Consider the following 57,671-nt stretch of genomic DNA (forward strand, 5'->3'; position numbering starts at 1 on the left):
TACACTCTCACGGTCAGTTACAATCGATTCATTTTCATCTTCATAAGTTCCGTAGAAATAAGGAGTTTCAGACTCGAACTCTGCTGCACATGTATCAACCATTTTATAAACTGGAACAAGCCCCTTTTCTACTCTCCAATCGTAAACAGCACGCTCATTTGTTGCCCATAACTTAGCAAGGGTACTATCAGCAAATCCAAATTCCTTTGCTTCTCTCGCAATCTCCTCATCAAATGGAAGAGCTTGTAACTTTGCTTCGAACTCAACAATTTTAGCGAATTTTGAAAGGAAGAATAAATCAATCTTGCTCCAAGCATGAATCGTTTGGATCGTAACGCCACGTCTTAACGCTTCCCCGATATAGAACAAGCGCTCATCACCAGCTTTACGAATACGTTTCTCAAGCAACTCATCAGAAATTTCATCTGCATCGTTTAGTGAAAAATGGAATACATTCGCTTCTAGTGAACGAATGGCTTTTAATAATGATTCCTCAAAAGTACGACCGATCGCCATAACTTCACCAGTAGCCTTCATTTGTGTACCAAGGGTGCGGTTAGCACTTTCGAACTTATCAAACGGCCATCTTGGAATTTTTGAAACGATATAATCAAGTGCAGGTTCGAAACTTGCATAGGTTTTTCCTGTTACAGGGTTCATCATTTCATCGAGTGTTAACCCAACTGCGATTTTTGCAGCAAGCTTAGCAATCGGATATCCTGTTGCTTTTGATGCAAGAGCAGAAGATCTACTTACACGTGGATTTACCTCAATAATGTAATAATCATAGCTATCAGGATCTAATGCCAATTGGACGTTACATCCACCCTCAATCCCAAGGGCACGGATAATTTTTAATGATGTGTTTCTAAGCATTTGATACTCGCGATCGCTAAGCGTTTGACTCGGTGCCACAACGATTGAATCCCCTGTATGAACACCTACTGGATCGATGTTTTCCATATTACAAACAACGATTGCATTGTCATTAGCATCTCTCATCACTTCGTATTCAATTTCTTTGAATCCAGCGATACTTTTTTCTAATAAACATTGTGTAACCGGGCTATTTTTCAACCCACTTGTTACGGTTTCAACCAATTCCTCTTCGTTATGACAGATGCCTCCACCCGTTCCGCCAAGTGTAAACGCTGGACGAACGATGACTGGGTAACCAATTTGTGCAACGAAGTCATACGCTTCTTCAAGTGTATGAATAATTTCACTTTCAGGCACTGGCTCGCCTAAGTCATTCATTAATGTACGGAATAAATCACGATCCTCGGCTTGCTCAATGGCTGCAAGCTTAGTACCTAAAATTTCCACATTACATTCTTCAAGAACTCCAGAGTTAGCTAACTCTACTGCTAGGTTTAATCCTGTTTGTCCTCCAAGTGTTGGGACAAGTGCATCTGGACGTTCTTTTCGGATGATTGTGCTAACGAACTCCAAAGTAAGTGGCTCAATATACACAGCATCTGCCATCGTAGTATCTGTCATGATTGTTGCTGGGTTTGAGTTTACTAGGATAACACGGTATCCTTCCTCTTTTAATGCGATACACGCTTGTGTACCTGCATAATCAAATTCTGCTGCTTGTCCAATGACGATCGGACCTGATCCGATAACTAGTATGCTTTTTATATCTGTACGCTTTGGCATTCGATTGCACCTTCCCCTTTTTCTGTCTCAATCAACTGTAAAAACTGTTCGAATAAATAATTTGCATCCTCTGGTCCTGGTGATGCTTCCGGATGATACTGGACTGTAAATGCTTTTGCTTCTTTATGTTTTAATCCTTCAACCGTACCGTCATTTAAGGCGATATGTGTCACCTCTAATGAAGTTCCTTGAAGCGATTCTTCTTCAACAGTGTATCCGTGGTTTTGTGAAGTAAGAGCAACTTTTCCTGTTGCTAGATCCTTAACTGGATGGTTTGATCCTCTATGACCAAATTTCAACTTAACCGTATTTGCTCCACATGCTAAGGCAAAAAGCTGATGACCCAAACAAATTCCAAACAGAGGAACATGTCCAATAATTTCTTTAATCATTTCAATTGCTTCTGGAACATCCTTAGGGTCCCCAGGTCCATTCGATAGCATCACACCGTCTGGATTCAAACGTTTAATTTCTTCAGCTGTTGTGTTATAAGGAACAACGATTACGTCACAATCACGCTTATTTAATTCGCGTAAAATTCCATGCTTCATACCAAAGTCAACAAGAACGATTCTTCTTCCTCTACCAGGGCTTGCATAAGCAGATTTTGTGGAAACTTGCTTTACTTGATCGTTTCTAAATGGTGATTTTAATTCTTCAAGTACTTCCTCAACACTTGCATCGATTGAACAGATGGCTCCCTTTAGCGCTCCATATTGTCGAATAATTCTTGTAAGCTTTCTTGTATCTACACCTGAAATTCCAGGAATATTCTTTTCTTTTAATAATTCATCTAATGTTTTTTCATTTCTCCAGTTCGATGGAAACTCTGCCGCTTCCTTAACCACCATTCCATGAACAGAAGGAGAAATTGACTCAAAATCATCTCGATTTATTCCGTAATTTCCAACAAGCGGATACGTAAAAGTAACGATTTGTCCACAGTATGATGGGTCAGAGAGAATTTCCTGATAACCAGTCATTCCGGTGTTAAACACCACTTCTCCCATTTTTTCTGTGTCACTTCCAAAAGCTTTTCCGATAAAAACTGTCCCGTTTTCTAGTATTAATTGCCTTTTCATACTGTTACATACCCTCTTTTCCATGCGATTTTCCCAGCTGCGATTGTTACTACTGGCCATCCTTTACACTCCCAGCCACCAAACGGAGTGTTTCTACCTTTTGATAAGAATGTATTTGGATCAATGCTTTCTTCTTTCGCAAGATCTACAAGCACTAGATCAGCGACTGCTCCAACTTCAATCTTTCCATATGGTAAATTGAAACTTTGAGCCGGCTTCACTGTTAAGAAATCTACTAACTGCTTTTCTGTTAAAATACCTTTTTCAACAAGATTTGTATATAAAAGCGGGAATGCTGTTTCTAACCCAACGATTCCAAATGGTGCAAGAGCCATTCCCTCAGCTTTTTCTTCCGCTGTATGTGGGGCATGGTCTGTGGCGATAAAATCAATCGTTCCATCAAGTAGTCCTTCAATCAATGCCTCACGATCTGTTTTTCCTCTTAACGGAGGATTCATTTTATAGTTCGTATCTAATCCTGGAATATCCTCCTCACATAATAAAAGGTGGTGAGGTGTTACTTCTGCTGTTACCCTGATGCCAGCACGCTTAGCGTCTCGTACTACGCGAACCGATTCTTTCGTACTAATATGGCACACATGATAATGACAGTTTGCTGCTTCTGCTAATAATACGTCTCTTGCAATATGAACCGATTCACATACAGAAGGAATTCCGTTCAACCCATGTTTTTTTGAAAATTCACCTTCATGGACAGATCCCTTATGAATTAACGTGTTTTCTTCGCAATGTGCTACGATTGACATATCTACACTTGCTGCAAGTTGCATTGCTTGAAGCATCATATCTGCTGATTGAACTCCTACTCCGTCATCTGTGAAGGCAAATGCTCCTTCTTCTTTTAATGCTGCAAAATCAGTAAGTTCATTTCCTAGCTCTCTTATGGTAATCGAAGCATATGGCAGCACTCGAACAGCACCTGTTTCTGCAATTCGTTTATTTAAGTTTTGAAGAGTTTCGACTGAATCTGGAACCGGTCTTGTATTTGGCATAGCTGCAATCGTTGTGAAACCTCCACGAGCTGCCGCTAGTGTACCAGTAGCAATCGTTTCCTTCTTCTCTCCTCCAGGCTCACGTAAATGAACATGCAAGTCAACAAATCCAGGAGATACAAGCAATCCTGTCGCATCAATGATCTCTGCATCCTCCGCTTGAAGATCTGGACCAATCGCAGCAATCTTTTCGTCTTTTATTAAAATATCGACTGCCTCTTTTTGTCCTTTATCAGTAAGCCATTGACCATTTTTGATGAGAATTGTCATTGTTTTTTCCCCCTTCAGATTGTTGTAATGCTCTTTTTAATACTGCCATACGAACGTAGACGCCATTTTCCATTTGCTTAAAGATTCTTGAACGCTCGCATTCGACTAAGCTATCGGCGATTTCTACATCTCGGTTTACTGGCGCAGGATGCATAATAATGCTTCCTTTCTTCATTCGCTTCTCTCTTTCTACTGTTAAACCAAAAGCTTGATGATAATCAACTGTTTTCCCACCAACTTGATGTCTTTCGTGTTGAATACGAAGGAGCATAAGCACATCGACGGTTTCTGTTAATGTATCAATATCTTCATATCTTCCGTATTGTAGAAGTTCTTGGTCAATCCATTCTTTTGGTCCTGAGAACACGATTTCTGCTCCTAATCGGTGAAGAGCAACCGCATTTGACCTTGCCACACGGCTGTGTATTAGATCTCCAACAATTCCTACCTTAAGACCTTGGAAATGTTCGAATTCTTCGTAAATCGTTAATAAGTCGAGCAACGATTGAGTTGGATGATGACCGCATCCATCTCCAGCGTTAATAATTTTAACGTTCGTTTTGCCAACTAGCTGCTTGAAGTACTCGTCTTCTGTATGGCGAATGACGACCGCCTGAACTCCAATGGATTCTAAAGTTCGAACCGTATCATATAGTGTTTCACCTTTAGTGATACTGGATGAGTGTGTTTCGAATGGAATAATGTTTAAGCCCAGTCTTCTTTCAGCTATTTCAAAACTACATTTTGTTCTAGTGCTCGGTTCAAAAAACAAATTTGCTACAAAGGAAGATTGATTAGGCTGCCACGCAGCACCCTCAGAAAATTTTTTCGCCTCTGCAAGGATGTCGTAAATCTCGGTAACGGAAAGCTCTGAAGTAGTAAGCAGATTCATGATCAAACACTCCTTTTGTGGTTTATGTAAAAAATAGCACCCTTGACTTTTTTGTCAGGGTGCTATGCAGGTAGGCAGAAGTAGAACACACCAACTATGGTATCTCCACTTCTCCTATGCACCCTTTCAAGCCTCTCTGGACTTTCTTTAAAAGGTGTAACTATGCTACTTCACTTTCCTTATCACTTTCAAACATATCTTCGGCAGCTTCCGGTCTACCTGGAAGGATTAAATTGATCAAGATCCCTAAGATAGCTGCTAATGCCATTCCATGAATTTCAAATCCTTCTGATACTTTAATAACTGCTCCTCCAATACCTACTACTAAGATTACAGAGGAAATCACAAGGTTTCGTTTGTCTCCAAAGTCGATTTTGCTATCAACTAGCATGCGTAATCCTGATGATGCGATAATTCCGAAAAGGAGGATGGATACTCCACCCATTACTGGTGTTGGAATTGAACTTATCAGTGCTGTTACTTTACCTATGAAACCAAATACTGTTGCAACAACTGCTGCTCCAAGAAGTACATATACACTGTATACTCTTGTAATGGCTAGGACTCCGATGTTTTCCCCGTATGTTGTTTTCGGAGGGCCACCGATTAAGGCAGAAATCATAGTGGCTGTTCCATCTCCCAAGATCGAGCGATGTAAGCCAGGGTTTTTAATATAATCACGACCCACCACTTTACCTAATACCAGCTGGTGACCAATATGTTCTGACAATGTTACGATGGCAACTGGCGCCATTAATAATACTAAATCAAGTGTGACTTTCACTTCATAATCAACGAATGGTACAAAGAAGTTTGGCATTTCGAACCATTTTGCCGCGGCTACTGGGGCAAAATCCACGATTCCTACGACTAACGAGTATACATATCCGATAATGATACCTGCTAAGATCGGAATCATGCTCAATGTTCCTTTTCCGTAGATGGAGAAAATAATGGTTGCTACTAATGTTACAAGTGCTGCTGAGAAATGCAGTAAGCTGTACTCTCCAGCTGGATTATTCATTGCCATACTAACTGCGGTTCCTGCTAAAGCCAATCCGATTACTATAATGATTGGTCCAACTACGATTGGTGGTAGGAGATTCATAATCCATCGGTAACCTGCTTTTTTTATTATTAGTGCAACAATTCCGTACACTAAACCAGCAATAAAGCTTCCAATCATGGCACCTGCTGGACCGCCTGCTGCTTTTGCAGCAATGATTGGTGTAATGAAAGCGAATGATGATCCTAAATAAGCAGGTACTTGCCATTTTGTTATCATAAGGAACGCGATCGTTCCCAATCCACTGGAGATAAGTGCAATCGCTGGATCAAGTCCAACTAAGAATGGTACTAATATGGTAGCTCCAAACATAGCGAATAAGTGCTGTAGGCTAAGTGTTAGCCAATGGACTGGTTTCGGTATATCGTGTACGTCTAGGATTGGTTTGTTATTCATGTATGTTTCTCTCCTCTTGGTTGTTAAAATAAAAACCCTCTTTTGCACAAGAGGGTTTAGTTGCAGGTCAAGGTATATATTTCTCCCCTCGAGTCTACATTTCCCCTTGAAAGCCTCTCTGTGCTTTTTTAAAAGGTTATATTTATTTTTCGTGGATACTTACGGTATCATGTTTGTCAACTTCTGCTAGTTGAACAACAATCTTTTCCGAACTAGAGGTTGGGATGTTTTTCCCAACATAATCAGCTCGTATGGGCAATTCCCTATGGCCTCTGTCTACAAGTACGGCCAGCTGTACAGAAGCAGGTCTACCTATATCGACTAAGGCATCTAACGCAGCGCGTACAGTTCTTCCTGTGTATAATACATCGTCCACTAAGATGACAATTTTGTTAGTTATATCGTGAGGAATATCTGACCCTTTAACTAAAGGTTCCTGATCATTTGTTTTCTTTGTTAGATCGTCGCGATACAAAGTAATATCTAATTCTCCTACTGGAACCCCTGTGCCTTCAATTTCTTTAATTCTTTCAGCAAGTCGCTCAGCGAGAAATATTCCTCTTGTTCGAATTCCAATGAGAACAATTCGTTCTACACCTTTATTTTTTTCAATAATTTCGTGAGCAACCCTTGTCAATGCTCTTCTAATGGCTTGTTCGTCAAGTACGACTGCTTTTTGTGACAAGGTCTTCCCTCCTCATTTATCTATAAAAAAACCCTCTAGCCTAGTGGGTTAGAGGGTACACGAATTACAATTGTAGGCATACTTATGCCATACAAATTCCGTCTCCTTCTCAGCCTCACAGGACCGTCTTTAAAGGACTTATTCAACTAAAGAAATCATAAATCAGATGTAGAACTTTGTCAACGATTATTTCTCAAGAACTCGAGAAGCTCTACAAAGTACTCTGGTACAGGTGCTTCAAATTCTAAGTATTCATTGGTTCGAGGGTGATTAAAACCTAACACACCCGCATGCAGAGCTTGTCCGCCTATATCTAACGTCTTTCTTGGTCCGTATTTGGGGTCTCCTGCTAATGGAAAACCAATATACTTCATATGAACCCTGATTTGATGAGTACGTCCTGTCTCTAACTGACACTCGACAAGTGTAAAATCTTTAAAACGCTCCATTACCTGGAAATGAGTCACCGCATGCTTTCCATTATCAACAACAGTCATGCTTTGTCGATCTTTAGGGTCTCTAGCAAGAGGAGCATCAATCGTACCGTAATCATGGGGTATTACACCATGGACAATTGCTTGGTATTTTCGAGTCACTGTTTTTGCAACGAGTTGGTTCACTAGGCTTTCATGTGCTAAATCATTTTTAGCAACCATCAATAAGCCGGAGGTGTCCTTATCAATTCGATGAACGATACCTGGTCGAAGAACTCCATTGATTCCCGACAGATCTTTACAATGAGCCATTAATCCATTCACAAGTGTCCCTGTAGTATGACCAGGTGCAGGGTGTACGACCATTCCTTTGGGCTTGTTTACAACTAATACATCACTATCCTCATAAAAAATCTCAAGGTCCATAGTCTCTGGAACCACATCAAGCTCCTCTGGGTCAGGAATGCTGATTTCGATTACATCTCCAACCGAACATTTATAGCTACTTTTTACTTTTTGACCGTTAACAACAACATTGCCCTCTTGCATCCATAGCTGGACTTGAGACCTCGACCATTCATTATTAACACTTGAAAGAACCTTATCTAGTCTTTCACCTTTATGCTCTTCATTAATTGTTTGTATTACTTTTTCCATTTGCTATCTCCTTAGATTGTCGCTCTTCTTGCCACATTTGTATCATTAATAAACCTACTCCAATAACTAAGGCTGAATCAGCAATATTAAAGATAGGGAAATTATAGTTAAAAATATACGTATGAATAAAGTCAACCACTTCTTTATGTACTACTCGATCATAGAAGTTACCAATTGCCCCTCCTAGCATTAATCCGAGAGCCACTCCAAGAAGCATTTTACCCTTTGCTGCCTTTTGAATATAATATACAATCCCGATAATCACAATCACAGTAATTAAGTAAAAAAACCACATTTGTCCTTGTAAAATACCCCAAGCAGCGCCTCTGTTGCGGTGGGAGGTAATATAAAACCAGTTTTCAATAACGGTTATGCTTTCTCCAAGCTCCATTCTTTTCACAACTAACCATTTGGTCCATTGATCAAGAATAATGACAATTAATGCGATTATGTAATAAAACACAAAGGAAACCTCCAAACCTTTTCTTAATATTCCCTTTGCATTTTAGCACATTCTCTATAAAAACGACAGTAAACGCTTCTGATTAAAAAAGCGGCTTACATAAATAATGTTCAAGCTTCCCACAGTCCTCCACCGTTTTTAAGGTTGGAACCATTTGAAGTAGTTCATGAGGTAATAATTCACCTGATATTTCGCATCTGCCAAACGTACCATTCTCCAATTTTTCAATGGCACTATTAATGTCTCTTAATTCTTCCTCAATAAGTGGTTTTACTAAGGGAGACCCTTTCGAATTTGATAATTGCATCATTAATTCAGTACGCGATTTCCGGAGTTCCAAATAGAGCTTTTGTTCAAATGCTTCCATTTTATTCTACCTCCGTTTTCAGATGTTTTCCGTTAGTATATCGCGATGGACACGATTCGACACGAACAACATTTAACAACGAAAACAATCATTAACGAAAGTGGAATAATTACTCATACATATTCCCGTAACAAAGAAAAAACTCCCCGGAAATCCAGAGAGTTCTTCCATTATTTATACAAGATGGCTGTAGTTTTCTTTTACTACATCCGCACAACGTGGACAAAGGGTTGGATGATCCTCTACTTTGCCAACTTCTGTTGTTACCGTCCAGCAACGTTCACAAGTTTCACCTTCAGCTTTTGATACGACAATTGCAGCTGTTTCAAGCTTTACAGCTTCTGCAGGCGCAGAATCGATATCTCCAGCTAATTCAAAACCAGACACGATAAACAATTGTTGAAGATTTTCTTTAACTGATTGTAAAAGTTCCTTTGTTTCACTAGTTGCATACAAGCTAATTTTTGCTGTTAATGACTTCCCGATTACCTTTGCATTACGTGCTTCTTCTAAAGCTTTTAGGACATCATCACGAACCTTCATAAATTTCGTCCATTTTTCTTCAAGCTGCTTGGCATTAGGAAGGTCAACATGTGAAGGCATATCAGTTAATTGAACGCTATCTTCCTCCACATTAGGAATGTATGCCCATACCTCATCAGCTGTATGAGAAAGAATCGGAGCTGATAATTTTGTTAATGCTAATAAGCTTTCATATAAAACCGTTTGGATGGCACGGCGCTCATAGTGATTCTTTGCCTCAATATATAGAACGTCCTTTGCAAAGTCAAGGTAGAATGCACTTAAGTCTAGCGTACAGAAGTTATTGATCGCATGGTAAATGCTCGCAAATTCATATTCTTCATAAGACTTTGTCACAGATTTAATTAGCTTGTTTAGCTTCACCAGCATGAACTGATCTACTTCACGAAGCTTATCAAACTCTACTTTATCAGTAGCAGGATTAAAGTCTGCTAAATTTCCTAATAAGAATCGGTATGTGTTACGGATCTTACGGTATACTTCAGCTACTTGCTTTAAGATAGCGTCAGACACACGAACATCTGATTGATAATCCACAGATGCTACCCATAAGCGTAAAATATCTGCACCTAGCTGATCCATTACCTTAGCAGGAACAACAACATTCCCAATTGATTTACTCATCTTTCTACCTTCACCATCAAGAGCGAAACCATGGCTTAGTACTCCCTTATACGGAGCCTTACCTGTTACAGCTACCCCTGTAGATAATGAAGAGTTAAACCATCCACGGTATTGGTCAGAACCTTCGAGATATAGATCCGCTGGTCTTTGTAAATCGCTTCTCTCTTCAAGAACAGCTTGGTGAGAAGAACCAGAATCAAACCAAACGTCCATAATATCCGTTTCTTTTGTAAATTTACCATTCGGGCTTGATGGATGTGTAAAGCCTTCAGGTAACAGATCTTTAGCTTCTCTTTCAAACCAAACATTTGACCCATTTTCACGGAATAACCCGGATACATGTTCAATGGTTTCATCCGTGATAATTGGTTCGCCGTCTTCCCCATAAAATACAGGAATTGGAACACCCCATACACGTTGACGAGAAATACACCAATCTCCACGGTCACGTACCATATTGAATAGACGAGTCTCTCCCCAAGCAGGAACCCACTTCGTTTCCTTAACAGCATCCAACAAGTCTTCACGGAAATCTTTGATAGATGCGAACCACTGAGCTGTTGCACGGAAAATAACAGGCTTCTTCGTTCTCCAGTCATGCGGGTATGAGTGAGTAATAAATGTTAGTTTTAATAAAGCGCCCACTTCTTGAAGCTTTTCCGTAATCGGCTTATTGGCTGTATCATAGAAAAGTCCTTCGAAACCAACGGCTTCCTTCGTCATAACTCCTTTATCATCAACCGGACAAAGAACGTCTAAACCGTATTTTTGACCTACGTAGAAATCGTCTTCCCCGTGTCCTGGAGCCGTATGAACACACCCCGTACCTGCGTCTGTTGTGACATGTTCGCCAAGCATGACTAAAGATGTGCGTTCATATAACGGATGCTTCGCTAAAATATGTTCTAGCTCTTGGCCTTTCACCGTCTTTACTACCGTTACTTCTTCCCAACCAATTTCGTTTGTTACTGCTTCTAAAAGCTCTTCAGCCACAAGGTACTTTTTATTATTCACCTGAGCAACAACATAATTTAAAGTTGGATGAACAGAAATTCCAAGATTAGCTGGAATGGTCCATGGGGTTGTTGTCCAAATAACAATCTCCGTATCCGTATCAAGTACACCCTTACCGTCTTGGACAGGGAAACCAACATAAATAGAAGCTGACTTTTTGTCCTGATACTCAATTTCAGCTTCTGCTAGAGCCGATTCACTAGAAGGTGACCAGTATACAGGCTTCAAACCTTTATAAATATAGCCTTTCTTTGCCATTTCTCCGAAAACCTTGATTTGCTGTGCTTCATATGCTGGATCAAGAGTGATATAAGGATTCTCCCAATCTCCACGAACACCTAAACGCTTAAATTGAGTACGTTGGGAATCAATTTGACCTAAAGCATACTCTTCACAAAGCTTACGAAACTCTGCAACTGTAAGTTCCTTACGCTTAACACCTTTATTTGTTAAAGCTTGCTCGATTGGCAGCCCGTGTGTATCCCAACCGGGTACATATGGTACGTTGTATCCACTCATTGACTTATAACGCACAATAAAGTCCTTAAGGATTTTATTTAATGCATGCCCCATGTGTATATCTCCGTTTGCGTACGGTGGCCCATCGTGAAGAACAAACATCGGACGATCCTTCGTACGATCTTGAACTCTAGAATAAATATCCATTTGGTTCCATTTTTCTTGAATATCTGGTTCACGCTTTGGCAAATTCCCTCGCATCGGGAATTCCGTCTGAGGCATCAATAACGTATCTTTATAATCCATTTGTAAACTTCCTCCTAAATCTTCCTCTTCTAGCTTCATTGTTACCCGTTTTAGTAAAAGTAAATACAAAAAAGCCCTCTCATCCCAAAAAGGGACGAGAAGGCTTATATTCCCGCGGTACCACCCTAGTAGATAGGCAAATAACCTATCCGCTCAAAAATTCGTAACGTGAATTTAAACGCCAAAGCTTACTATTCCTTGTGGTCGTTCAGCTTGGTACTCAAGGGTGATATTCAAACTTATCGCTTTTGTTAACCTCTCACCAACTGTTAACTCGCTAGAAAAAGCATTGATAAATTCTACTATCCCTGTCATCGCAACTTGCAATTTTTACTTATTAAAAAATTATATTCGAAGAAACTGCTTTTCGTCAAGCCAATGAATCTTCTTCTTTTAAATTTGCAGATTTTAATTCTGCTGAATCAAGCTCGTATTGTAATAGATGATCCCAATCATCGTTATTCAGCATATCCAGCTGTGCTTCAATAAGCATTTTAAAACGAGTTCTAAACACTTTGGATTGCTTTTTCAGATCCTCAATTTCTAGAGCTATTTTACGAGCTTTAGAAAGGGACTCATTTACGATGCGATCCGCATTTTTCTCTGCTTCTCTGATAATTAGCTTAGCTTCTTTTTGAGCATTTCGCTTTAGCTCTTCAGCTGCTTCTTGAGCTACAACGATGGATTTATTTAAGGTTTCTTCAATATTCGAAAAATGAGTTAAACGCTCATTCATATCCTTTAATCGTTCATCAAGTTCTTTCTTTTCTCGAATAATCAATTCATAGTCCTTAATGACTTGGTCAAGGAACTCATTTACTTCATCTTCATCGTAACCACGGAATCCTTTTGTAAATTCCTTGTTATGTATGTCTAACGGTGTTAATGGCATTATAAGCCACCTCCAATTGCTTAATAGTATATACTATTCATTGTAACAGATATTCGACAAGTACTTTTAAATTCCTGCAATTTTTTTATAAATTATTGATGTTTTTCTACAACAATTCGCCATTTATCTTTCTTTGTTTTCCCATCAATTGAAGATAGTTTTGCTCTTCCGTATCCTCGTACAGATAAGACATCGTCTTCTTTACATTCAAAAGAGGGATTTTCAATGGTCATCCAATTCACTTTTACTACTCCACCTGCTATTAATGTTTGAGATTTCTGACGAGAGATATTATGAGCAGCAGCTACCATAGTGTCTAACCTTAGGGAAGAAACGGTTGTTGTAAACTCATTCCATTGTTCCTTCATTTGAATGGCTTCTTCGAGACGACGCTCTTTTAAACTTACTTTCGAACGTCCTACCGACTCAAGTTGCATCGAAATATAATCGCTAACTTCATTGGCGACAAAGAGTTGAATGATTTCCCCTTCCATAAGGATGTCTCCAAATTTCCCTCTTTTTAGTCCTAGTGACATCATGCTACCTAAAATTTGTCGATGCTCAATTGATACAAACTTATTTGGGTAAACCAGTTCATATAAGGAAATTTGGAAATCCTCTTTCTCTACAGAATAATAATCTGGATAAATGAAGGCTCTCTTTCTTTCCACCAACTCTGCTCCTCCAAAAAATTGAACCTTTACCTCCGAATTCGCTCCTATAATCATCTCGACAATCTTCTGCTCTCTCGGGTCAAGAAAATCAGTCAGTTTTGGAGCGTAATTACTTTCCACCTGCTCCTTCCAACTCATTACTTGATCGACAAAACTATGCTCTTCACGTCGGAAGTGCTGATGCAAATCCATATTATTTCAATCTCCAATCCAATATAAAGATATGAAAGTGCAAAAAAGGGGCATTTATGCCCCTTTTAGCTAAAACCAACCAAATAGCGTATACAAGCCTGTTGATGCCAATTTTAATACAAAAATACCAACAATCGGAGAAATATCAATCATTCCACCGATCGGAGGAATAATTCTTCGGAACGGCTCTAAATAAGGTTCACAAATTCTTGTTAAAAATTGACCGATAGCAGTTTCCCTTGCATTAGGAAACCAAGACATAAGAATATAAATAATCAATGCCCAAGAATAGATATCAATCACTCGAATTAATATTGATAGAAGTAAATCCATTTACGTATTACCACCTCGTATCTTCGTATTCTGTTTCTTGCATTAGCTGTGAGATATTGCCTGATACCTCCACATTGTCAGGTGTACATAAGAAAATTTCTGCACCAATCTTTTGAATATCTCCACCGATGGCATACACAGTACCACTTAAAAAATCAACAATCCGTTTCGCTTGGTCCCGTTCAATTCTGTGTAAATTCACAACAACTGCTCGACGATTTTTTAATTGATCTGCAATTTCCTGAGCTTCTGCATACACTCTTGGTTCAATTAAAACAACCTTTGAAGATTTTTGAACACTCTGTAAGCTTACCACATTCTGTTTAGGAGACACACTTTGTTGCTGTTGCTGTGGTTGTCTTTGTGTCTTTGTTGTTGGAGCCTCGTACTCCTCTTCTTCATTCTCATATTCATCATCTAGGAAAAAAAATGTTTTAAATTTTGATTTAATACTCATTCATTACACCTCCCACACTATTCGCCCACCAATGCGGTGCCGATTCGTATCATCGTAGATCCTTCTTCAATGGCAATCTCAAAATCATTAGACATTCCCATTGAAAGCTCCATACATGGAGCATATGGTAAATCCATATGTTGAATTTCAAGTTGAAGATTTTTTAACGATTGAAAGCTTTGTCTAATGATCGTATCGTCCTCAGTAAAAGGCGCCATCGTCATTAGCCCTTCTACCCTTATTTTAGGGTGTTTTTCTAATTCCTTTATAAATGGTACCACCATTTCTGGAGTTAATCCATGCTTTGATTCTTCACCAGACGCATTCACCTGAACAAAACAAGAAATCGTTCTATCACCAGCTCTTGCATTAATTTCCTTTGCCAAGGATACACGATCTAATGAGTGAATATAATCCACTTTATCTATGATATTTTTTACCTTTCTTGTTTGTAGAGTTCCGATAAAATGCCAGGTAGGCTTGTCCCCTATAGTGCTCCACTTTTCAAGAAGGCCTTCATCACGATTTTCACCAAGATGTGTTACCCCACATTCTAATGCCTCTGATGCTCTTTCTGTTGTTACATATTTCGTTACAGCTATGATTTTTATTTCTTCTGGATCTCGATTGCTCCTTTGACTCGCTTCTTTTACCTTTTCCTGGAGCACACGTAGATTTTCACTTACTTTCATTCTCTCGATTGCTCCTCCTTCCAACCAATAAAACTCATCATCCGACCCGTTTTCCCCTTGTCTCTTCGGTGGGAGAAAAAATAATCGGAATCACAACTCGTACATAAATCAGTTACCTGAATATTTGATTCAATCATACCTGCTTTGATGAGAATTTGTTTATTTAACTTCTTTAAGTCTAAGTGGTAGAGGTTTTCTTTGATTCGATTATATGGTTTTTTTTCGACATCTTCCACTAAATTTTCCACATATGAAATGACTTTATCATCTACAATATAACATTTTTCGCAAATGGAAGGGCCAATTACTGCAAAAATTTCCGAAACAGGTATATTTTCGTCCTTAAATACTGTTATCACACTTTTAGCGATCCCTCCAACTGTCCCTTTCCACCCCGCATGAGCAATCGCAATTGCTTCGTATTTTGGAGCAATAAAATAGAGCGGAACACAGTCAGCAAAGCATAATGTTAAAAGCAGATTTTTATCATAGGTAAAGAAAGCATCGGTATCCCTGAGCGCATTCGCGTATGAATTTGAACCAAGTCCACGGTCATATACCGAGACTTTTTTCACATGTACATCATGCGTCTGCTCGGCACCTACCCAATTAGATAAAGGGATACCAGTACTTTTTGATAAGACTTTTCGATTTAAGCAAACGTCCTGTTCCTGATCTCCAACGTGAAATCCAGTATTCAACGTTGAAAAAGAGTTCTTGCTATGGCCTCCGTTTTTCGTAGTAAAACCCGCAACAAGTCCGTTGAAACGATCTGTCCACTCTTTTATGATGAAATGAGACGTTTCTTTTAGAATAAATGGTTCCATTATATAAACCTCAATTGTTTGTTGATTTTTCTATAGTTTACCATAATTCGCAGTATACTCCCAGTGAATTCAGGCTTACTTGGCTTCTGCTTCATCATATTGTCCTTCATTAACCCCTCTGTAACGAACTAAAATAACATCCTCACCAATTTTAAGTATGTTTCTCCAAGAAATAATGATCTCCTCTTCTTTACCAAAGAAGCCTAACATCCGTCCGTTACCACTTACAATAATGGCCTCAATTTTTCCGTTTGAGAGATTTATTTCTATATCACTAATATTCCCTAACTTTTTTCCATCTGCAACATTGACCACATCTTTAATTTGAAATTCTGAAATTTTCACCATCATATTTCACTCCCGACTATTCGATAATTAAATATATGAAGATGGGAGGAGTATTCATGATTGTTTTATACAAAAAAAACTACCGAGATTAGTCGGTAGTTTATGTTTGTATGTTCTTATTCATTTGTTTAATCGCAGCTTTTTCTAGTCTGGACACTTGGGCTTGTGAGATTCCTATCTCTTCAGCTACTTCCATTTGAGTTTTTCCTTGGAAGAATCGCTTTCTTAGGATGAGCTTTTCTCTATCGTTGAGTCGTCTCATTCCTTCTTTTAAAGCAATTTCTTCAATCCATTGAATATCCTTGTTACGTTCATCGCTTAATTGATCCATCACATAAATAGGATCTCCTCCGTCATTATAGATAGGTTCAAATAACGAAACGGGATCTTGAATGGCATCTAAAGCAAAAACAATTTCTTCATGAGAAACATCTAGTACTTTTGCAATTTCTTCAGCAGTTGGCTCCTTTGACGTCTCACTCATTAGTTTTTCTCGAACTTGTAATGCCTTGTAAGCAATATCCCTTAAAGAACGGGATACTCGAATCGGGTTGTTATCTCTTAAGTATCGTCGGATTTCTCCGATTATCATCGGAACAGCATAAGTAGAGAATTTCACGTTTTGACCTAGGTCAAAATTATCAATTGATTTCATCAACCCGATGCACCCTACCTGAAACAGGTCATCAACAAACTCACCACGATTGTTAAATCGCTGAATGACACTTAACACAAGGCGTAAGTTTCCATTCACGAGCTTTTCTCGGGCTGTTATATCCCCGGCTTGCATTTCTTTAAATAGTAAACGCATTTCTTCATTTTTCAAAACAGGTAACTTAGATGTATCAACACCGCAAATTTCAACTTTATTACGAGTCAATTCTTTTCCCTCCTCACAGGAGCTGCTGTACAAAAAACAGTATCTCCCCGAGAAGGAAAAATATGCACATCCAAAATGGACATGCATACTAAGAATTTCCTATAAATGTCTTTAGGACAAGGTATTACACATATTATTTTATTCTAAAAAATTTTTCTTTCTTCAAAGAAACGAACTAAACCATTTTATTAAACTCTTTCTTCAGTCTTTTAATAATCCTTTTTTCCAGTCTTGAAATATACGATTGTGATATACCAAGCATATCAGCAACGTCTTTCTGGGTTTTTTCTTCTCCCGTACCTAATCCAAAACGCAACTCCATGATTTGTTTTTCACGGTCATTCAGCTGATGTAATGCTTTTAATAAAAGCTTTTTATCAACATTTGCTTCCAGGTCTTTTGTAATAATATCTTCTTCTGTTCCTAATACATCTGACAATAACAACTCGTTACCGTCCCAATCAATATTCAATGGTTCATCAAAGGAAACTTCTGAGCGAATTTTATTATTTCTCCGTAAGTACATGAGTATTTCATTTTCAATACATCTTGATGCGTATGTAGCAAGCTTTATTTTCTTTTCAGGATTAAACGTGTTAACTGCCTTTATTAAACCGATCGTTCCGATACTAATTAAATCTTCAATATTAATTCCTGTATTTTCAAACTTTCTAGCTATATAAACAACAAGTCGTAAATTTCTCTCAATAAGGATGGACCTCGCTGCTTTATCCCCACTCGGAAGTTTTTGAAGCAACACTTCTTCTTCTTCTTTTGATAACGGAGGAGGCAATGCCTCACTTCCACCTATATAGAAGACCTCATCTGTCTTGAGTCCTAGCTTGATTAATAATTTATACCAGTAATAAGATAGTCGAAGTTTTATATTTTTCATGAGTTGTCCTCCTTCTAATTTATGTTTTTCTGAGTATAGTAATATTAACTTACCTTTACATCTGATTTCACCTTTGCGACACCTGTTACCATCTTTGGATGAACAATACACTGAAACGTATCGTCAGAGGAAAGCTGCTGGGTTGTAAAGGAAACTAATCCTTTGTCTACTTGAATTATTTTTTCTTCCATCTCTATTTGAAGTTGGTCAGGCTTAACAGCAATGATAAGCTGATGCTCTTGTCCAACTACTTTATACGGGATAATTCGGAGCTTATTTTCCCATTCAGTTGGAAGAGAGGCTTTTCCATAAATGATCTCATCCTTTTCACTTGAAAGTATCCTAATGGATTCAGGGATCGTTTCTAATTGGTTATAGACAGAGACAAACATGACAGGCATTTTAGTGAGAGGATCATAAAGTTGATTCCCACTATCCACAAGACCTTTACATGTGAATTGACTTTCTCCAATCTGAATGCGAATAGAAACCATTTGATCAAATTGTATTTTCGTCATTTCAAATTGTTCAATATTTGATCTGGAGAAATGCCATGCAATCGGAAAACCTATGAGAACAAAAAACCAGCTAATCGGATCACCAAATCCCTTTACACTTCCTATTAAAACAGAGGAGGTCAATTGGTTATCAAACTGAATGAAATAATGAACCCCAATAAGCGCTCCACCTACTAAAAAGGTAACGAAATAGAAGGTCATCGTTGTACGGATAAAGGTACGTAATCTTTTGTATCCAAAGGTAACTAGAACCATCACTAAAGAAAAGGCTAATTTCACGACAGGATGACCAGAATAATTCTGAAAAGGAGTAAAAGCCAATATAATAATGAAGGATCCTATAAGTCCTCCACAAAACAGTCTCCAAATCTTATACTCTCTTTTTACTATTATGGCAGTTAAATAAAGAAGTAACGTATCGAAAAGGAGATTTAGCAGCCAAATCACATCTAAATAAAGTGTCAAAGATTTTCCTCCTTGCTCGTTTCTCCTTATTCAATCTATTATTCTGTTATGAAAAAGTATAACGTACATAGATGTTGGAAGTGTGTCACTTTATGTACATAAAAAAGAAGAGATTTTCACAAATCTCTCCGTTTTTTGTCAAAATTTCTCATCTCAGGTTGGGAAAACTGATTTTCCTCTTAAAACAAAATAAAAAGCAGAATTCTGGTCGAATTCTGCTTTTTGTATTGATAGGGTTTACCTATCGTCTTCTATTGCGATTACGTAAGAAAGTAGGTATATCTAACGTATCGTCACTGCTGTGTGAAGTATTTGAACGTACAGGTTCATTGTACTCCTCTTCACGAATGATTTCTCTTTGTGGCTTTGTAGGTGCAACAGATTGTTTTTGTTGCCCAAAACCTGGACGACTTGTTGGCTTCGGTTGAGAAATATCTTCATTGAAACCGGTCGCAATCACTGTTACTAGGATCTCATCCTTCAAGTTATCATTGATAACCGATCCAAAAATCATGTTCACTTCTTGGTCAGATGCAGAAGCAACGATATCTGCTGCTTCCTGAACTTCATATAGGCTTAAGTTTGATCCACCAGTAATGTTCATCAAGACTCCTTGTGCTCCATCAATGGACTTTTCTAGAAGCGGTGAAGAAATGGCTTTCTTTGCTGCTTCTGTTGCACGGTTTTCTCCTGCAGCTACACCAATCCCCATAAGAGCAGAGCCTTTGTTAGACATAATTGTCTTTACATCTGCAAAGTCTAAGTTGATAAGACCAGGTGTTGCAATAAGGTCCGATATACCTTGAACCCCTTGACGTAGAACATTGTCAGCCTCACGGAATGCTTCAAGCATTGGTGTACTCTTATCCACAATTTCAAGAAGACGATCATTTGGAATAACGATTAGTGTATCAACCGCTTCCTTCATGGAAGAGATGCCACCTTGAGCTTGAGTCGAACGCTTTCTACCTTCAAACGTAAACGGTCTTGTTACAACTCCGACTGTTAATGCCCCTAACTCGCGAGCGATTTGAGCAATAACGGGTGCAGCCCCTGTTCCAGTTCCGCCACCCATACCAGCTGTAACGAAAACCATATCGGCCCCAGCTAACACTTCTTCAATTTGTTCTCTACTTTCTTCAGCTGCTTTTTTCCCTACTTCAGGGTTTGCTCCTGCTCCAAGTCCACGAGTAAGCTTTCCCCCAATTTGCATTCTTGTTTCTGCCTTCGATAAATTTAATGCCTGCGCATCTGTATTTACCGCGATAAATTCGACACCTTGGACGCCATGCTCAATCATCCGATTAACAGCATTGTTTCCGCCTCCACCTACGCCGATTACTTTTATAGTTGCCAATGAATCTAAATTTGTATCAAATTCCAACATGACAAATCCTCCTAATTCGTCGATATTCCCGGTAGCGATCGATTGAATACTATTCAAAAAAGTAACCAAGGAATTTTTTCACTCGTGATGTCATTTTTTCTTCCGGCTGCTTGTCCGGCTTTGCCTTTGGTTGAGGCTGCTTTTGAACTCTCTTTTCCTTTGATTCGCCAGCAGCCGTACTGTTACCAATAGACCTACCTTGTATTTTAGCATTTTTGTAAGCGAATTTTATTAAACCGACAGCAGTCGTGTATTGCGGTTCACGTACTCCAATATAATCCGGAATGGCGATGCGAACTCGGTTTTGGAAAACCACTTGCGCTAATTCAAGAATTCCTTGAGTGTTTGCTACTCCACCTGATAAAACATAACCACCAGGTAAATCACGAATGCCCAAACGTCTAATTTCATTTTGTATAAGGTCAAAAATTTCTTCCGTTCTTGCTTCAATAATATCAGAAACTTCAAGCTGGTTAAATTGTTGATGCTGATCACTTCCGATAATCGGTACGCTAAACACTTCTTCTTCGGAAGCATGGTCATAGTATGCATGTCCATGTTTTGTTTTTATTTTCTCAGCATCTTCAGTAGATGTCCGAAGACCAATCGATATATCTTTTGTTATATGGTCTCCACCAACTGGAAGTACACTTGTTGCTCGTAAGAATCCATGTTCAAAAACACTAATTGTTGTTGATCCCCCACCAATATCAACGAGTGCCACACCTAAGTTTTTTTCATCCTTTGAGAGTGCAAAGGCACCAGAAGCAAGTGGTTGTAAAGTAATATCAAGGATTTCTAATCCAGAACGTTCTACGCATCGAAGAGTATTATGTAAAATCGTCTTAGAACCTGTAATAATCGTTCCTTCCATTTCAAGCCTTACACCTATCATTCCCCGTGGGTCATTAATTTCATCTAATCCATCAACAATAAATTGCTTCGGAATGACATCAATAATCTCACGCTCAGGTGGAATGGATATTACTTGTGCTGCATCAATTACTCTAGCAACATCCTCATTGGTAATTTCACGATTTTCACTTGATACAGCTACTACACCATGACATGGCTGTAACATCACATGATTTCCAGTTACACCAACAATTACCTTATTAATTTCCATGCCTATCATTCTCTCAGCTTGTTCGATTGCCTTTCTAATAGAATGAACGGTTTCATCTATATCAACAATGGATCCTTTTCTTAGTCCTTCGGATTTAACATTGCCAACACCAATAATATTCAAAGAGTCATTGACCATTTCTCCAATGATCACTTTTACGCTGGATGTACCGATGTCAAGACTTACATATATTTCATTGCTGTTCATTCTTTGGCACCTCCTTTAACAATTCAAAAAATTGAACAACAATTCCTATTTTTTCATACCGTATAATAATGTATCTATAAGATTATTCGGCAAATTTAATATATTCCCTTTTAAAATATACAAATTTTTTCTATTTTTCTTTATTTGTAGACCATTTTGTTAGCAGAATTCTTCGAATCACGGCTATATTTTGAAATAGTCTTACCCCAAACGCAAAAACTGCTGCTAAATACAAGTCTACACCAAGATGAACACCTAGAAAAGCTAAACTTGCAGCAAGAATAATATTAAAGAAAAAACCGGAAACAAAAACCTTTTCGTCATATATATTTTGCAGATGTGCCCTGATTCCACCGAATAAAGTATCAAGGGCAGCTAGTACGGCAATGGATAGATAATTGGAATATTCCTCAGGGACAGATATATCTGTTAATAATCCAAGGACGACTCCAATGATCAATCCTAAAAGGGGAAGCCACATGATTAACTATCTCCTTTGTCAGATTTTACTTGCTCCATACCTCTAATTCGAATAGAATCTTCAAAGGCTGGGACAGCAATGGAAAGCTCAGGCTTCTTTATGGTGACGGTTAAATTATCAATAAAGAATTCTTCTGCTGATTTAGAAACCTGCATTTGATTGTACAGCTTTTCCGCAACGGTAAAATCCTCCGTCAAAACGATAATTTCAATTGGAAATTTTGTTAAGGAACGTCCGTTTATTTTCGTTTCGCCATTTATATCACGGATTACAGTAGTATTGATCACCCTTTGACCTGCGACCGAAACATGTTTTGCACCATACATATTTATCTCATTTAGCAGTCGTTCTAATAGGTCCGGTGAAAGTGTAGCACCAGAAGTCCCTAAGATCAATTCTTCATTCAGTTGTTCTATGTATATCGTCAAACCTGGGCCAGTCAACTCTGTTAGTCCTGCTTCTTGCTTTAATTCCTCTAGAGTATTCCTTAACGTGTTTCCTTTTCCCTGTTCTCTTTCCGTTTCGTATTCGTTCAATTTTTCTTCAATGGAACGAATTTCTTTAATCAGTCGGGATTGAAGTTCCTTTTCCTTCAGTAAATCCTCACGAAGCTGCCAGGTATCCCTTGTGTCTCGTACCTCTGGTTTAGAGACCGTTTGAAATTGGATAGCAAGCATGAATCCAACAATGACCCCGATGATTACCAAGCTGTTTATTTTCTTTCTGTCCACGTAAAAATCACCTAGCTTTCTTCATTATTGTGGACAAAACATTCAAAAAGAGTTAAGTGCCTAATAACGGATCTAATATAACTTCTTCTTTTTTCTGGATCGTTACTTCAATATTGTCATTTACCAGCATATCTTTAATTCCTCCTGTTAAATTCAAAGCAGAGGTCATCACATCAGGATCACCAATAGCCGTAATAACAAAAGGAGCAGGATGTTGATATCCATCCACTTCAATCACTGGACCATTACAAAGAATATAGGAATTATGTGTGAGCCTTTGCCCATTAATCGCAATTGCCGAAGCACCCGAAATATATAACTCATTAATCACTTTAAAGACATGGTGCTCATGAACAATATAGTTATTTATGTTTTCTTCATTAGGATTGTAGTCACCATCAGCAAGGGACACTTCTACTCCCTTCCCTTTTACCTTGACTTTACCTACAAACATACGATATTTTTCCGCGTCTTCCGCGAGATTGAAGAAAACTTGTTCTTCTTTCGCTAATTCTTCTTCAATCTCTACAATTTTATCTTGTTTTTCCTTTAATTCATTCTGAAGCTCTCGGTTTCTTTCTTCCTGTGAAATCAACTGATTTCGCAATTCTAAATCACGATTCCACTGCTTGTCCGTTATCGTATTTTGTGCTTTTTCCTGCTTAGTTAAATGGTAAGAAAAAGACACCATATAACCTAATACAAGGAAAACTAACGAGAGGATAACATGTTTACCCTTCACCCTCTTCTTCACTTGTTTCAACTCCTCCTGGTTCGTATGATTTAAAATACGAACCCACCTCTAAATCAATGACACCCTTTTGTGACGGATCTAACTGACTAACGATGGAAGGGTAGTGTATCATTTTTTTTGAGAAACTCCTTAAAGATGCACTGACTTCATTTCCATCATTCATATATAAAGAAATATGGAAACGATCCGTTTCTTTCGGTGTGTAGTTCACTTCTGAAATGGAGTAAAGAATTTCAAACGGGAGCTCTTTCAGGCTATTAACCATCTCTTCAAGGATCTCACCTTCTGTAAAACCAATTAATATTGGGGCATTAGAAGGGGAGCTTGTAATCCCTTCATCCTCTAGTATTTCACCATTCTCTAACACGGGAATAAACGAATTTTCATTTGCAATAACGGCAATCCGATCATATTCCTCTACAGTAATTAATACACTATTAGGAAATGACCATTTTACAGTTGCTGATTTTATTTCCGGAAGCTTCTCTATTTTCGTTTCCACTTCTTTCTTATCAAGCTTCCAAATATTCATTCCAGTGGACAAGCCACTGTTTTTCACAAGAAGTTCAGCCTTATATAAGTCATTACCACTAACACTTATTTTTTTAATATGACTGAGCGGTGATTGGAAATAAACGACACAAACGATTAACAAGAAGAATAAACTTAATAAGGTTACAAGTCTTCTATTTGCCTTTTTTCGTCTTTGTTGTTTCAACTTGGGAATCCGTTCTTCAATCGAGACTATTTTCCCCTGATCCAATCCAATCACCTCACTATCGCTAATATATTTTGTGTAAAAAACAGAGAATCCAATAATTTTTTATAAGTGAAAACAACGGCACGAGAAATCATGCCGTTATTTTTAGGTAATAAGTAATTTCCCAAGTATTTATTATATCACATACTGATACTTTGTAAGGGGGACAATCATCCTATTTTATTCCTATTATTTCAACTTCTGTTTCCATTTTTACTTCATACAAATCATATATCGTATCCTTAACATGCTGAATTAACTGTAAAACATCGTCAGCTTTTGCGTTTCCTGTATTTACGATGAAATTCCCATGCATTTCTGATATTTTAGCCCCACCGATTTGGTATCCCTTTAAGCCAGCAACCTCAATTAACTTACCTGCATAATTTGGCAGTGGATTACGAAAAATGCTACCCGCACACGGGAAATTCCATGGCTGGGTTTCTTTGCGGTAGTCTTTGTTCTTTTGCATTTCACCAAAAATAGAATCCTTGTTTCCTTCTTTCAATGAAAAAACAGCTTCAACAACAACTCCTGGACGCTTTTTTTGCAACACAGAGGTTCGATAAGAAAATTCCATTTCCTCATTAGCTACCCATTCTAATGTGCCGTCTTCAAAAAGCACAAGAGCTTTTTCGAGTATCTTTGATATATCAGAGCCATGTGCCCCCGCGTTCATGAACACTGCCCCACCGACTGACCCAGGGATCCCACTTGCAAACTCTAGTCCGGATAACCCTTTTCTACTGATGGAGGTTGCCAAGCTCACTAGGGAGTGTCCACCACCAACCGTAAGTGTTGTACCATTTATTTCGACCTTATCTAATCCAGAGCCAAGCTTAATAACAACACCAGAAATTCCTCGATCAGACACGAGTAAGTTTGACCCTCTTCCAATAGCAATCCACTGTACTTTATACTTTCGGATCAAATGCATGGTCGCTTCCAAGTTTTCTACCGATGAGGGCTCTACAAAAAGTTCTGCAGGTCCACCAATCTTTATCGTTGTATGATTCGCCATTGGCTCATTTTCTTTTACCGTTCCAATCTTAGACTGCTTTAATTCTTCAGCTAATCCAATCATTCCTACCTCCCCTTTCAGTCGGAGTTATTTTATCTTATGCATCGTGTCAAACCTAGGCTACAAACCTAGGAATCATTATTATCGACCGTTTCTTTTTGTTAGTAACGTCTCCATTAATCGATACAGTCTCCCAGCCGCATCACGAATCCCTAATTTATAGGCTGCTTTCTTCATTTCTTTTAAGCTCTCTTTATTAAGTAAGAGAGAATCCATTTGCTCTACTAATTTAGTAGCCGTTAGGTCTTTTTCAAGCATTAAAATGGCAGCACCATGATCACTTAAGGCGCGAGCATTTTTTTCCTGATGATTGTTTGTCACATATGGGCTAGGAACAAGTATGCTAGGTACGCCTAAAGATGTCAATTCAGCTAATGTCGTTGCACCTGCTCGAGCAACAATTAGATCCATTCCTGCAAGCACTTCTGGCATATTATGAATAAAAGGCTTTACTATGACGTTATCAGGGTTCCCGACTAATTCCACTTCTTTGAGTACTTCATCATAGTGAACCTCTCCGGTTACATATAATACTTGATAAGGTTTTTCACTAAGCACTGACAATGATTTTAAAATGGCTTCATTTATAGGCCGTGCTCCACGACTTCCACCTACTACTAATACAGATGGAACATTTGTTTTTAAACCAACAGACAGTTTCCCCTTAATCCCATCCTTATTTAATACTTCAGATGCTCTGGGATTTCCTGTAAGTTCAACCTTTTCTTGAGGAAAATAGCTTTTCGCTTCTTCAAAACAAATAGCAACTTTATCGACATATCGACTTAAAAACTTATTCGTTAATCCCGGTACACTGTTTTGTTCATGTATGATTGTTGGAATTCCAAGCTTAGAAGCAGCATACACAACAGGACCGCATACGTACCCGCCCGTTCCTATGACTACATCTGCTTTAAATTCTTTTAAATATTCCTTACTTTTCTGAACACCCTTTAAGAATCTAATCACCGTTTTCACATTATCTATTGAAAGTTTACGTTTAAACCCAGTAATATGTATGGATTGAAAAGGAATGTTTTCTCTTTTAACAATGGTATTTTCTAATCCTTTTTCAGTACCGATATATAAAAACTCAGCATTATTATGTTCCTTTTGTATCTCTCTAATAAGCGCAAGAGCCGGATAAATATGACCACCGGTTCCACCACCACTTACAACTATACGCAATTCTTTCCACTCTCCTTAACGTTGAAAAATCAACTATTCATAGGTGATAGTCATGATGTCTTCTGAAAAAAATCACCCTCACGTTTTACCCCATTTTACTATATTTCAAACGACAAATCGAAAAACAACGAACGATTGTCATCTAAATGTAATAATAAACAGAAGAGAACCCTGCATGAATAACAGGGTTCTTAAACTTACCTATCTCATAATTTCGAGTGTTTACTAATATTCAGTAGCACCCCAATGGCCATAAGCATGAGTGTTAAGGAAGAACCTCCATAGCTTAGAAACGGGAGGGTAATTCCAGTTACCGGCATAAGCCCTGTAACCACACCCACATTGATCATTACTTGAATAGCAACCATTGCCACAATTCCAACAGCTAAGAAACTTCCATATAAATCTGGAGCACCCAGTGCAATACGAATTCCACGCCATAATAATAAAGCGAAAAGAAGTAGTACAAAGGAGCCTCCAATGAAACCTAATTCTTCTGCCAAGATAGCAAAGATAAAATCGGTTTGTGGTTCAGGTAGATAAAAGAATTTTTGCCTACTTTGTCCTAATCCTAAACCAAATAACCCGCCTGGTCCAATCGCATATAGTGACTGAATGATTTGAAAACCACTTCCGAGTGGATCCTCCCATGGATCTAAAAAGGAGGTAATCCTTTTGATTCGGTAAGGAGCTGAGATAACTAAGCCAACAAACCCAATTACCCCAAGCAGCCCTAAGCCGACAAAATGACCAATCCTCGCACCAGCAATAAAAATCATGACAACCGATGTTCCAACCATCACCGTTCCAGTCCCTAAGTCAGGCTGTAGCATAATCATCCCGAAGGCAAGAAATACTAAACCAAGGGATGGCATTAAACCTTTTCTGAACGAAGTGATCTTTTTTTGATTTTCTGAAAGAAACTTAGCTAAAAACGCAATCATTGCAAGCTTCATAAACTCTGAAGGCTGAATTGAAAACGCACCTACCCCAATCCAGCTTCGGGAACCATTTCTTACATTTCCTATCCCTGGGATGAGTACAAGAATAAGAAGCACAAAGCAGATGATTATGATCATTTTTGCAAAAGTTCGCCACGTCCAATAATCGACATTCATAATGAAGAACATGGTCACAATGCCGACCCCTGCAAACAACATTTGTCGTTTAGCAAAATAAAAAGAATCATCAAATTTATAGTCAGCCCAAATGGCACTCGCACTATAAACCATAATTAATCCGGTCGCTAATAGGGTAAATGTTACAATCAATAATATCAGATCTGGAGTAGCTTTTTTAGTCGGCAAAAGAACACACCTCGAATGCAAGTTTTAGGGCTTACAGTGAGGATTAAACCTTAATTAGAAACGATTATGTTAAAATTGTCTCCATAAGACAAGCCCTTACTTAAGCTTATGCACCGCATTGATAAAAATGTCTCCTCTAACCTCAAAAGTTTTGTATTGATCCCAGCTAGCACATGCAGGTGATAAAAGGATCACATCTCCTGCATTTGAGTGTGTAAAGGCAACAGGTACGGCTTTTTCCACATTATCGACACGGAGAATTGTTTTTATTCCTGCCTTCTGTGCTACTTCCTCAATTTTAGGAGCCGTTTGTCCAAATGTGACAACAGTTTTCACATTGTGCAAGAATGGAATTAACTCGTCAAATCCGTTTCCACGATCCAATCCTCCGGCAAGTAACACAATAGGTGTCTTGAATGCAGTCAAAGCTTTTTCTGTCGCTAATATATTTGTTGCTTTTGAATCATTATAAAACTTACGTCCTTCGATCTCTCCTATATATTGAAGACGATGCTTAACACCTGTAAAGGTCGTCAAAACCTCAACAATGGCTTCGTTTGAAACATTTGTAAGCTTCGCTGCTGCTACTGCTGAAAGGATATTTTCAAGGTTATGCGCTCCAGGTAAAACAATATCAGAGATTTCAATAATCTTTTCATCTTTAAAATACAAATAATCATCTAATACATAAGCACCATTTGATTGGAATTCTCTTGTAGAAAAAGGAACACAGTCTGCCTTGCTTTTTTGACCAATTTCGAAAGTGCTCTCTTGATCTCCATTAACGATAAAGTAATCCTCTTCTGTTTGGTACTTAGTTATATTTGCTTTCGCGCTCCAATACTCTCCTTTGGTACCATGATAGTCTAAATGGGCCTCATACAGATTAGTGAGTATAGCAATCCTCGGCTTGAATGTTGTAATTCCCATTAGCTGAAACGATGATAGTTCAATAACAATTGTATTTTCAGATGTAGCTTGCTGAGCCACCTCTGATGCGACTGTTCCAATGTTCCCCGCAATCAAAGGAGCCTTATTTCCCGCCTTTAACATTTCAAATATAAGAGTGGTTGTTGTAGTTTTTCCATTTGTACCTGTTATAGCAATAAAAGGAGCTTCAGAAATTTGATACGCAAGCTCAACTTCAGTAATAATGGGAATCCCTTTTTCAATGGCCGCTTGGATCATCTCATTATGATAAGGAATCCCTGGGTTCTTTACGATAAGCTCAAAGCCATCATCTAATAGCTCTACGGGATGACTTCCACAAATAACGGTAATCCCTTGTTCAAGCAATCCTTGAGCTTCGGGATTCTCAGATAATGGCTTATTATCATTTACAGTGACAAACGCACCTAAACGGTGCAACAAATTTGCTGCACCGACCCCACTCTTCGCTAAACCTAGTACAAGTACTTTTTTATGAACATAATCTTTAATATCTCTCAATTACAACCACACCTCGATATAGATTCCTAATACTGCACATAATAACCCAACTGTCCAGAATGTGACAACTACTCTCCATTCGGACCAACCGATTAACTCATAATGATGGTGCAAAGGACTCATACGGAATATCCTTTTACCAGTTGTTTTAAAAGAAATCACCTGCAGAATGACAGACAGGGTTTCAACAACAAATATTCCTCCGATAATGATAAGCAGAATTTCTAGTTTAGTTAAGATGGCAATAGTTGCAATCGCTCCCCCTAAAGCAAGAGATCCAGTATCTCCCATAAATACTTTAGCGGGATGGGCATTAAAAACAAGAAATCCTAGGACTGCACCAACAACTGCTAAAGAGAAAATGGCTACATCATATGCCTCTTGGTTCCAAGACAATACTGCAAAAGCTCCAAAAGCAATAGCCGCTGTCCCCGAAACAAGACCATCTAGACCATCTGTTAAATTGACAGCATTCGAAAATCCGACCAACCAGAAAATGATAAAAAATACATACAGCCATCCAAGGTCAAAAGAAATGTCAGTTAGTGGAATGGAGACTGTTGTTGAAAACTCATTTTGTCTTAAAATAAAATAAAAGATAAACGAAATAACAATTTGTCCAAATAGCTTTTGTTTAGAAGTTAATCCTAAATTTCTCTTCATGACCACTTTAATAAAGTCATCTAAAAATCCTAATAAACCAAATCCAATGGTTACAAAAAGAAGTAAATATGTTTGTACGGAAAGCTCCGAATACCTTGATGTCATTACAATAGTCGTAACAACGATAGATAATAAAATCATTGTTCCGCCCATCGTCGGAGTACCTGATTTTTTTTGATGCGATTTAGGTCCTTCTTCTCTAATGCTTTGTCCGAATTTCAACCTTCTTAAAAAAGGAATTAAAATTGGGGATAGGATGACCGAAATAAGAAATCCCACTAATATTGTGAATAAAATAACTTGCTCCATCACTTTCCCCCCACTTTTTCCATTACGGAAACACTAGTATGAATAAGCTGTTTATGTAGTACAGCAATATCATATGTTTGTTCCTTTGTATTCAGAAGTTTTTCATGTGAAAATTTGTATAATATCATGTAAATTCTAGCCTTCCTTGCTTTACGCTTTATTTTTTTAATATGGCATCCTTTGCAACAAGTCTGTCGTCAAAATGGTGGATATCTTTTCCTACTTGCTGATAGGTTTCATGACCTTTACCAGCAATGAGAATAATATCATTTTCTTCGGCTTGGCTAATCGCCTCGAAAATCGCCTGCTTTCGATCTTCGATGACTTTATATTCTCTTCCTTCAACCCCTGTTTCCATCTCTTTTAAAATCGCAAATGGATCTTCACTTCTCGGATTATCAGAAGTAAAAATGGCTTCATCGGCAAAATCACAAGCAATTCTCGCCATCAATGGTCTCTTTGTACGGTCACGGTCACCGCCGCAGCCAACAACCACATGCGTCTTCCCTACAGCAAATTCTTGAATGGTCTCAAGTGCATTCTGTAGACTATCTGGTGTATGCGAGTAATCAACAATAACCGTAAAGTTTTGCCCTGCGTCGACGAGTTCAAATCTTCCTGCTACCCCTTCCATTATACTTAAAGCGTCCGTTATGACGGATAATGGAATTCCAAGTGCCATTGCTGCACCTATAGCCGCGAGTACATTGTATACATTAAATTTCCCAACGAGTTTGATCGTCACGTTAGAGGTACCGAATGGAGTAACTAATAAAAAAGTAGTCCCTTTAGCTGACATGGAAATACCAGATGCTTTAATATCTGCATCATTCTGAATTCCATATGTTAGGATATGTGCTGAAGTGGAATGTGCGTACTGCTCACTAGCCTCGTCATCTGCATTTAGTACAGCATATTTTGGTTGATTGAGTGTAAACTTATTCCCTAGCTGGGCAAACAATAAACCTTTTGCTCTCTTATACTCCTCCATCGAACCATGAAAATCTAAATGATCCTGTGATAAATTGGTAAATACAGCAACATCAAAGTCCGTTCCGTGTACTCTTCCTTCCACTAGCGCATGAGAGGAAACCTCCATAACCGCACTATCAACAAGATTTTCAATCATTTGATGAAAAATGTTCTGTAAAGTTAAGCTTTCAGGAGTCGTATTTTTTGTTTCAAGAACATCCTCACCAATTTTTGTATACATGGTCCCAATTAGCCCAGTTTTTTTTCCTGCCTCTTTCAGAATATGTTCGATAATATGACTCGTTGTTGTTTTCCCGTTTGTCCCGGTGATTCCAACAACTTTCATTTTCTGACTTGGCTGCCCATAGAATGCATCTGCTATAACCGCCATTGCACGTTTTGTATCTTTTACAATTACAACAGGTACATCCACTTGTAAAGGTCTTTCTGCTATAACGGCTACCGCACCAGACTTAACTGCATTCTCAGCAAAGTCATGACCATCGACAGTAAAACCTTTTATACAAATAAATAAACTTCCATCTGTTACTTTACGATTATCATTATGTATGTGTAATATGTCTGGATTCTCACCCTTAAAAGGAACAAACGGTTGAAGGTAATTGACCAGTGTATGTAGTTTCATTTCCTCAAATCCTCTCATAATTTAACCTACTTCCCAAAAAAAGCATGCGCCTATCTATTTTACATGAAGTTACTCTATTTCGCTATTCTATAATGTAGCATTTTGAAAAGACGGCGAAAAAATTTCGCCGCCTGCTCACTGAATCAGTCTATTCTTCTTTCTCTTTCTCGTCTTCTTTCTGTTCCACATTATCAAAATACAATCGAATGGTTGATCCTTCTTTTAACTTTACCCCTGCTTCCGGAGTTTGTTTTACAACTACATTCCCCTCTCCGGAGGTTTCAATTTTTAGATTAACAAATAGATCACCAAGTTCTGTTTTTGTCATCCCAACAACATCAGGAACCTCAATCAATGGTACATCAGGCCACTTGTATTCTTTTTCTAGCTGCCCCTTCCTTGGTTCAACTCCTAAAGCCCTCAAACTATCACCCATAATGCTACCTACAATTGGTGCGGAAACCACTCCCCCAAACTGCGTGGTTCCCTTAGGATTGTCAACAGCCACATACACAACGAGTTGCGGGTCGTCCGCTGGAGCAAATCCAATAAAAGACACGATATGATTGTTTTCCATATACCTTCCGTCCTTTACCTTTTGCGCTGTTCCTGTTTTACCACCTACTCGGTAACCTTCAACAAAAGCCCTTCCACCTGACCCTTGTGCCACTACACTTTCAAGAGCGTATCGAATTTTCTCTGACGTTTCTTCTGAAATTACCTTTCGTTTCGCTACTGGTGATTTTTTCATTACAATTTCACCCGTTCGCGGGTCAACTAATTCCTTCGCAATATAAGGGGTGTATAACGTTCCACCGTTAATTGCTGCCGATATCGCAGCCACCTGTTGAATAGGCGTAACTGAAACCCCTTGACCAAATGCAGTCGTAGCTAACTCCACTGGTCCAACTCGATCTAGATTAAATAAGATTCCTTTTCCTTCTCCTTGCAAGTCAATTCCTGTTTTCTGTCCAAATCCAAAATCTTTAATATACTTAAATAATGTATCTTTTCCGAGACTTTCACCTAATTGGACAAAACCTGGGTTACAGGAATTTTGCACAACCTCCAAATAGGTTTGCGACCCATGTCCCCCTCGTTTCCAGCATCTTAGTGTCGCTCCACCAACCTTGACCGATCCAGAATCATGAAAGTGATCATTCTCTAAATCTACTTTCCCCTCTTCAAGTGCAGCTGCTAGTGTAATAACCTTAAAGGTTGATCCTGGTTCATACGTACTCCAAACAGGGAGATTTCGGTTATATACTTCAGGATCTACCTCTTGGAACTCAGCTGGATCAAACCCTGGCCGGCTTGACATAGCCAAAATCTCTCCTGTATTCGGGTCCATAGCTATAGCGATCATACCGTCAGGATTATATTGTGCTTGCGCATTATCTAACTCTCGTTCAACGATTGTTTGTACTTTAGAATCTATTGTTAGTTTTAAATCTAATCCATCAACAGGAGCCTCATAGTCATCTGCCATATCATTCATTCTTTGCCCTTTGGCATTTGCATAGAATTTTACAGATCCTTCTTCCCCCATGAGCTCTTTGTCATAATACGCTTCAAGTCCTGTTAATCCCTGATTATCACTTCCAGTGAAACCGAGAACATGAGATAAATAGTTACCAAACGGGTAGTGGCGTTTCGAATCTTCTCCGATATATACACCTTCTAAGTTCAAATCACGAACTTCATTCGCCTTTTCATGGGTAATTTTTCGCCCCTCATTAATTCTCACGATCGACGCTGACTTTGTTACATATTGGTACGCTTTCTCTTTTGAAAAGTTTAAAACGGCAGCTAGCTGCTCTGCTGTTTTCGCAGGATCCTTCACCTGTCTTGGCACTACATAAACGGTCGGTGCACTTTTATTTGTAGCGAGTGCAACACCGTTACGATCAACAATTTCACCCCGCTCGGGTTCAAAAGGAATATTCCGACTCCAAAGATCCTTCGCTCCGTCAGTTAAAATATTTCCTAAGGCAAATTGTACATACCCTAGCCTTACATCAATAATAAAGAAAATGAGAAACCCTACTAAAAGTGAGATCGTTAGTCTTTTTCGTACTGTAACATTTGACACTCGCATCTTCGTTAGAACCTCCTAACAACATATATGGCTCGTTCCACTATATGCTTGTACAAAAAAAAATAGAACGCACAAGCATCACTTGTACGTTCTAAGATTATTCTGATTCCACTTCTTCTGTTTGCTCTTCTGTTTACTCTTCTGTTTGCTCTTCTGTTCCTTCCTCTGTTTCCGTTTCCTCAGAGGCATCATCACCGAGCTTCGTTTCTTCGTCTGTCGGTGCCTTCAAGTGAATCACTAAATGATCACCCGCTGCTATAACACTACCTACACTGATATTTTGCTTTGTCACATAGCCGCTTCCAGTTGTATTTAGTTGTAAATTTGCAAGTGAAGCAATCTTAACAACATCCCTTAAGGACCAGCCTGTAACATCCGGCATCGTTAAGTCTCCATCTGTTACAAGGAATACTTTTTCTCCGGCGAGTATTTTCTCTCCCGCTTGTGGAGATTGTGCAATTACGCTCGTTCCATTCCCTATAACAATACTGTGCGCTCCAAAGCCAGTTATTTGCTCTCCAGCTTCTCCAATATTTTTATTTAAGAAATCTGGAACAGTAATTGGCTCTACTTCCTTTTGTTCAGCTGGCTCAATATTTAAATACTGAAGACTGTTTTTCATCACAGGATTAAAAATCATAGAAACCGGTATAGATCCTTCTGAATAATGTTCTACCTTCGGCTGCTGTACGGCAACATAAATAATTAATCTCGGATCATCTGCTGGTGCCATTCCTAAAAACGAAAACACATAATCATTTTTCCCATTTAAGTACACACCATTTTGGGTCATGCTTGCAGTACCTGTTTTCCCAGCAACCTGATAGCCTTCAATATTATATCGGTTATACCCTGTTCCCTTCGGCGAACTAACCACGGTCTCTAGATACTCAAGAACCTGGTTGGCGGTTTCCTCGGAGATCGGTGTTCCGACAACTTCTGTTTCTGTTTGCTTAATCGTCTTTCCTGACGCTGGATCAACAATCTTATCAATCACATGGGGTTTTACCATCTTACCGCCGTTTGCAATGGCAGTGGCTGCTTGAATTTGCTGAATGGGTGTGATGGCTGTACCTTGGCCATACCCTGTTGTAATTTTATCGATTGGGTATTGGTAGACAATTTTTCCACTCGTTTCGTTTGGAAGGTCAATCCCAGTTGGCTGATCAAATCCAAACTTCGTTAAATACTCTCGAAACGTATCATACCCGATCTTTTCCTTCACAAGTTTAGCAAACGCTACATTTGAAGATCTTTGTAATCCTTCTAAGTAGGAAATTGTCCCCCACCCGCTACCATTATGGTCGTGAATCCTTTGCGAATTTTCCGTTGGTTTATATGAACCTGATTGGTACCCTTCGTTGGGATTGAAAACCCCTTCCTGAACGGCAGCCGCAAGAGTGAAGATTTTCATTGTTGATCCTGGTTCAAATGAGTTTTCGATCACTTCATTATGCCAGGTATCAGAAATTCCTTCTCTTGTTGTTGGATGGAACGTTGGTCTTTGCGCCATCGCTAAAATTTCACCTGTCTTCGGATCAGCTACCACCGCAACCATTTTAGCTGGATCATACTCCTCTTCCACTTTGTTCAAAGCATCTTCAAGAAGACTCTGGATCTTTTTATCGAGTGTTAAATAAATATCATATCCATCCTTAGCCGCTGTTACATTTTCTTCACCGCCGGGTAGGATATCCCCCCAAAAGTCACCAGGGTAGTTTACTTTCCCGTTAATACCGGTTAATTCCTCATTCATGGATTTTTCGATCCCAAGCTGCCCAACCGTTTGATTCGTTTCTTCATCCACATCAACATAGCCTACGACGTGAGAGGAAAAAATGCCGTTTGGATAAAAACGCTTTGATCCACGTATAAATGTAATTCCTGGAAGTTTCAGATTCTCAATTTCCTTCTTAACTTGAATTGAAATATCTCTCCCCTTCGTTCCGAACTCTACCTGCTTAGCACCTTCTTTAGAAAGAATTCTATAAATCTCTGATTCTTCTAAATCAATCACTTTTGACAACTCTCTGGCCGTCTTTTCTTTGTCAACAACATGTCTTGGATTTTTAGGATTAGTAGTTAATGTTTCATCCAGAATCGCAACTAACTTGAAGGAAGCTGTATCTTCTGCAATCACTTCACCATTGTTGTCATAGATCGTTCCTCTTGTAGCCTCAATCGTTGCCTCTTTCTCATATTTTTGCTGAGCGATAGCAGACAAGTTCTGCCCGTGCACTTCTCCTGTTGCCAAAATCGTTACATACCGAAAAATTAAGACAAAAAAGAGCAGGCTAAATATTATAAATAATATCGCTGCTCCCACATTCATATTGGGCTGTTTCTTTGTCATTACTCCTGCACAACCTTAACATTATTGTCATTAAGCTTTAATCCAAGCTTTTCTGCCATGCTGCGGATTCGATCTGGAGTGCTTAACTCTCCTACTTGCATACTCAAATCATTATTAATCTTTTGTTGATCCTCTAACTTGACAGAGGTATTTTGAATATCCTTATTCAATTCATAAATTGCCGCTTGATTTGAGATAATATGTACGGCACCAAAGCATAGAGCGGCACAAAAAGTGACACCAAGGATTTTCTCTCCAGGAGACAACCATGAGTTGGTCTTTCTTACCTTTTGAGGTGCTTGTACGGTTTGTTGCTGCTGTTCCTGCTGAAGCTTCCTTGCTAAGTTACTCATCCTATTCCCTCCTAGATAGGTTTACAGCTTTTCGGCAACACGTAGTTTTGCCGAACGTGCTCGATTGTTATGTTCTAATTCTTCTTCTGATGGCACAATTGGTTTTCTCGTAATTAACTTTAGTTCTGGTTTGTATTCATCCGGGATAATAGGCAATCCTTTTGGAAGGTCTGGTGTTTCACTGCCCTTCTTAAATATCACCTTACATATCCGATCCTCTAATGAGTGGAAAGTAATGACACTAATTCTTCCACCAGGATTCAGTAAATCAATTGCTTGATTTAACGAATCTTCAAATACACCTAATTCGTCATTAACTGCAATTCGGATGGCTTGAAAAATTCGTTTAGCTGGATGTCCACCTTTTCTTCGAGCCGGAGCCGGTATTCCCTCTTTGATTAAGTCTACTAGCTCTCCTGTTGTTGAAATTGGCTTTATTTCCCTTGCCGCCTCAATTTTCCTAGCAATTTGTTTGGAGAATTTCTCTTCTCCATACTTAAAAAATATTTTCACTAATTCTTCAAAACTCCAGGAATTAATAACATCGTATGCGGAGAGATCTGCCTGTTGATCCATTCTCATGTCTAAAGGGGCATCATGGTGATAACTAAATCCTCGTTCCGGTGTGTCTAATTGTGGGGAGGAAACGCCTAAATCATAAAGAACTCCATCAACCTTTTCAATCCCTCGCTTGTTTAATTCCTCTTGAAGGTATCGAAAATTACTTTTTACAATAATTAATTGCCCTTCATATGCTGCTAATTTTTCCTTTGCATTTTCAATAGCTACGTCATCTTGGTCAAAGGCAAATAATCTTCCTTCCTTTGACAACTTGGATAGGATAAGCCCACTATGCCCCGCTCCACCCATTGTACAGTCCACATATATACCATCAGGTTTAATATTGAGTCCATCAACCGTTTCGTGCAAAAGCACGGTAGTATGTTCAAACATTGTTGTCCACCTTTCGAATTACGCCCATGAATAGAATACTTAAATATCAAACCCAATCATATTCTCTGCAATTTCAGCAAAAGATTGCTCAGATTCTGTAAAGTATTCTTCCCATAATGTCTTACTCCAAATTTCAATTCGGTTTGAGACTCCGAGAACGACGCATTCTTTTTCAAGCTTTGCGTATTGCATTAGTGGAGTAGCAATGTTTATTCTTCCTTGTTTATCCACTTCACATTCAGTCGCACCTGAGAAGAAAAAACGGGTAAATGCACGAGCGTCTTTTTTAGTTAATGGTAACCCTTTGAGCTTTTCCTCAATCAGATCCCATTCACTAAGAGGATAACCAAATAAACATTGATCTAAGCCGCGTGTTAACACAAAGGTTTCTCCTAAGTGTTCACGGAACTTTGCAGGCACAATTAAGCGTCCCTTCGTATCAACATTATGATGGTATTCACCCATAAACATGCCCGCTACCCCCACTCTCTACCCTAAATGTACCACAATCCCCCACTTTCCTCCACATGTTTTTATAAATTCTCCCCACACTGATATTTTCCTGCAAAAATAGAATGAGAATGATTCCCCTTTTTCTTATAAAAACCTTTAAAATCATATAAAAATTTATAAAAACCGACAAAAAAGACCTTATCATAACGACAAGGTCTTTCCTAGTTTATAATTTTACCACTTGGTGACTACCATCAAACAAATACGATTGTGTTATTAATTCATCGATAAACGACAATCCGTACTGGTTAAGGAAATAAAAGAGGTTCCAAATTCTTTCTTGCGGTGAACCAGATGGCTTAAGTCTACGTTCGATTCGATTATATTTTTCTATAACCACTTCATGCTTTTGTAGCAACGCAAGTTCAAGTCGATTTTCCATAAAATCAATTTGCTTTAATAATAAGCTCTCATTTTTTTTCAACAATGGTAGCATGCCTTTATAATGCTGCTCTGTCTTTTTCTCAATTTCCAGGTAGTTCTTAACTAACTGGTCTTTTGTTTGAGCAAACAATGCTTGGAAACTACTGTCACGGTTGGTATCTAGAAATAATTCCTTTTGCTTTCCTGTTCCCGCAGTTAATACGTCTTCTAGCTTTAACCCTAATTCTTCCATGTCTGAGCTCACATTTCGTTCAATCAAACTAATGTTTAACCGCGGAACAATCGGAGGCATTTTCATATCAAAATGCTCAAACACTTCCTTTAACTCAGCCCAGTAAGCAATCTCTCCAGGTCCTGCAATAAAGGCTAATGTTGGAAACAGGCATTCTTGCATTAGAGGTCTTGTCACGACATTATTGCTTAAGCGTTCAGGAAACTCACTAGCAATCTCTAGCATTTCATCATATGAAAAAGAGATAGAACCAGACGCACCAACAAATTGTTTTTGTTCCGGAATATAATCTAATAAAATCCTCTCATGAGAAACTTCATCGTAATAAAAAAGGTTCGCACAAGAATCATTGATCACAATCGTTTGTGACATTCCTATACCTTCAAGCTCTTGCTGCTTCTTTTTTACTTTTTCAGTGATCTCTTTCGTACTTTTAATTTGATTAATAAAATATTCTTTTTCCAGTTTTCTTAATCCCTTATCACCGGAGTCAACGATTAGTAAACCATATTCTTTAAACAAACTCATCGTAATATGTGCAAAAAAGTCAACAAACGTTACTGAATTTTCAATAGCAGCATCAGCAAATTGAAGCAGGGATTTCGTGTGTTCCGTCTCCCCATAGGAGGAGATGATGTCAATAACCCAATTCTTTAAAACATCCTTCTTGATTTCAATATGGCTAACCATTCGTTTATCAAGAACTTTCTCAGGGTAGATTGACTTTTCAAGTTGATTTTCTTTTTCTACAAAAATATGATTCACTTCATCATAGTCGTGGTCTTCACCTGCTATCCAGAAAACCGGAACCACCGGGACAGATAGTTCAGCTTCCTGCTTCTTAGCAAATAAAATAATAGAGAGGATTTTATGTATACTGTATAGAGGTCCAGTTAAGATACCTGCTTGTTGTCCCCCGATGACCACCACGCTATCCGGGTTCCTTAGTTTAGAAATGGATGCAACAACTTCATTCGAACTCGGGAAATTACTCATATACTCCCCAATATAGTCAGCAAGCTCTTCCCTTTTAAAGCTTATATTTTCTAGATCTTTTACTCTTTCCTGATAGCTCGCTGTTTCTTGAAATTGATAATGAAATAACGGACGTATGAATGAATTCCCAGTACTATAATCGGTAGCAAACTGATTCGTTGATGGGAGAAAGAGATTAACCATCTCCATTTATGTACTTCCTTTCTCTTTACAGTATTTCTAATCTTCAGTATAGCACTGTGTTAATGGAAAATAAAAACCTTTGCATTTTCATTAAGCAATCAATTACGAAATCGATCTTGTCACACTTAAAAAGATACCTACGCATATTAATATGATATAGGCAGAGAAAAACAATAAGAAATTAAATCTCCAAAATCCCCGAAATACTTTTTTCAAATCAACTTCTTCATTTAATTTATACTGAAGGAGCAAAGATAGAATAGCCATGACAATCATTAAAATAAGAATAAGCCAGAATAATGAAAAGTCCCAGATCGTAACAATAAGATAATGAACAGAAAGGATAAAAAGTACTGTAGAGAAATCCAACGCAATATGAACTGCTTTTCTATGTTTTTTTGTCATTTGTTTAGCAATAACAAAAACAATAAAATAACCTATAATTGGAACAGTCACTAATGTGGCAAACACTGTAGCAAAAAAGCTTCCCATTTTACATCCTCTCCCCCTTTATTTCTTTTCCTTTAATACAATGATAAAAGGCTAAAGTGAGCGGCGCTTCTATGTCCTTTCTTTTTGCTTCCTCAAGCACGTACCCGAGAATGGCATCAATTTCTGTCCTTCTATCATTTTTTACATCCTTCAGCATAGAAGACTCGTTTTTTGCTGTATTTTTACACACGTGAACAAGATTTTCATAATATGCATGAGGGTCTAAACTCAGTGCCAGACAAACCTCATCAAACAACTGTTCAAATAGCATTTGATAGTATTTATTTGTTAATAGACTTCCATTGGTAACACCTAAAATAGCGGTTAAAGGATTAATTACTGCATTCACAACGAGCTTTTTTGTCAGCATGAACATGTAATCCTGTTCGAATTGAGCCGGAAAATTCTTGATGGACTGTAAGACAAGCTCATCAAGAATCCACAGGTCTCCTTCAACCGAACGAAGAATTGCTAGTTTTGTTACCCCTATCCCTGTATGACTCACGGAATGGTTATTTATTCTTAATGCTCCATGCTCAACGGAACCTATAAATAGGGACCTTGTATTTATTTTGTTCAAAAGAGATAAATGTCCCATTCCATTCTGAACAAACAATAGTGGTAAATTCTTAGGAAACGATAGATCCTTTACTATTTCTTCTAACATATATTCCTTCACACAAAGAATCACAAGTTCAATTTCATTTTCGTCCCATTCACTAATCGGTCGAACGTTAATGGGCAAACAGATAGATTCTTCACCGTTTTTCCTTACTATACCATTCGTACGTATACTTTCACTCTGATCCTCTGACCTCGTGTAAAGGATTACATCATTTTCTTCTTGTAAGTAAGAAGAAAACAAAAGACCTACTGCTCCACCGCCAATGATCGCAATTTTCATTCTATCTCCCTCGATGCGTCAATATTACTATTAGTTTACCAGAAGAAATTGAAAGAAGGTATTAGAAAGGTCATTCGTATCAAAAAAGACCTCCAAAAAGAGGTCTTTACTCACACCGGATACACCGGATGCTTTCTATTACTAAATACAACATCCTTTGTTTCATACATTGAAAATCTCTGAATCAATACATGACGTAAATCATTTGCTCCTACAACGTCATCCACGATTAATTCAGAAGCTAATTTATAAATATCAATATGCTCTTTATATTCTTCATGCTTCTGTTTCACAAAAGCTAAACGCTCCTTTGGATCAGAGATTTCATTAATTTTATTCGAGTACACTGCGTTTACCGCAGCCTCCGGACCCATGACAGCAATTTGAGCTGTTGGTAACGCAACACAATAATCAGGTTCAAATGCGGGGCCAGCCATCGCGTATAGTCCCGCACCATAAGCTTTTCTAACAATGACGGAGATTTTTGGAACGGTAGCTGAACTCATAGCAGCAATCAATTTTGCTCCGTGACGAATAATTCCAGCCCTTTCTACTTTTGTACCTATCATAAAGCCTGGAACATCTGCTAAAAACAATAACGGGATATGAAAGGCGTCGCATAATTGAATGAACTTTGCTCCTTTATCAGCTGAATCAATAAACAAGACACCACCTTTTACCTTTGGCTGATTGGCTATAATCCCTATAACCCTACCATTCATCCTAGCCAATCCGGTAATAAGTTCGCTTGCAAACAGCTTTTTAATTTCAAAAAAGCTTCCTTCATCCACCAATGTATTGATACAGTCATACATATTAAATGGTGCATTTTGATTTGAGGGTATGATCTCCTCCAGATGCTTTTCAAATTTCACATCCACGGCTTTGATTATACTTGGCGCCGCTTGATAGTTTTGAGGGAAGTATTGTAAATAGGTGATAGCTTTTTCAATGGCATCCTCTTCACTTTGAGCGAGTACATCCCCACAGCCACTGACTGAACAATGCATCCTTGCTCCACCCATCTCTTCTAATGTGACCTTTTCACCAATAACCTTTTCTGCCATACGCGGTGATCCAAGGTACATCGAGGCGTTACCATCGACCATAATCACAATATCACAAAAAGCAGGAATATAAGCCCCACCTGCTGCAGATGGACCAAACAAAATACAAATTTGAGGGATCATCCCTGATAACTTTACTTGATTGTGGAATATTTTCCCTGCTCCACGACGATTTGGGAACATCTCAAGTTGATCAGTAATCCGAGCCCCTGCGGAATCGACCAAGTATAGAAGTGGAACCTTTAATTTCTCAGCCACTTCCTGAATTCGAATAATCTTTTCTACCGTTCTAGCTCCCCATGAACCAGCTTTCACCGTGGAGTCATTGGCCATGACACAAACCGTTCGCCCTTTAATCTTCCCTAGAGCTGTAATGACACCATCTGCCGGAAGTTCCTCCTTTTGACAATTGGCAAACTTCCCATCCTCTTCATATAGGCCATCATCGAATAATAGCTCTAATCTTTTTCTGACAAAAAGCTTTTTTTGTTCCTCAAGTTTCTCATGATATTTCCTTTGACCACCTTCTTCAATCTTCCTAATTCTTTTCCCTAATTGTTCCGAAAAATGCTTCTCCATCTTTATCCCTCCTCGGCTGGTTCATGGAATTTACCCTTTATTCCAATACGATTAAGACGTCCCCTTCATTAACAAAATCACCCTCAGAAACCTTTATTTCCTTCACTATCCCTGCTTCTTGACTTTCCACAGGAATTTCCATTTTCATTGATTCCAGGATAACCATTTCTTGATTTCTTTCTACTTGATCCCCAACTGATATGTTGATTTGAAGAATAGTCCCAGCCATTGTTGAAGTAATTTGTAACATAAAAACTCCCCCTTGTTAGTTAAATTTTTTCACTGATAGGTAATTAGTAAAATACTTTCCAGTTTTAAAATCAGCATCGTTTATAATATGCTTAAATAATGGAGCATTGGTTTTAATTCCTTGAATTTGAAGTTGGTTAAAAAAACCAGATGCTTTCTCAATAGCCTCATTTCTGTTTTCCCCATGAACAATACATTTCGCGATCATTGGATCATAAAATGGAGTTACCACTACACCCTCTTTATATCCAGAGTCCACTCTCGTATCACCTTTCCCCCAATCCAATACCTCAATATGCCCCGGTGAAGGCAAAAAGCTCACAGGGTCTTCTGCATATAATCGAAACTCAATGGCATGCCCTTTTGATTCAAGCTCCTCCTGCTTATACGGCAATATTTCTCCCCTCGCTACGAGAATTTGCCATTCTACAAGATCCATGCCAGTAATAGCTTCTGTAACCGGATGCTCTACTTGTAATCTCGTATTCATCTCAAGGAAATAAAAATTCTCTTCCTCATCGACGATAAATTCCACAGTTCCAGCATTCTCATACCCTACTGCTTTTGCTGCCCGGACAGCCGCCTGTAGCATTTTCTCTTTAGCACCCTCTGTTAAAAATGGAGAAGGTGATTCTTCTACCACCTTTTGATGGCGACGCTGAATCGAACAATCCCTTTCAAATAAATGAACGATGTTACCAAGCTTATCACCAAAGATCTGGACTTCTATATGTCGTGCATATTGTATGTACTTTTCAACATAAACTTTTTCATTTGCAAAATATGTTTTTGCTCTTTTTTTGGTAGTTTCTAAGTTTTTACGTAGAGTTTTTTCATCCTCGCACCGAACCATTCCGATCCCACCACCACCTCCACTTGCTTTTAAGATCACAGGATAACCTATAGAATTAGCTGCTGCTACTGCCTCTTCTTCTGTCGTAAGCTCTTCATTACTGCCAGGTACAACAGGAATTCCTGCTTCCAACATCTTTTTACGTGAAAGAAGCTTATCTCCCATCATTTGTATAGTTTTGGAATTTGGACCAATAAAAATAGTACCCTCTTTTCGAATGATTTCAGCAAAGCTAGCATTTTCAGATAAGAATCCATACCCAGGATGAACAGCGTCAACCTTCTCTTTTTTAACAATATCTAATATTGCTTTCTGATTCATATAAGACTTTCCGACAGGAGCTTCACCTATTCGATAGGAGGTGGTTGCCTCAGATACAAAAGGTAAATCCTTGTCGGCATCTGAATAAATAGCAATGGTTTGTATACCCATTTTGTTGCATGTTTTAATTATTCTTGAAGCTATTTCTCCCCGATTAGCAATTAGAATCTTTTGCATCATTGTTCCCCTTTCTAATTGGACATTTAGGCATCTAAAATCATTTCTTCATGAGCAAGCCAATATCCTTCAAATTTTGAAAGCGTTTTCGTAAATAATAAAGCAGAATTTTTTGTTAATTTGTTATATAATTAAAGCAAGTCTAGTTCATATGCAGTAGTGAAGATTCCATTCATGTTTATTCAAGGGGAAATAAACTTATACAAAATAAAACGAATTTCACTGCAACAAGACAAGGGGGAAGCTATATGGGGTACAAGGTTGAAAAACTAAAAGTAAATTATAAAACGCTAGAAGAGTTTAAAAAGTTTAAGGAATATGGATTACAAGAGCTCTCGATGGTAGAAGATTTAGAGGCAAATATTATAGAGAACGATAGTGAATCTCCTTTTTACGGAATTTATTTTGGAGATAAGCTTGTAGCTCGTATGAGCTTATATCAAGTGGATGCAAAATACAACCGCTACTTTGTTCCACCGTGTGACTATTTAGAGCTTTGGAAGCTTGAAGTTTTACCAGATTACCAACACAAAGGGTACGGTTCTGCATTAGTAGCATTTGCGAAAAATATCGGTCTTCCAATCAAGACAAACCCAAGAGTAAATTCAAGAGAATTTTGGATTCATATGGGCTTTCAACCCGTTGAGTACGATCTCGGACGTGACTTTGGAGAAAATCCATTAATATGGTCAACCGATCTGGAAAAGGAATAGTAGCGAACAAATAGAAAAGCGGACATTTGTCCGCTTTATCTGTTTGTTCTTTATTTTTTCTGCCGGTCTTCTTCGTGTAATACTACCATCTTTCTAGCTCTCTCCATAATATCGATAAGCGCTTTATAATCTTGTTCCATGAGCTTTAGTTCCTTTTCAAGCTTCTCATTTTCTGCCGCTAAATAATAAAGCTGTTTTTCTAATTCTTGAATGTGCTTTTTATAGTTATCATGCTCTTCCTTTTGACTTGAATCTGCTTTCTCGTACAGTTCCTTTAAAAATGTAACAAGATCATTGAACTCTATTTGAAAGGAGCTAGTCTGTGTTACTTCTACAGCAGGTTGCTCATTCAATTCATTTTCTTCCAATTCCTCAAACTCACTTGGAGCAATAGCATTCTTCTTAAGTTCTTTTCTCTGTCTTTTTGCTATTTCAATTCCAGATTTGTATTGCTTACGTACGTATGAATTCCATCTGAATCCACAAGCAGCAGCGGTTCTTGAAAGTTGTTTTCCTACTTCCTCGAATGCTTGTAGCTGTGTTCCACCTCCTCTAATATTACGTAAAACTACTTCTGCAAGTAGCAAATCTTCATCTTGTGACCAAGCATCTTGACGATTTGTTGGCATTGTCAAATCCCTCCTAGTGTTTTTTATTCATTCATATGCTTCTACTAGGAAAGATAGACTGATAATGTAAGAGGTTTCGTAACAATTTCTCTTTTAAACGTAAAAAATGTTTATATATTACTATTTTTTCTGTTAATGAAACGGTTCACCTTCTCATGGTGGGCATCCTTTTCCCATAGAATGGAACATTGACGAACTTCCCTTAACACTTGCTCCTTCAACTTAAGTGGGTCTCTTCTACTAAGAACAATTTGCTTATAGGCTTGAAGCACATCTGTCTCTATGGACGGCATCGTCTCTAATCCAGACCGTAGGCCCTCCAAATGACTTCCTTCATACATAAAATCAATAAATCCCATTTCTTTTAATTCCGAAGCTTCGTATATTTTTGCTTTCATTAGCATTGATAGAGCTTGACTAGAAGACATCCTCTCAAGGAGCATCGTCCCCCCACCCCACCCCGTCGTAATGGCTAGATTTCCTTGTACAAATCCAGCTCTGGCACCAGAATGAGCAAATCGAAAATCACATGCGGCAGCAATTTCACACCCGCCACCGATTGCTATTCCGTTTATTAATGCAATGGTCGGCTTAGGAAGCATAAATAAGTCATACAGTATGTTTGCCATTCGAGAGAGCATCGCATATGCTTCTTCCTCAGTCTTTAATTTATGAAAAACAGACAAATCTCCACCAGAACAAAAGGCTTTATCTCCTTCACCTGTTACAACCAGTCCTAGATGGTTGGATTTCTTCACGGTATCGATAGCTTTTTGAAGCCCATCCATCACTTCAAAATTCACTGCATTTCTTCTTTCATGCCTCTTGATAACAAATTGTAAAAATCCTTCTTTTAATTCAATAATCTCATAAACCAAAAGAATCCCTCCAGCAGATAAAAGAGTAAAAAATAAAAAAATGCAAAAAGCGCCTTACTATTAAGTAAGACGCTTACGCCAATCAAATTAGTCGTTTACAACTTCTTTTCCTTTGTATGTTCCACAAGCTTTACATACACGGTGAGCAAGTTTCATTTCACCACAGTTTGGGCATGCTACCATACCAGGTACTTGTAGTTTAAAGTGAGTACGACGCTTTCTTTTCGCAGTTTTAGATGTTCTTCTAAAAGGTACAGCCATTCTTCCCACCTCCTTAAAGAGTATTAAGAAAGTTATGAAGTCCAAGTTTCCTCGAGCTTCAAATGTTTCTTGTCTTCTTCACATTCATTGTGAAGAAGGATCATTTTGATCCAGTAATTTCGCAAGTCCTGCTAGACGAGGATCAATCTTATCCTGCTTCTCCTGTTCATGAATAACTTCCCAATCTTTACCCGATTGAGGAGCACCATCCGTCCCAGTGTAGTCTTCACAAAATACTTGCATAGGCACTTCTAGCAAAAGGATTTCTTGTATGACCGGTAAAAGATCAATCACTTCACCTTTTACTTGATGAACTTCCTCTTCAAGCTCATAATCGAGTCCTTTTAAGAGGAAAGTTTCTGTTGTTTCGACATCAATTGGAAAATTCACGTCAACTAACGTACGAGAACAAGGCAACACGAGATAACCCTTTATTTTTAAATGAAAGGTTACTTTTGACGAATCTATATCAGCTCGTCCCGTCACACGAATTGGTGATACGCGACGTATGGTTGGATCAATCTTTATAATCTCTTCCATATTAACTGTTTCATCGACAGGAAAGTCCTTGCTTCGATATTTTTGTAACTGACTTAATGTCCATTTCATACGAATCACCTCAAGGCAACAAAGGTAATTATAGCTTTCATATAATTATTTGTCAATATTTTTTCTTTACACTATAATGTAGACATTAAACACTGTTTTTAATCGTAAAAAAGCATTATTTGCTTATTATCTTTATTTTTCACAATAAAATCAAGGAGTTTTTTATGAAGGCTGTTGGAGTAGTAGTTGAGTACAACCCATTTCATAACGGACATTTCTACCATGTAGAACAATCAAAGATATTGTCAGGTGCTGATGTGGTCATTGCTGTCATGAGCGGTCCCTTTTTACAACGTGGAGAACCTGCCCTATTATCAAAGTGGCAACGCGCTAAGATGGCTTTATTAGGTGGAGTTGATATTGTCTTTGAACTTCCTTACGCTTTTGCCACACAAAAGGCAGAGATTTTTGCTCGTGGAGCGATTGACATTTTAGCTGCTTCAGGTTGTGATTATGTCTGCTTTGGTAGCGAATCGGGTCATTTAGAAGACTTTTATTCTACACTAAATTTTATAAATACCCATCAAGAAACGTTTGACCATCATATCAAAAAGAATATGGATGAGGGAATGAGCTATCCAAGAGCAACTTCTTCCGCTTTCCAAGAGCTTAGACCCTCCAGTCAGATGATGGACCTTTCAAAACCAAACAATATTCTTGGCTTTCAATATATTCGAGCAATTGAAGAATTAAACCTAAGCTTAACACCGCTTACGGTAGCCAGAAAAAATGCGGATTATCATGATCAAGAATTATCGTCCACCCATATTGCAAGTGCAACAAGCATTCGTAAATCTATCTTTACGAATAATGGACGATTGGATGAACTTTCTTCTTATGTCCCTAACACAACCTACACTGAACTTGTGGACTATAATAGACAGTTCGGGCAATTTCTTCAATGGGAAAACTTTTGGCCACTTCTTCAGTATCGTTTATTAACAACTGATCAAAATGATCTTGCTAAAATTTACGAAGTAGAAGAAGGCATTGAAAATCGAATCTTACAACTGGTTGAAAAAGCTAGTTCATTTTCTGAGTTTATGACGTTGCTAAAAACAAAAAGATATACATGGACACGTTTGCAACGGCTTTGCGTTCATATTCTAACAAATACAAGTAAAGAGCAAATACGAGACCTGAGCGACCGTGCTAGCTATCTACGCCTACTCGGGATGACAGATTTGGGAAGGCAGTATTTAAACAAGTGGAAAAAGCACAGTAGCCTACCAATTGTCTCAAGACTTGCCTCCTACAAAGGAAAAGAGATTGAGCTTGATATTAAGGCGGCTAAAACATATGCACTCGGATTCGAGAAAGCCTATCGTCACATTGCTTTATCCTTAGACTATAAGAGTGCGCCTATGTTCATTACAAAAAAAGAAGAATAGCTCGGGAGGCTATTCTTCTTTTTGCTTTAATGCTTCTAAATACGTTATTGCATCTTCAAATGTATTAATTGGAACGATTTTCATCTTTGTATCAATATCCTTTGCCGTTTGGACAGCTGCTAAGTAGTTTGAATTCGCAGCCCCATCTTCATTTGGTGCAAAGAAAATTTCAGCATCTGCTTTATCTGCAGCAATTACCTTTTGTTCAATGCCTCCGATACGTCCGACTGTTCCGTTTACATCGATTGTTCCTGTCCCTGCGATATTGTATCCTTTAGTTAAATCCTCTTTTACCAATTGATTATATATTTCTAGAGAGAACATGAGTCCCGCTGAAGGGCCTCCAATATCACTCGTCTCAACTGTAACCTCTGGATCCACAATAATTTCTTTATCATCCACTAAACCAATTCCTACACCAACCTTTGTTTGATCAGCTTCAAATGCTTTTAATGGAAGAGTAACATTTTCTTCTTTCTCATTACGTTCAAAATATAAAGTGATTGTATCCCCTGCTTGTTTATCACCTACATAGGTAATAAACTCTTCTGAAGATTTAAAGTTAAGTTCATCTACTTGAAAAATACGATCACCAGGCTCTAATTGCCCCATCGCAGGCATTCCATCCATTACACTTAATACATAAACTCCATTATATTCAAATGAAATCGGTTTATTCGCTTTTTTATAAGCTACCTCAATAGCTGCAAGCTTAGAGGTTGACATTGAATGCAACTGCCTAACTTTATATTCCTCATCACTTTCTTCTTCCGCTCGAATGGCTGATAGAGGATAGATTTCTTGGTACTCACTGATTTTTGCTAACAAATACGTATAAATATTTGCTTGCCCCATGACAACCGTAGTAAGCATGAAGCTCCCTTCTTCCTTGTACCCACCTTCCACCTCAATAATAGGTTCGAGTTCCTTTGCCATTCCGGGCTTTGTTATATAATAGGGTAGTGAAAAAAAGGCGCCGACTAGTAAAGCGATGGCTATTGTATATAGTACAGCACGCCCGATCCATTTTTTGTTCATTTTATTCTAGTACCCCTTCCAATTACTTAGCAGCTCTTTTATCTTCGGTACGGTTTTTAGAGCCTCTTCTTCACCAATTGCAATAATCTCTTCGATATTTGTAAACGCGCGAGAATTAAACATTTGTACAGGAGGACGAATCATAATATCAGACTTTACTTCCCGATTTGAAACGAGCTCCATTTGCATAATGTCAATACTTTGCATAATCACATCATAAATTGTTGTAATTTCTGCTGTGGATTTTACTGGACTAACATCAACCGCAACAATAATATCTGCACCCATATCTTCCACGACAGAAACCGGAATTCGATCAACAACGCCCCCGTCTACAAGTAAGCGACCATTATGCTTTTCTGGCACAAAGATTCCAGGAATAGAGATGCTAGCCCGTACTGCATCAGCTATTGGGCCCTGCCTGAAAACGACCTTTTCACCAGTCATTAAATCAGTCGCTATCACTGCAACAGGGATGTCTAATTCTTCAATATTTTTTCCATGAGTAAATACTCGGATAAGCTCCTTTACTCGTTTTCCAGCAACAAAGCCCATCTTGGGTACAGTATAATCTAAATAATATTTTCTTTTAAATGCTTTAGAAAGCTTATATAGCCTCTCTACATCTAATCCTGCACCATAAAAACAGCCGACAAGTGCCCCCATGCTGCTTCCAGCAACAAAATCGATAGGGATTCCTTCAGCTTGTAACACTTTAATTACACCTAAATGGGCAAAGCCTCTTGCCCCACCAGAACCAAGTGCTAATCCAATTTTCGGACGAGACAAGTACTCCTCCCCCTTTAAAAAGATTGTGTTACACATTCTAATCTTATGGTCTATTTTCATTTTGTATGAGTATATTGATTTATGAGGACAAGACCTATTAAAGAAATTCGTATTTGTAACCTTCCATGTAGGGGTCCCCACTTTTCTCATATTTTATCACTTCTTTCCATACTTGCACAGTAAGTTCACCTTCAAGGGAGGATATAGGTGTGTTTCGATCGAGACTAAAAACCGTAGTATTAGCACTATCCGTAACATTAATGGCCATTTCGTTGATAGCATTCCCACAAGAATCTGTTGATGCATCAATTCGTGGCTTAGACATGTGGTGGGAGATTGTCTTTCCTTCTTTGCTTCCTTTTTTTATCGTTTCAGAAATGCTTATAGGTTTTGGAGTTGTTAAGTTTATCGGAGTATTATTAGAGCCCCTGATGCGCCCACTATTTAAAGTACCTGGTGTAGGAGGCTTTGTTTGGGCAATGGGGATGGCATCTGGATACCCTTCAGGAGCTAAACTCACTGCTAGATTAAGACAAGAAGGACAATTAACTAAAATAGAAGCAGAAAGATTAGTTTCCTTTACGAATTGCTCTAACCCCCTCTTTATATTTGGAGCTGTTTCCATTGGTTTTTTTGGAAATGCAAAACTCGGCTTTCTATTGGCATTAGCGCACTATTTAGGCAATATTACGGTTGGGTTAATTATGAGATTTTACGGAAATGACACGGAGGAGAAAAAACGTACCAAGGAGCAAAAATTCTCTATTACTCTCGCATTAAGAGAATTGCATCGTACAAGATTGAAAGAACAGAGACCTTTAGGCCGTATGCTCGGTGATGCCGTTATGTCATCTGTGCAGACATTACTTATGATTGGCGGATTTATCATATTATTTTCAGTGATAAACAAGCTTTTGTTCCATCTACACATCACCGCTTTTTTAGGACAGTTTGTTGAATTTATCCTTGTAAGCTTGCATTTACCCGATGTATTAAGCATTCCATATATTTCTGGATTGTTTGAGATTACCTTGGGAAGTCAGCTAACTAGTCAGGTTCAGGAAGCAACCCTTATGCAACAAGCGGTTATTACTAGTTTTATACTTGCCTTTAGCGGATTTAGTGTACAGGCACAAGTAGCAAGTATCACCTCTCAAACCGATATTGCGTTTAAGCCTTTTTTTATTGCTCGTATTATGCATGGTTTTTTTGCTGCAATATATGCCTTTTTGCTATGGGGAACCGTTTATGAAAGACTGGCAAAAAGTGATCAGCCCTCAAACGCCATACCCGTGTCTGTCCTAGAAACAGGATCTTGGGCTTTAAACACGTACTCTTACCTAGCACAAATCGGTCCACTCGTGACCATTGTTTCTCTAGTAATCTATATTTTTGTTTATACAAGAAGATTAAATGTAAAATGAAAACGAGCACTTCTAGGTGCTCGTTTTCTTATGTATTTATTTGACTGTGTTCTTCTCCATTAGTGCTTTTTCTACTAGAGGTGGAACCAATTCAGATATTTTCCCTTTGTATTTTGCTACTTCTTTTACAATGCTTGAGCTTAAGAAAGAATACTGACTATTCGTCATGATAAAGAATGTCTCAATTTGGTCATTTAAAACTCTATTCATACTAGTGATTTGCATTTCATATTCAAAGTCCGAAACGGCTCGTAATCCACGAATAATGGCACTTGCCCCGACTGAACTAGCATAATCCACAAGTAACCCCTGAAATGAGTCGACCTTCACATTCGGCAAGTGCTTTGTGACTTCTCGGATCATTTCCGTACGTTCTTCAACTGAAAATAAAGGTTTTTTAGATGAATTACTTAAGACTACGACAAAAACCTCGTCAAATACTTTAGCACCTCGTGTAATAATATCTAGATGGCCGTATGTAATCGGGTCAAAACTCCCTGGACAAACAGCAATACTTGCCATAAGATGTCACTCCCTATTCTTCTTCCGATTTAAGTGCATAAATTGAAATAGATATGATCCCATAATTCTCAAATTTCATTTGCTGCAAACTTCCAACCTCAACAGGAAGGACAACATCCTTTGAGTGTTCACAAACAATAATTCCATTATTCGTAAGGAGTTTTTCATTTTGTATGGTTTCAAGCAAGTGCTCAAGTTGTTGTTTCTTATATGGAGGATCAAGAAAAATATAGTCAAACTTGATCTCCCTTTTCATTATTGCTTTTAAAGCTCGATCCGCATCGTTTCTATATACTTCTGATTGATCTAATAACCCACATGTTTGTAGGTTCTCCTTAATTGTAGCTATTGCCTTTCCATCACGATCGACAAAAATTACGTTTTCTACTCCGCGACTCAGCGCTTCAATCCCAAGACTACCGCTACCAGCAAATAAATCCAGTCCTATTCCACCATTGAAATAAGGCCCTATGATATTAAAAATCGATTCTTTCACTTTATCTGTAGTAGGTCTTGTTGAGTTTCCAGGAACCGCTTTCAATGCTATCCCTTTATATTCACCAGATACAACCCTCATTGTCTCACCACTATCAATTCATAATCATGTAAATTTCCTTCTTATCCTATCATAATGTCCTTATGAAGCCAATAGTTGTAACTTATAAAGAAAATATCGTTTTTTCGTGTATATCCATCCAAGGAGTGGAAATAATGTAAATAACAACATCTATTCGAGATGTTGTTGCCAACCGCGGAGAAGACTTACGTTTCCCCATAAGTTCTTCCTCCGGTTTCTCCTCTCCCTTTGCCTTCTATCCAGTAGGATATAGAAGGACCCTGCAGAAAATTTTCTGCAGGGTTTTCTTTTTTTAATGGGTTGATTCCTTCAGATAAACCGTATTCTCATCCTCATCAATCTGTATGTTAAACAATGAGGTTAACCATTGATAATCAATATAAATGGTATCATTAATCATCGTCAGTGGATTTTCTAACAGTCCATAGTCTTCTTCATTATAAATAAAGATATTTTGATTAACGTAAAAGCGATAACTATTTAGTCCCTTTGTAAGCAATAAGGTCTCATGATCAGAAAGAACCTTTACTTGAAAACCTAGGGATGATAACGTCTCCTCAAATGGGAAAAGTTTTTGATCTCCCATATAAATAATGTGAAGATTCTTCTGAACTTTACCCTTTACAGAAATATTTCTCTTTTCTAAGAAATATAACGGAATCAATTTCGTGTCTTCATTTTTATTTTCATCAAAGAAGCTTGTTTGTTTCCCCGTTACACCTGCAAGTACTTCATCTAAATATGGAGGAGTATAAAGTGTTTCCTCTGACAAAAACGTTTGGAGATAGCTCTCTAACTCCTTTTCAGTCAGCTTCGATTTTAATTCTTGGATTGCTTGATTACTTTTAGAAATTTGGCTTTCCATGTTTAATAACAAGGACACATGAAGATCAACTAACCAGCTTTGTTCCATCGGAAGATTCTCAAACTTTAATTTTAATAATGAGTAAAGTAGTTTCTTTTCTATCATTTCTGGTTTTATGTTTGGACGAGTAATCATTATTCCGTTGCCATTGCCCTCTTGTAGCTCGTTGGTTATTATCACAGATACATGAGGTCTGTTAGAGATCTGCTGTAAGGAGTTAAATATTGGGTGAAGATTTCCCTCCTCCTCGGAGTAAATCATAAGCTTCCTGTCGACTTCTTCTTGTAATAAAGAATCAGCCTGCCAATAAAGGGAGGGATTAGCTAATTGGCCCTCAAATACATAATAATCAATAAGATCAAGCTTTTTGTTTCCTTTTAAGGGAATACCCATTACCCATGTTCCATTTCTTTTTGTTGAATCGATAAGCTCGACCTTTGTTTCAGTCACTTGTACATTTGAAAACGAAGCTAACCATTGATTAAAAAGAAAGGCTTTTTCATTTACTTTTATCGGTAGTGTGAATTGTATTTGGATATTTCCTTTACTATCAGGTTTAAGTGATGTTTCACTTTCTTCCTGTCTTCCACATTCACTTCCATCCTCAAGAAGACATTTCCAGGAAATTACTTCACTAGGAAGTACAAAATGAATTTCCTTTTTTCCTCTAAGACCACTTAGCTTTTGCGTGATTACTAATATGTCTGTTTCTGTTTGAATAGAAATCCTTTGATTCGCATTCTCCATGTCAGCAGGCTGTTCAAGTTCTTTTGAATAGGCATCCCATTGCCAAAATAACAAGCCACTGATAACAGCTGATAATATGATAAAAAATGTGAACGGTATCTTCCACATATCCATTCCCCTTGTTAAAATCTCTTAAATCTCTTACCATTACAATAGCAGATAGAGAGAATCACGTCACACAGTATTTTTGAAAGAAATACGAAATTTGACTTAGTTCGACACCACTCTGCAAGTCCATATACAAAAAAAGGAGGTCATTTCATTGATCCAGAGGTTTATTGAATTAGGAGAGGGCTATTCAGATATATACGAGTTACTAGAAATTGCTAAAGCAAATAAACATCGACTCATGCATTTCATGGCGTTACATACAGAAATAAATAAAAGATCAGTCACTTCATTAGTCGTTGTTTTAAAGCCCACTGATCCTGGCAACTTCCAACCACTGTATGTTTGTCGTGAAGGAATTCCGAATCCACATGTGACAAAAAACAAGCGTTTTGAGTTATTTGAAAAGTTAGCTAGTGAATATAGGAAAGAAATTATTCAATTTGATGTAAAACCTTCTACTGATTTTTCGGAAAAGGAATTATTCTATCAATATATAATAGGCATCTTGCGTTTAAATCATTATATCGCTCCACTACAATAAAAGATCAGGAGGTTATCCCCTCCTGATCTTTTATATTCCCATTTTATAGTCGTATTCCTTTGCCTTATCTGGTCTCGAATTCTCGTATTCAACCTTTAAGAAAGGTTTAAAGGATGGCTCGACTTTTTTAACAAAGGAGTAGCTTTTTATTTTTTCCATGACTGTTTCCGTTTCATCTTGATTGCAATATAAGACCACGTACTTCAATCTTTTTGATACGTAATGAACATTCCCAAATTTGCGAAGCATTTTCGCTTGCTTAAGAGAAAATAGCCATACAATAATTCCTTGACGTTGACCTAGCATCGCTTTACTCCTTTTTAATTACACAATTGTCTTTTTATTCTAACACATACATGTGCATAAAAAAAGCATAGGAATTCTCCTATGCTTACAGTTAATTTATGAACATCCACAGCTACCGCCTGTGCTGCAACCTCCACCACAACTTGATTCAAAGAAAGGATTTCCGGTTGGAACTTTAATAAAGTCAGAAACTGACCGACCTATAAGTACACTTATTTCATCAAGAAGTGCTTGTAGATCATTCTCCGCTTTTTTGAATTCAGCTACATTAAGGTCGAGATCGACTTCTCTCTTCAAGTTGCGGATTTCCATCATGACAGTTTTATAGTCAGGATGGTATCTTCCAAAACGTTCCACCTCTTCATAACGATCCTTCATTTGTATGAACGCTTTAATTTTGTTTTGTGTTTCTCTATCTTTTTTTACTTTATTCAAGCATATATTATAAGCCTCAACGACGGTTGACTCTAGCACCATTGAAGCCAATTCTTCTGCATACTCTAGAATTTCTATAGTTTCTGATGTAGCAAGCAATCCGCTCACCTCCGATTCATATTTTACCATGAATGAGCGAAGAAATGAACTTTTTACATCCTACCTTATGAGAACTTCAAAATCTTTTATCATATCTTCTTGTTTTTGATTTTTTTCAACTACTTGTAATTGAATTTGGTGAGAGCCTTTTGAAAGCCCTTTAATAATAAAGGCAGCTGTTGTTACTACTTTTTTCTGTTTCCCATCCACAGAGACAATTAAGCTCGTATTACGATTGGTAAATGAAATATCAGGAATAAAACACTCAACGTAAACATTATTTCTCTTCACATGATGCTGAACTGTAAATGAATGTTCCAATTTCATTCCTAATACGACCACATCATTTTCTGCTCGTACAGTGTGCATAGGAACAATAGATATTTCTTTTTTCACTTCAGGATCTGGGATATCTTTATGACAAGCATTTAACATAAGTCCAATCAGAAAAACACATACCATTTTCTTTACCAACTTTGCTGCCCCCAATCACACAATTTTACATATTTTGTGCAATTATCAGCAAGCTTAGTCAAAAATCCAACCAAAAAGCCTTCAAACTCTTGTAAAGTGAAGGCTGCTTATTGGTTACTATTCATGGCTTGAAACATGCTCATCATCATATTCGCCATTTGCACACTATGATTGAGTTGCTCCACACGATGAGGAATGGTCTTTTTATAATGGTGTAATGCTGAAATTTCAAAGCTTTGTATGTCATGTGGATTTCTTCCTAGCTTTCTGTACCAAATGGGCTGTTCCCTTAAGAATTGTTTTAATTGCGGTTGCATACGTAAATACTCATTAATTTCTTCTCTCATCTAATAGCCCCCTTCTAATCTTGTCTAAAGTGAAACGGAT

The 57,671-nt window shown here is 38.1% G+C and carries 61 protein-coding genes and 1 other annotated feature (2 of these 62 only partly in view); of the genes, 4 read left to right on the forward strand and 57 right to left on the reverse strand.

The features are described 5' to 3' along the window. The 43 genes from carB to ACFFHF_RS05940 form a co-directional block, all read right to left on the reverse strand. A protein-coding gene (gene carB / locus ACFFHF_RS05730; protein ID WP_160545649.1) for a carbamoyl-phosphate synthase large subunit crosses the window boundary here: on the reverse strand, positions 1-1,662 show its 5' portion. 1,554 nt of this gene lie to the left of the window's left edge; the window shows 1,662 of its 3,216 coding nt (coding positions 1-1,662); its start codon is at positions 1,660-1,662; its stop codon lies off the left edge, out of view. After that, on the reverse strand, positions 1,641-2,744 hold the full coding sequence (locus ACFFHF_RS05735; RefSeq protein ID WP_160545727.1) for a carbamoyl phosphate synthase small subunit: 1,104 nt from the start codon (positions 2,742-2,744) through the stop codon (positions 1,641-1,643). The genes carB and ACFFHF_RS05735 overlap by 22 nt, the downstream gene beginning before the upstream one ends. Then, entirely contained in the window at positions 2,741-4,027 is a 1,287-nt protein-coding gene (pyrC, locus tag ACFFHF_RS05740; protein WP_160545650.1) for a dihydroorotase, read from the reverse strand. Before pyrC ends, ACFFHF_RS05735 begins: the two co-directional genes overlap by 4 nt. After that, on the reverse strand, positions 3,990-4,922 hold the full coding sequence (locus ACFFHF_RS05745) for an aspartate carbamoyltransferase catalytic subunit (protein WP_340906182.1): 933 nt from the start codon (positions 4,920-4,922) through the stop codon (positions 3,990-3,992). Before ACFFHF_RS05745 ends, pyrC begins: the two co-directional genes overlap by 38 nt. 157 nt (positions 4,923-5,079) lie before the next feature. Beyond that, complete coding sequence (locus ACFFHF_RS05750) at positions 5,080-6,381, reverse strand: solute carrier family 23 protein (protein WP_160545652.1); 1,302 nt, start codon at positions 6,379-6,381, stop codon at positions 5,080-5,082. A 142-nt stretch (positions 6,382-6,523) separates the two neighbouring features. After that, positions 6,524-7,066 (reverse strand): bifunctional pyr operon transcriptional regulator/uracil phosphoribosyltransferase PyrR, encoded by a 543-nt coding sequence (pyrR, locus tag ACFFHF_RS05755; RefSeq protein ID WP_160545653.1) that lies wholly within the window; start codon positions 7,064-7,066, stop codon positions 6,524-6,526. Positions 7,067-7,245: 179 nt separating this feature from the next. Continuing rightward, positions 7,246-8,157 (reverse strand): RluA family pseudouridine synthase, encoded by a 912-nt coding sequence (locus ACFFHF_RS05760; protein WP_160545654.1) that lies wholly within the window; start codon positions 8,155-8,157, stop codon positions 7,246-7,248. Continuing rightward, complete coding sequence (gene lspA / locus ACFFHF_RS05765) at positions 8,132-8,635, reverse strand: signal peptidase II (protein WP_160545655.1); 504 nt, start codon at positions 8,633-8,635, stop codon at positions 8,132-8,134. Before lspA ends, ACFFHF_RS05760 begins: the two co-directional genes overlap by 26 nt. A gap of 67 nt (positions 8,636-8,702) precedes the next feature. Further along, positions 8,703-8,987: a hypothetical protein gene (locus ACFFHF_RS05770; RefSeq protein WP_160545656.1), complete on the reverse strand. Its 285-nt coding sequence runs from the start codon at positions 8,985-8,987 to the stop codon at positions 8,703-8,705. 174 nt (positions 8,988-9,161) lie between these two features. After that, positions 9,162-11,933 (reverse strand): isoleucine--tRNA ligase, encoded by a 2,772-nt coding sequence (gene ileS, locus ACFFHF_RS05775; protein WP_160545728.1) that lies wholly within the window; start codon positions 11,931-11,933, stop codon positions 9,162-9,164. A gap of 87 nt (positions 11,934-12,020) precedes the next feature. After that, positions 12,021-12,257, reverse strand: a binding site (T-box leader). 46 nt (positions 12,258-12,303) lie between these two features. Beyond that, complete coding sequence (locus tag ACFFHF_RS05780) at positions 12,304-12,825, reverse strand: DivIVA domain-containing protein (RefSeq protein ID WP_160545657.1); 522 nt, start codon at positions 12,823-12,825, stop codon at positions 12,304-12,306. A 92-nt stretch (positions 12,826-12,917) separates the two neighbouring features. Next, entirely contained in the window at positions 12,918-13,691 is a 774-nt protein-coding gene (locus ACFFHF_RS05785; protein WP_160545658.1) for a YlmH family RNA-binding protein, read from the reverse strand. Between the two features lie 69 nt (positions 13,692-13,760). Beyond that, complete coding sequence (locus tag ACFFHF_RS05790) at positions 13,761-14,024, reverse strand: YggT family protein (protein WP_160545659.1); 264 nt, start codon at positions 14,022-14,024, stop codon at positions 13,761-13,763. Between the two features lie 7 nt (positions 14,025-14,031). After that, a complete protein-coding gene (locus ACFFHF_RS05795; RefSeq protein ID WP_377057692.1) occupies positions 14,032-14,481 on the reverse strand; it encodes a cell division protein SepF in 450 nt (149 codons plus the stop codon). Between the two features lie 17 nt (positions 14,482-14,498). Continuing rightward, positions 14,499-15,173, reverse strand: coding sequence for a YggS family pyridoxal phosphate-dependent enzyme (locus tag ACFFHF_RS05800; protein WP_160545661.1), 675 nt, complete (start codon positions 15,171-15,173; stop codon positions 14,499-14,501). Next, positions 15,170-16,000 carry a peptidoglycan editing factor PgeF gene (gene pgeF, locus ACFFHF_RS05805; protein WP_160545662.1) on the reverse strand — a complete coding sequence of 277 codons (831 nt, stop codon included), beginning with the start codon at positions 15,998-16,000 and terminating at the stop codon, positions 15,170-15,172. Before pgeF ends, ACFFHF_RS05800 begins: the two co-directional genes overlap by 4 nt. Positions 16,001-16,075: 75 nt before the next feature. Continuing rightward, entirely contained in the window at positions 16,076-16,348 is a 273-nt protein-coding gene (locus tag ACFFHF_RS05810; RefSeq protein ID WP_119707466.1) for a YlmC/YmxH family sporulation protein, read from the reverse strand. Between the two features lie 100 nt (positions 16,349-16,448). Then, positions 16,449-17,228: an RNA polymerase sporulation sigma factor SigG gene (sigG, locus tag ACFFHF_RS05815; RefSeq protein WP_340903129.1), complete on the reverse strand. Its 780-nt coding sequence runs from the start codon at positions 17,226-17,228 to the stop codon at positions 16,449-16,451. Between the two features lie 175 nt (positions 17,229-17,403). Further along, positions 17,404-18,123 carry an RNA polymerase sporulation sigma factor SigE gene (sigE, locus tag ACFFHF_RS05820; protein WP_160545664.1) on the reverse strand — a complete coding sequence of 240 codons (720 nt, stop codon included), beginning with the start codon at positions 18,121-18,123 and terminating at the stop codon, positions 17,404-17,406. A 44-nt stretch (positions 18,124-18,167) separates the two neighbouring features. Continuing rightward, positions 18,168-19,106, reverse strand: coding sequence for a sigma-E processing peptidase SpoIIGA (gene spoIIGA / locus ACFFHF_RS05825; protein ID WP_160545665.1), 939 nt, complete (start codon positions 19,104-19,106; stop codon positions 18,168-18,170). A 241-nt stretch (positions 19,107-19,347) separates the two neighbouring features. Further along, positions 19,348-20,493 (reverse strand): cell division protein FtsZ, encoded by a 1,146-nt coding sequence (ftsZ, locus tag ACFFHF_RS05830; protein ID WP_160545666.1) that lies wholly within the window; start codon positions 20,491-20,493, stop codon positions 19,348-19,350. Positions 20,494-20,542: 49 nt separating this feature from the next. Continuing rightward, positions 20,543-21,826: a cell division protein FtsA gene (gene ftsA, locus ACFFHF_RS05835; protein ID WP_160545667.1), complete on the reverse strand. Its 1,284-nt coding sequence runs from the start codon at positions 21,824-21,826 to the stop codon at positions 20,543-20,545. Positions 21,827-21,956: 130 nt separating this feature from the next. Then, complete coding sequence (locus ACFFHF_RS05840; protein WP_160545668.1) at positions 21,957-22,307, reverse strand: small basic family protein; 351 nt, start codon at positions 22,305-22,307, stop codon at positions 21,957-21,959. Between the two features lie 2 nt (positions 22,308-22,309). Further along, the gene (locus ACFFHF_RS05845; protein WP_340903123.1) at positions 22,310-23,038 is read right to left on the reverse strand and encodes a DUF881 domain-containing protein; all 729 of its coding nucleotides are present in this window, start codon (positions 23,036-23,038) and stop codon (positions 22,310-22,312) included. A 52-nt stretch (positions 23,039-23,090) separates the two neighbouring features. Continuing rightward, positions 23,091-23,792, reverse strand: coding sequence for a DUF881 domain-containing protein (locus ACFFHF_RS05850; protein WP_340903122.1), 702 nt, complete (start codon positions 23,790-23,792; stop codon positions 23,091-23,093). Next, positions 23,770-24,564 carry a cell division protein FtsQ/DivIB gene (locus ACFFHF_RS05855; RefSeq protein ID WP_377057693.1) on the reverse strand — a complete coding sequence of 265 codons (795 nt, stop codon included), beginning with the start codon at positions 24,562-24,564 and terminating at the stop codon, positions 23,770-23,772. Before ACFFHF_RS05855 ends, ACFFHF_RS05850 begins: the two co-directional genes overlap by 23 nt. Positions 24,565-24,727: 163 nt before the next feature. Next, positions 24,728-25,636, reverse strand: coding sequence for a UDP-N-acetylmuramate dehydrogenase (murB, locus tag ACFFHF_RS05860; protein WP_160545670.1), 909 nt, complete (start codon positions 25,634-25,636; stop codon positions 24,728-24,730). A gap of 78 nt (positions 25,637-25,714) precedes the next feature. Continuing rightward, positions 25,715-26,821 (reverse strand): undecaprenyldiphospho-muramoylpentapeptide beta-N-acetylglucosaminyltransferase, encoded by a 1,107-nt coding sequence (gene murG / locus ACFFHF_RS05865; protein ID WP_160545671.1) that lies wholly within the window; start codon positions 26,819-26,821, stop codon positions 25,715-25,717. Positions 26,822-27,027: 206 nt separating this feature from the next. Continuing rightward, positions 27,028-28,128 (reverse strand): stage V sporulation protein E, encoded by a 1,101-nt coding sequence (gene spoVE / locus ACFFHF_RS05870; protein ID WP_160545672.1) that lies wholly within the window; start codon positions 28,126-28,128, stop codon positions 27,028-27,030. Between the two features lie 96 nt (positions 28,129-28,224). Then, positions 28,225-29,577 (reverse strand): UDP-N-acetylmuramoyl-L-alanine--D-glutamate ligase, encoded by a 1,353-nt coding sequence (murD, locus tag ACFFHF_RS05875; RefSeq protein WP_160545673.1) that lies wholly within the window; start codon positions 29,575-29,577, stop codon positions 28,225-28,227. Next, the gene (mraY, locus tag ACFFHF_RS05880) at positions 29,578-30,552 is read right to left on the reverse strand and encodes a phospho-N-acetylmuramoyl-pentapeptide-transferase (protein ID WP_377057694.1); all 975 of its coding nucleotides are present in this window, start codon (positions 30,550-30,552) and stop codon (positions 29,578-29,580) included. A gap of 154 nt (positions 30,553-30,706) precedes the next feature. Further along, positions 30,707-32,167: a UDP-N-acetylmuramoyl-L-alanyl-D-glutamate--2,6-diaminopimelate ligase gene (locus ACFFHF_RS05885; protein WP_160545675.1), complete on the reverse strand. Its 1,461-nt coding sequence runs from the start codon at positions 32,165-32,167 to the stop codon at positions 30,707-30,709. 148 nt (positions 32,168-32,315) lie between these two features. Further along, positions 32,316-34,265, reverse strand: coding sequence for a stage V sporulation protein D (locus ACFFHF_RS05890; RefSeq protein WP_377057695.1), 1,950 nt, complete (start codon positions 34,263-34,265; stop codon positions 32,316-32,318). A gap of 133 nt (positions 34,266-34,398) precedes the next feature. After that, positions 34,399-36,618: a penicillin-binding transpeptidase domain-containing protein gene (locus ACFFHF_RS05895; protein ID WP_160545677.1), complete on the reverse strand. Its 2,220-nt coding sequence runs from the start codon at positions 36,616-36,618 to the stop codon at positions 34,399-34,401. Beyond that, complete coding sequence (gene ftsL, locus ACFFHF_RS05900) at positions 36,618-36,971, reverse strand: cell division protein FtsL (protein WP_160545678.1); 354 nt, start codon at positions 36,969-36,971, stop codon at positions 36,618-36,620. Before ftsL ends, ACFFHF_RS05895 begins: the two co-directional genes overlap by 1 nt. A 21-nt stretch (positions 36,972-36,992) precedes the next feature. Continuing rightward, complete coding sequence (rsmH, locus tag ACFFHF_RS05905; protein WP_160545679.1) at positions 36,993-37,925, reverse strand: 16S rRNA (cytosine(1402)-N(4))-methyltransferase RsmH; 933 nt, start codon at positions 37,923-37,925, stop codon at positions 36,993-36,995. 39 nt (positions 37,926-37,964) lie between these two features. Next, positions 37,965-38,396, reverse strand: coding sequence for a division/cell wall cluster transcriptional repressor MraZ (gene mraZ / locus ACFFHF_RS05910; RefSeq protein ID WP_160545680.1), 432 nt, complete (start codon positions 38,394-38,396; stop codon positions 37,965-37,967). Between the two features lie 208 nt (positions 38,397-38,604). Beyond that, positions 38,605-40,239, reverse strand: coding sequence for a bacillithiol biosynthesis cysteine-adding enzyme BshC (gene bshC / locus ACFFHF_RS05915; protein ID WP_160545681.1), 1,635 nt, complete (start codon positions 40,237-40,239; stop codon positions 38,605-38,607). 96 nt (positions 40,240-40,335) lie between these two features. Next, a complete protein-coding gene (locus ACFFHF_RS05920; protein WP_160545682.1) occupies positions 40,336-40,725 on the reverse strand; it encodes a DUF3397 domain-containing protein in 390 nt (129 codons plus the stop codon). 1 nt (position 40,726) lies between these two features. Then, positions 40,727-41,629 carry a 2-dehydropantoate 2-reductase gene (locus ACFFHF_RS05925; RefSeq protein ID WP_160545683.1) on the reverse strand — a complete coding sequence of 301 codons (903 nt, stop codon included), beginning with the start codon at positions 41,627-41,629 and terminating at the stop codon, positions 40,727-40,729. A gap of 110 nt (positions 41,630-41,739) precedes the next feature. Next, positions 41,740-43,275, reverse strand: coding sequence for a carboxyl transferase domain-containing protein (locus ACFFHF_RS05930; protein WP_160545684.1), 1,536 nt, complete (start codon positions 43,273-43,275; stop codon positions 41,740-41,742). Positions 43,276-43,312: 37 nt separating this feature from the next. Then, positions 43,313-43,525, reverse strand: coding sequence for an acetyl-CoA carboxylase biotin carboxyl carrier protein subunit (locus ACFFHF_RS05935; RefSeq protein WP_160545685.1), 213 nt, complete (start codon positions 43,523-43,525; stop codon positions 43,313-43,315). 15 nt (positions 43,526-43,540) lie between these two features. Then, a complete protein-coding gene (locus ACFFHF_RS05940) occupies positions 43,541-44,875 on the reverse strand; it encodes an acetyl-CoA carboxylase biotin carboxylase subunit (protein ID WP_160545686.1) in 1,335 nt (444 codons plus the stop codon). Positions 44,876-45,123: 248 nt separating this feature from the next. Here ACFFHF_RS05940 and ACFFHF_RS05945 point away from each other — a divergent pair, with 248 nt between their 5' ends. After that, entirely contained in the window at positions 45,124-45,588 is a 465-nt protein-coding gene (locus tag ACFFHF_RS05945; RefSeq protein ID WP_160545687.1) for an N-acetyltransferase, read from the forward strand. Between the two features lie 50 nt (positions 45,589-45,638). On the opposite strand, the gene ACFFHF_RS05950 is transcribed toward ACFFHF_RS05945, so the two are convergent. The 4 genes from ACFFHF_RS05950 to ACFFHF_RS05965 form a co-directional block, all read right to left on the reverse strand. Beyond that, positions 45,639-46,217 carry an RsfA family transcriptional regulator gene (locus tag ACFFHF_RS05950; protein ID WP_160545688.1) on the reverse strand — a complete coding sequence of 193 codons (579 nt, stop codon included), beginning with the start codon at positions 46,215-46,217 and terminating at the stop codon, positions 45,639-45,641. A 110-nt stretch (positions 46,218-46,327) separates the two neighbouring features. Continuing rightward, positions 46,328-47,095 carry an enoyl-CoA hydratase-related protein gene (locus ACFFHF_RS05955; protein WP_160545689.1) on the reverse strand — a complete coding sequence of 256 codons (768 nt, stop codon included), beginning with the start codon at positions 47,093-47,095 and terminating at the stop codon, positions 46,328-46,330. An 87-nt stretch (positions 47,096-47,182) separates the two neighbouring features. Continuing rightward, positions 47,183-47,356, reverse strand: coding sequence for a 50S ribosomal protein L32 (gene rpmF / locus ACFFHF_RS05960; protein ID WP_023615018.1), 174 nt, complete (start codon positions 47,354-47,356; stop codon positions 47,183-47,185). Between the two features lie 84 nt (positions 47,357-47,440). Continuing rightward, the gene (locus ACFFHF_RS05965; protein WP_160545690.1) at positions 47,441-47,965 is read right to left on the reverse strand and encodes a YceD family protein; all 525 of its coding nucleotides are present in this window, start codon (positions 47,963-47,965) and stop codon (positions 47,441-47,443) included. A 164-nt stretch (positions 47,966-48,129) separates the two neighbouring features. Here ACFFHF_RS05965 and ACFFHF_RS05970 point away from each other — a divergent pair, with 164 nt between their 5' ends. Next, positions 48,130-49,356, forward strand: a complete 1,227-nt coding sequence (locus ACFFHF_RS05970; RefSeq protein ID WP_160545691.1) for a nucleotidyltransferase — start codon at positions 48,130-48,132, stop codon at positions 49,354-49,356. A 9-nt stretch (positions 49,357-49,365) separates the two neighbouring features. On the opposite strand, the gene ACFFHF_RS05975 is transcribed toward ACFFHF_RS05970, so the two are convergent. Continuing rightward, positions 49,366-50,394: a SepM family pheromone-processing serine protease gene (locus ACFFHF_RS05975; protein ID WP_160545692.1), complete on the reverse strand. Its 1,029-nt coding sequence runs from the start codon at positions 50,392-50,394 to the stop codon at positions 49,366-49,368. Between the two features lie 6 nt (positions 50,395-50,400). Next, entirely contained in the window at positions 50,401-51,183 is a 783-nt protein-coding gene (locus ACFFHF_RS05980) for a patatin-like phospholipase family protein (protein ID WP_160545693.1), read from the reverse strand. 209 nt (positions 51,184-51,392) lie between these two features. On the opposite strand from ACFFHF_RS05980, the gene spoVV reads away from it, so the two are divergent. Beyond that, positions 51,393-52,607, forward strand: coding sequence for a dipicolinic acid transporter SpoVV (gene spoVV, locus ACFFHF_RS05985; RefSeq protein WP_377057698.1), 1,215 nt, complete (start codon positions 51,393-51,395; stop codon positions 52,605-52,607). 36 nt (positions 52,608-52,643) lie between these two features. Here the strand turns inward: spoVV and coaD are convergent, their stop codons facing one another. The 3 genes from coaD to ACFFHF_RS06000 all read right to left on the reverse strand — a co-directional run bounded on the left by coaD (position 52,644) and on the right by ACFFHF_RS06000 (position 55,426). Then, positions 52,644-53,129 (reverse strand): pantetheine-phosphate adenylyltransferase, encoded by a 486-nt coding sequence (gene coaD, locus ACFFHF_RS05990; RefSeq protein ID WP_160545694.1) that lies wholly within the window; start codon positions 53,127-53,129, stop codon positions 52,644-52,646. Between the two features lie 13 nt (positions 53,130-53,142). Beyond that, the gene (gene rsmD, locus ACFFHF_RS05995) at positions 53,143-53,706 is read right to left on the reverse strand and encodes a 16S rRNA (guanine(966)-N(2))-methyltransferase RsmD (protein WP_160545695.1); all 564 of its coding nucleotides are present in this window, start codon (positions 53,704-53,706) and stop codon (positions 53,143-53,145) included. Between the two features lie 292 nt (positions 53,707-53,998). Beyond that, complete coding sequence (locus ACFFHF_RS06000; RefSeq protein WP_160545696.1) at positions 53,999-55,426, reverse strand: stalk domain-containing protein; 1,428 nt, start codon at positions 55,424-55,426, stop codon at positions 53,999-54,001. Between the two features lie 154 nt (positions 55,427-55,580). Between ACFFHF_RS06000 and ACFFHF_RS06005 the strand changes: the two genes are divergently transcribed. Continuing rightward, positions 55,581-55,970 (forward strand): DUF7147 family protein, encoded by a 390-nt coding sequence (locus ACFFHF_RS06005; RefSeq protein WP_160545697.1) that lies wholly within the window; start codon positions 55,581-55,583, stop codon positions 55,968-55,970. Positions 55,971-56,000: 30 nt separating this feature from the next. Here the strand turns inward: ACFFHF_RS06005 and ACFFHF_RS06010 are convergent, their stop codons facing one another. The 5 genes from ACFFHF_RS06010 to ACFFHF_RS06030 form a co-directional block, all read right to left on the reverse strand. Then, positions 56,001-56,276, reverse strand: a complete 276-nt coding sequence (locus ACFFHF_RS06010) for a YlbG family protein (protein ID WP_160545698.1) — start codon at positions 56,274-56,276, stop codon at positions 56,001-56,003. A 96-nt stretch (positions 56,277-56,372) separates the two neighbouring features. Further along, positions 56,373-56,810 carry a YlbF/YmcA family competence regulator gene (locus tag ACFFHF_RS06015; protein ID WP_160545699.1) on the reverse strand — a complete coding sequence of 146 codons (438 nt, stop codon included), beginning with the start codon at positions 56,808-56,810 and terminating at the stop codon, positions 56,373-56,375. Positions 56,811-56,870: 60 nt separating this feature from the next. Then, complete coding sequence (locus ACFFHF_RS06020; RefSeq protein ID WP_160545700.1) at positions 56,871-57,284, reverse strand: hypothetical protein; 414 nt, start codon at positions 57,282-57,284, stop codon at positions 56,871-56,873. A 107-nt stretch (positions 57,285-57,391) separates the two neighbouring features. After that, complete coding sequence (locus ACFFHF_RS06025) at positions 57,392-57,631, reverse strand: YlbE-like family protein (protein WP_160545701.1); 240 nt, start codon at positions 57,629-57,631, stop codon at positions 57,392-57,394. 14 nt (positions 57,632-57,645) lie between these two features. Further along, on the reverse strand, positions 57,646-57,671 hold the end of the coding sequence (locus ACFFHF_RS06030) for a YlbD family protein (RefSeq protein ID WP_160545702.1). The gene runs 400 nt beyond the window's last position; 26 of the gene's 426 nt are visible here — the last part of the coding sequence; its start codon lies off the right edge, out of view; its stop codon occupies positions 57,646-57,648.

The organism is Robertmurraya beringensis (genome assembly GCF_042433785.1).
GTDB lineage: Bacteria > Bacillota > Bacilli > Bacillales > Cytobacillaceae > Robertmurraya_A > Robertmurraya_A beringensis.

Excerpts from the sequence above, each read along its gene's own strand:
- ACFFHF_RS05945 (WP_160545687.1), top strand. The coding sequence starts at position 45,124 with ATGGGGTACAAGGTTGAAAAACTAAAAGTAAATTATAAAACGCTAGAA.
- ACFFHF_RS05970 (WP_160545691.1), top strand. The coding sequence starts at position 48,130 with ATGAAGGCTGTTGGAGTAGTAGTTGAGTACAACCCATTTCATAACGGA.
- rsmD (WP_160545695.1), bottom strand. The coding sequence starts at position 53,706 with ATGAGGGTTGTATCTGGTGAATATAAAGGGATAGCATTGAAAGCGGTT.
- ACFFHF_RS05935 (WP_160545685.1), bottom strand. The coding sequence starts at position 43,525 with ATGTTACAAATTACTTCAACAATGGCTGGGACTATTCTTCAAATCAAC.
- rsmH (WP_160545679.1), bottom strand. The coding sequence starts at position 37,925 with ATGTTTGAACATACTACCGTGCTTTTGCACGAAACGGTTGATGGACTC.
- ACFFHF_RS05940 (WP_160545686.1), bottom strand. The coding sequence starts at position 44,875 with ATGCAAAAGATTCTAATTGCTAATCGGGGAGAAATAGCTTCAAGAATA.
- ACFFHF_RS05785 (WP_160545658.1), bottom strand. The coding sequence starts at position 13,691 with ATGGATTTGCATCAGCACTTCCGACGTGAAGAGCATAGTTTTGTCGAT.
- ACFFHF_RS05770 (WP_160545656.1), bottom strand. The coding sequence starts at position 8,987 with ATGGAAGCATTTGAACAAAAGCTCTATTTGGAACTCCGGAAATCGCGT.
- ACFFHF_RS06000 (WP_160545696.1), bottom strand. The coding sequence starts at position 55,426 with ATGTGGAAGATACCGTTCACATTTTTTATCATATTATCAGCTGTTATC.
- ACFFHF_RS05790 (WP_160545659.1), bottom strand. The coding sequence starts at position 14,024 with ATGGATTTACTTCTATCAATATTAATTCGAGTGATTGATATCTATTCT.
- pgeF (WP_160545662.1), bottom strand. The coding sequence starts at position 16,000 with ATGGAACCATTTATTCTAAAAGAAACGTCTCATTTCATCATAAAAGAG.
- ileS (WP_160545728.1), bottom strand. The coding sequence starts at position 11,933 with ATGGATTATAAAGATACGTTATTGATGCCTCAGACGGAATTCCCGATG.
- ACFFHF_RS05795 (WP_377057692.1), bottom strand. The coding sequence starts at position 14,481 with ATGAGTATTAAATCAAAATTTAAAACATTTTTTTTCCTAGATGATGAA.
- ACFFHF_RS06010 (WP_160545698.1), bottom strand. The coding sequence starts at position 56,276 with ATGCTAGGTCAACGTCAAGGAATTATTGTATGGCTATTTTCTCTTAAG.
- ACFFHF_RS05930 (WP_160545684.1), bottom strand. The coding sequence starts at position 43,275 with ATGGAGAAGCATTTTTCGGAACAATTAGGGAAAAGAATTAGGAAGATT.
- ACFFHF_RS05965 (WP_160545690.1), bottom strand. The coding sequence starts at position 47,965 with ATGAAATGGACATTAAGTCAGTTACAAAAATATCGAAGCAAGGACTTT.
- ftsL (WP_160545678.1), bottom strand. The coding sequence starts at position 36,971 with ATGAGTAACTTAGCAAGGAAGCTTCAGCAGGAACAGCAGCAACAAACC.
- pyrC (WP_160545650.1), bottom strand. The coding sequence starts at position 4,027 with ATGACAATTCTCATCAAAAATGGTCAATGGCTTACTGATAAAGGACAA.
- ACFFHF_RS05840 (WP_160545668.1), bottom strand. The coding sequence starts at position 22,307 with ATGTGGCTTCCCCTTTTAGGATTGATCATTGGAGTCGTCCTTGGATTA.
- sigE (WP_160545664.1), bottom strand. The coding sequence starts at position 18,123 with ATGAAAAATATAAAACTTCGACTATCTTATTACTGGTATAAATTATTA.
- ACFFHF_RS05975 (WP_160545692.1), bottom strand. The coding sequence starts at position 50,394 with ATGAACAAAAAATGGATCGGGCGTGCTGTACTATATACAATAGCCATC.
- rpmF (WP_023615018.1), bottom strand. The coding sequence starts at position 47,356 with ATGGCTGTACCTTTTAGAAGAACATCTAAAACTGCGAAAAGAAAGCGT.
- coaD (WP_160545694.1), bottom strand. The coding sequence starts at position 53,129 with ATGGCAAGTATTGCTGTTTGTCCAGGGAGTTTTGACCCGATTACATAC.
- ACFFHF_RS05950 (WP_160545688.1), bottom strand. The coding sequence starts at position 46,217 with ATGCCAACAAATCGTCAAGATGCTTGGTCACAAGATGAAGATTTGCTA.
- ACFFHF_RS05735 (WP_160545727.1), bottom strand. The coding sequence starts at position 2,744 with ATGAAAAGGCAATTAATACTAGAAAACGGGACAGTTTTTATCGGAAAA.
- ACFFHF_RS06025 (WP_160545701.1), bottom strand. The coding sequence starts at position 57,631 with ATGAGAGAAGAAATTAATGAGTATTTACGTATGCAACCGCAATTAAAA.
- ACFFHF_RS05890 (WP_377057695.1), bottom strand. The coding sequence starts at position 34,265 with ATGCGAGTGTCAAATGTTACAGTACGAAAAAGACTAACGATCTCACTT.
- ACFFHF_RS05885 (WP_160545675.1), bottom strand. The coding sequence starts at position 32,167 with ATGAAACTACATACACTGGTCAATTACCTTCAACCGTTTGTTCCTTTT.
- bshC (WP_160545681.1), bottom strand. The coding sequence starts at position 40,239 with ATGGAGATGGTTAATCTCTTTCTCCCATCAACGAATCAGTTTGCTACC.
- mraZ (WP_160545680.1), bottom strand. The coding sequence starts at position 38,396 with ATGTTTATGGGTGAATACCATCATAATGTTGATACGAAGGGACGCTTA.
- ftsZ (WP_160545666.1), bottom strand. The coding sequence starts at position 20,493 with ATGTTGGAATTTGATACAAATTTAGATTCATTGGCAACTATAAAAGTA.
- murB (WP_160545670.1), bottom strand. The coding sequence starts at position 25,636 with ATGATTGGATTAGCTGAAGAATTAAAGCAGTCTAAGATTGGAACGGTA.
- ACFFHF_RS05810 (WP_119707466.1), bottom strand. The coding sequence starts at position 16,348 with ATGGTGAAAATTTCAGAATTTCAAATTAAAGATGTGGTCAATGTTGCA.
- ACFFHF_RS05760 (WP_160545654.1), bottom strand. The coding sequence starts at position 8,157 with ATGGAAAAAGTAATACAAACAATTAATGAAGAGCATAAAGGTGAAAGA.
- ACFFHF_RS05920 (WP_160545682.1), bottom strand. The coding sequence starts at position 40,725 with ATGGGAAGCTTTTTTGCTACAGTGTTTGCCACATTAGTGACTGTTCCA.
- ACFFHF_RS05750 (WP_160545652.1), bottom strand. The coding sequence starts at position 6,381 with ATGAATAACAAACCAATCCTAGACGTACACGATATACCGAAACCAGTC.
- ACFFHF_RS05925 (WP_160545683.1), bottom strand. The coding sequence starts at position 41,629 with ATGAAAATTGCGATCATTGGCGGTGGAGCAGTAGGTCTTTTGTTTTCT.
- ACFFHF_RS05800 (WP_160545661.1), bottom strand. The coding sequence starts at position 15,173 with ATGAAAGTAAGTGAAAATCTACGTGTGCTCCAGGAAAAGGTAAAAGAA.
- ACFFHF_RS05895 (WP_160545677.1), bottom strand. The coding sequence starts at position 36,618 with ATGACAAAGAAACAGCCCAATATGAATGTGGGAGCAGCGATATTATTT.
- ACFFHF_RS05780 (WP_160545657.1), bottom strand. The coding sequence starts at position 12,825 with ATGCCATTAACACCGTTAGACATACATAACAAGGAATTTACAAAAGGA.
- ftsA (WP_160545667.1), bottom strand. The coding sequence starts at position 21,826 with ATGAACAGCAATGAAATATATGTAAGTCTTGACATCGGTACATCCAGC.